This is a genomic window from Herbidospora cretacea, assembly GCF_001570605.1.
In the GTDB taxonomy this organism is placed as follows: Bacteria; Actinomycetota; Actinomycetes; order Streptosporangiales; family Streptosporangiaceae; genus Herbidospora; species Herbidospora cretacea.
Window position 1 is genome coordinate 1 of record NZ_BBXG01000030.1, and the last position, 57671, is coordinate 57671.

37 protein-coding genes and 1 pseudogene (1 of these 38 running past the window's edge) are annotated in these 57671 nt (G+C 71.1%); 21 read left to right on the forward strand and 17 right to left on the reverse strand.

The window, feature by feature from the left end:
* Positions 1-1453: pseudogene (locus AW270_RS41970) on the reverse strand (hypothetical protein); the annotation flags it as partial.
* Between the two features lie 129 nt (positions 1454-1582).
* A complete protein-coding gene (locus AW270_RS35870; protein WP_061300603.1) occupies positions 1583-1951 on the reverse strand; it encodes a hypothetical protein in 369 nt (122 codons plus the stop codon).
* Between the two features lie 204 nt (positions 1952-2155).
* Here AW270_RS35870 and AW270_RS35875 point away from each other — a divergent pair, with 204 nt between their 5' ends.
* A complete protein-coding gene (locus tag AW270_RS35875) occupies positions 2156-3142 on the forward strand; it encodes an aldo/keto reductase (RefSeq protein ID WP_061300604.1) in 987 nt (328 codons plus the stop codon).
* 14 nt (positions 3143-3156) lie between these two features.
* Entirely contained in the window at positions 3157-3726 is a 570-nt protein-coding gene (locus tag AW270_RS35880; protein WP_061300605.1) for a dihydrofolate reductase family protein, read from the forward strand.
* On the opposite strand, the gene AW270_RS35885 is transcribed toward AW270_RS35880, so the two are convergent.
* Together AW270_RS35885 and AW270_RS35890 are read right to left on the reverse strand one after the other, a co-directional pair.
* Positions 3699-5087 carry an MFS transporter gene (locus tag AW270_RS35885; protein WP_061300606.1) on the reverse strand — a complete coding sequence of 463 codons (1389 nt, stop codon included), beginning with the start codon at positions 5085-5087 and terminating at the stop codon, positions 3699-3701. The genes AW270_RS35880 and AW270_RS35885 overlap by 28 nt on opposite strands.
* A gap of 28 nt (positions 5088-5115) precedes the next feature.
* Positions 5116-7800 (reverse strand): aminotransferase, encoded by a 2685-nt coding sequence (locus tag AW270_RS35890; protein ID WP_061300607.1) that lies wholly within the window; start codon positions 7798-7800, stop codon positions 5116-5118.
* A gap of 153 nt (positions 7801-7953) precedes the next feature.
* On the opposite strand from AW270_RS35890, the gene AW270_RS35895 reads away from it, so the two are divergent.
* From AW270_RS35895 to AW270_RS35910, 4 genes are read left to right on the forward strand one after another with little or no spacing between them, the layout of a single operon-like run.
* Positions 7954-20730: a Tc toxin subunit A-related protein gene (locus AW270_RS35895; RefSeq protein ID WP_061300608.1), complete on the forward strand. Its 12777-nt coding sequence runs from the start codon at positions 7954-7956 to the stop codon at positions 20728-20730.
* The gene (locus tag AW270_RS35900) at positions 20730-22502 is read left to right on the forward strand and encodes a hypothetical protein (protein WP_157523145.1); all 1773 of its coding nucleotides are present in this window, start codon (positions 20730-20732) and stop codon (positions 22500-22502) included. Before AW270_RS35895 ends, AW270_RS35900 begins: the two co-directional genes overlap by 1 nt.
* The gene (locus AW270_RS35905) at positions 22499-23632 is read left to right on the forward strand and encodes a hypothetical protein (protein ID WP_061300610.1); all 1134 of its coding nucleotides are present in this window, start codon (positions 22499-22501) and stop codon (positions 23630-23632) included. The genes AW270_RS35900 and AW270_RS35905 overlap by 4 nt, the downstream gene beginning before the upstream one ends.
* A 14-nt stretch (positions 23633-23646) precedes the next feature.
* Entirely contained in the window at positions 23647-24657 is a 1011-nt protein-coding gene (locus AW270_RS35910; RefSeq protein WP_061300611.1) for a T3SS effector HopA1 family protein, read from the forward strand.
* Here the strand turns inward: AW270_RS35910 and AW270_RS35915 are convergent.
* The 5 genes from AW270_RS35915 to AW270_RS35935 all read right to left on the reverse strand — a co-directional run bounded on the left by AW270_RS35915 (position 24654) and on the right by AW270_RS35935 (position 32804).
* Positions 24654-25622, reverse strand: a complete 969-nt coding sequence (locus AW270_RS35915) for a hypothetical protein (RefSeq protein WP_061300612.1) — start codon at positions 25620-25622, stop codon at positions 24654-24656. The genes AW270_RS35910 and AW270_RS35915 overlap by 4 nt on opposite strands.
* The gene (locus tag AW270_RS35920) at positions 25619-27220 is read right to left on the reverse strand and encodes a hypothetical protein (protein WP_061300613.1); all 1602 of its coding nucleotides are present in this window, start codon (positions 27218-27220) and stop codon (positions 25619-25621) included. The genes AW270_RS35915 and AW270_RS35920 overlap by 4 nt, the downstream gene beginning before the upstream one ends.
* Positions 27221-27362: 142 nt before the next feature.
* On the reverse strand, positions 27363-28241 hold the full coding sequence (locus tag AW270_RS38265; protein WP_218009434.1) for a collagen-like domain-containing protein: 879 nt from the start codon (positions 28239-28241) through the stop codon (positions 27363-27365).
* 133 nt (positions 28242-28374) lie between these two features.
* Positions 28375-31473 (reverse strand): hypothetical protein, encoded by a 3099-nt coding sequence (locus AW270_RS35930; RefSeq protein WP_061300615.1) that lies wholly within the window; start codon positions 31471-31473, stop codon positions 28375-28377.
* Entirely contained in the window at positions 31470-32804 is a 1335-nt protein-coding gene (locus AW270_RS35935) for an SWIM zinc finger family protein (protein ID WP_061300616.1), read from the reverse strand. The genes AW270_RS35930 and AW270_RS35935 overlap by 4 nt, the downstream gene beginning before the upstream one ends.
* 448 nt (positions 32805-33252) lie before the next feature.
* Here AW270_RS35935 and AW270_RS35940 point away from each other — a divergent pair, with 448 nt between their 5' ends.
* A complete protein-coding gene (locus AW270_RS35940) occupies positions 33253-34077 on the forward strand; it encodes a DUF1707 SHOCT-like domain-containing protein (RefSeq protein WP_061300617.1) in 825 nt (274 codons plus the stop codon).
* Here AW270_RS35940 and AW270_RS35945 read toward each other — a convergent pair.
* Positions 34065-34337 carry an ArsR/SmtB family transcription factor gene (locus AW270_RS35945; protein WP_082802116.1) on the reverse strand — a complete coding sequence of 91 codons (273 nt, stop codon included), beginning with the start codon at positions 34335-34337 and terminating at the stop codon, positions 34065-34067. The two genes, AW270_RS35940 and AW270_RS35945, sit on opposite strands and share 13 nt — an antisense overlap.
* An 18-nt stretch (positions 34338-34355) precedes the next feature.
* Between AW270_RS35945 and AW270_RS35950 the strand changes: the two genes are divergently transcribed.
* Positions 34356-34901 (forward strand): carboxymuconolactone decarboxylase family protein, encoded by a 546-nt coding sequence (locus tag AW270_RS35950; RefSeq protein WP_218009435.1) that lies wholly within the window; start codon positions 34356-34358, stop codon positions 34899-34901.
* Here AW270_RS35950 and AW270_RS35955 read toward each other — a convergent pair.
* Both AW270_RS35955 and AW270_RS35960 read right to left on the reverse strand, forming a co-directional pair.
* Positions 34895-35137: a LuxR C-terminal-related transcriptional regulator gene (locus tag AW270_RS35955; protein WP_061300619.1), complete on the reverse strand. Its 243-nt coding sequence runs from the start codon at positions 35135-35137 to the stop codon at positions 34895-34897. The two genes, AW270_RS35950 and AW270_RS35955, sit on opposite strands and share 7 nt — an antisense overlap.
* 49 nt (positions 35138-35186) lie before the next feature.
* The gene (locus AW270_RS35960; protein ID WP_061300620.1) at positions 35187-36965 is read right to left on the reverse strand and encodes a BTAD domain-containing putative transcriptional regulator; all 1779 of its coding nucleotides are present in this window, start codon (positions 36963-36965) and stop codon (positions 35187-35189) included.
* A gap of 150 nt (positions 36966-37115) precedes the next feature.
* Between AW270_RS35960 and AW270_RS35965 the strand changes: the two genes are divergently transcribed.
* The 7 genes from AW270_RS35965 (at position 37116) to AW270_RS35995 (ending at position 44173) form a co-directional block, all read left to right on the forward strand.
* Positions 37116-38060 carry an ABC transporter ATP-binding protein gene (locus AW270_RS35965; RefSeq protein ID WP_169807419.1) on the forward strand — a complete coding sequence of 315 codons (945 nt, stop codon included), beginning with the start codon at positions 37116-37118 and terminating at the stop codon, positions 38058-38060.
* Positions 38057-38881, forward strand: coding sequence for an ABC transporter permease (locus AW270_RS35970; RefSeq protein WP_061300622.1), 825 nt, complete (start codon positions 38057-38059; stop codon positions 38879-38881). Before AW270_RS35965 ends, AW270_RS35970 begins: the two co-directional genes overlap by 4 nt.
* Positions 38882-38899: 18 nt before the next feature.
* Positions 38900-40039 (forward strand): YcaO-like family protein, encoded by a 1140-nt coding sequence (locus AW270_RS35975; RefSeq protein ID WP_061300623.1) that lies wholly within the window; start codon positions 38900-38902, stop codon positions 40037-40039.
* Position 40040: 1 nt separating this feature from the next.
* A complete protein-coding gene (locus AW270_RS35980; protein WP_061300624.1) occupies positions 40041-41252 on the forward strand; it encodes a TfuA-like protein in 1212 nt (403 codons plus the stop codon).
* Entirely contained in the window at positions 41252-42355 is a 1104-nt protein-coding gene (locus AW270_RS35985) for a cytochrome P450 (protein WP_061300625.1), read from the forward strand. Before AW270_RS35980 ends, AW270_RS35985 begins: the two co-directional genes overlap by 1 nt.
* Positions 42352-43335 carry a methyltransferase gene (locus tag AW270_RS35990; protein ID WP_063819464.1) on the forward strand — a complete coding sequence of 328 codons (984 nt, stop codon included), beginning with the start codon at positions 42352-42354 and terminating at the stop codon, positions 43333-43335. The genes AW270_RS35985 and AW270_RS35990 overlap by 4 nt, the downstream gene beginning before the upstream one ends.
* A gap of 142 nt (positions 43336-43477) precedes the next feature.
* Positions 43478-44173, forward strand: a complete 696-nt coding sequence (locus AW270_RS35995) for a response regulator transcription factor (protein WP_169807420.1) — start codon at positions 43478-43480, stop codon at positions 44171-44173.
* Here AW270_RS35995 and AW270_RS36000 read toward each other — a convergent pair.
* The 4 genes from AW270_RS36000 to AW270_RS36015 all read right to left on the reverse strand — a co-directional run bounded on the left by AW270_RS36000 (position 44148) and on the right by AW270_RS36015 (position 47458).
* Positions 44148-45362: an NAD(P)/FAD-dependent oxidoreductase gene (locus AW270_RS36000; RefSeq protein ID WP_061300628.1), complete on the reverse strand. Its 1215-nt coding sequence runs from the start codon at positions 45360-45362 to the stop codon at positions 44148-44150. The genes AW270_RS35995 and AW270_RS36000 overlap by 26 nt on opposite strands.
* Positions 45362-45637 (reverse strand): PqqD family protein, encoded by a 276-nt coding sequence (locus AW270_RS36005; protein ID WP_061300629.1) that lies wholly within the window; start codon positions 45635-45637, stop codon positions 45362-45364. The genes AW270_RS36000 and AW270_RS36005 overlap by 1 nt, the downstream gene beginning before the upstream one ends.
* 10 nt (positions 45638-45647) lie before the next feature.
* A complete protein-coding gene (gene stsB / locus AW270_RS36010) occupies positions 45648-47090 on the reverse strand; it encodes a StsB family radical SAM/SPASM domain sactipeptide maturase (RefSeq protein ID WP_061300630.1) in 1443 nt (480 codons plus the stop codon).
* Between the two features lie 74 nt (positions 47091-47164).
* On the reverse strand, positions 47165-47458 hold the full coding sequence (locus AW270_RS36015) for a StsA-related sactipeptide RiPP (protein WP_061300631.1): 294 nt from the start codon (positions 47456-47458) through the stop codon (positions 47165-47167).
* Between the two features lie 184 nt (positions 47459-47642).
* Here AW270_RS36015 and AW270_RS39305 point away from each other — a divergent pair, with 184 nt between their 5' ends.
* From AW270_RS39305 to AW270_RS41975, 6 genes are all read left to right on the forward strand, one after another.
* Positions 47643-47843, forward strand: coding sequence for an aroma-sacti cluster domain-containing protein (locus AW270_RS39305; RefSeq protein WP_061300632.1), 201 nt, complete (start codon positions 47643-47645; stop codon positions 47841-47843).
* The gene (locus AW270_RS36025) at positions 47840-50821 is read left to right on the forward strand and encodes an adenylate/guanylate cyclase domain-containing protein (RefSeq protein WP_061300633.1); all 2982 of its coding nucleotides are present in this window, start codon (positions 47840-47842) and stop codon (positions 50819-50821) included. Before AW270_RS39305 ends, AW270_RS36025 begins: the two co-directional genes overlap by 4 nt.
* Positions 50818-51723, forward strand: a complete 906-nt coding sequence (locus AW270_RS36030; RefSeq protein WP_218009436.1) for a S8 family serine peptidase — start codon at positions 50818-50820, stop codon at positions 51721-51723. Before AW270_RS36025 ends, AW270_RS36030 begins: the two co-directional genes overlap by 4 nt.
* Positions 51713-52309, forward strand: coding sequence for a GAF domain-containing protein (locus AW270_RS36035; RefSeq protein WP_061300634.1), 597 nt, complete (start codon positions 51713-51715; stop codon positions 52307-52309). The genes AW270_RS36030 and AW270_RS36035 overlap by 11 nt, the downstream gene beginning before the upstream one ends.
* 128 nt (positions 52310-52437) lie before the next feature.
* On the forward strand, positions 52438-55047 hold the full coding sequence (locus AW270_RS36040; protein ID WP_157523148.1) for a helix-turn-helix transcriptional regulator: 2610 nt from the start codon (positions 52438-52440) through the stop codon (positions 55045-55047).
* 80 nt (positions 55048-55127) lie between these two features.
* Positions 55128-55256 (forward strand): hypothetical protein, encoded by a 129-nt coding sequence (locus tag AW270_RS41975; RefSeq protein ID WP_275477800.1) that lies wholly within the window; start codon positions 55128-55130, stop codon positions 55254-55256.
* On the opposite strand, the gene AW270_RS36045 is transcribed toward AW270_RS41975, so the two are convergent.
* Positions 55253-57671 carry the 3' portion of an AfsR/SARP family transcriptional regulator gene (locus AW270_RS36045; protein WP_061300636.1) on the reverse strand. The gene runs 572 nt beyond the window's last position, so the window shows 2419 of its 2991 coding nt (coding positions 573-2991); the start codon falls outside the window, past its right edge — the gene reads right to left on this strand; it ends in the stop codon at positions 55253-55255. The genes AW270_RS41975 and AW270_RS36045 overlap by 4 nt on opposite strands.

The following is a 57671-nucleotide window of genomic DNA, read 5'->3' on the forward strand; positions in this document are numbered from 1 at the left end:
CTGCGGGGCCACCCGGACCCGCGGGGCCGACCGGACCCTGGACGCCGGCGGGACCCGCCGGGCCGGGCGTGCCGGGCGTGCCGGGCGCACCCGCCGGACCCTGCGGTCCAACCGGGCCGAGGCCACCCTCCGGACCCGCCGGGCCGGCCGGGCCGGTCGCGCCGGGCGCACCCGCCGGGCCGACCGGACCAGCCGGGCCGGTCAGACCGGTGTTACCGATCGGGCCCTGGGGACCGACCGGACCCTGCGGTCCAGCCGGGCCGTCGGGGCCCGCCGGGCCCTGGGTGCCGTTAGTACCCGCGGGGCCCTGGGGTCCAGCCGGGCCCGAGGGGCCCTGAGGTCCCTGCGGTCCCTGCGTCCCAGCCGGGCCACCGGCCGGTCCCTGAGGACCCTGGGGACCCATGGGTCCCGAAGGTCCGAACGGACCACGAGGGCCGATCGGGCCGCGGGGGCCCATCGGGCCACGCGGACCACGGATGTAGATCTTCTTCTTCCAGTGGTAGCGAGGGTCGTCGTGCTCGACCGAAGCCACAGTCTGGATCCCCGCCACGCTCTGTACCCGCATCGGGGCCGCTGAGCGGACGGGCACGTTAGGGTTTTGGGCCCCCTGCTGGGTCGTGCCGGGAACCTGCGGGCCCTGAGGACCCTGGGGGCCCTGCGGGTTCTGCGGGAACTGCGGCTGCTGCGGCTGCTGCGGGAACTGCGGCTGCTGGTCGTTGTTGTCCCAGCCGTTGTCGTCCCAGCCGGCGTCGTTGTTGTCCCAGCCGCGGTCGTTGTTGTCCCAGCCGCGGTCGTTGTTGTCGTCCCAGCCGCGCTCCTCCATGCCGCCACGGTCGTGGTGGCCGTGGTGGCCGTGGTGGCCGTGGTGGCCGTGGTGCTTCTTGTCCTCGTCGTCGTGCTTGTGGTGGTGCTTCTTGTGCTCGAACTTCTCTTCGAACTTGTGGATGTTGCGGTGGTGGTGGAAGCGCTCGTGGCGGTGGTGGTGGTGGTGGCAGCGGCCGCCGTCGTGGTGGTGGCCGTGGCCCCAGTCGCTGGCGCCGGCGTAACCACCGGTGCTGCCCCAGCCGCCCTCGTCGTCCCAGCCGCCGTCGTCGCCGCCCCAGCCGCCGTCCCAGCCGTCGTGGTGACCGTGGTGGTGGTCACAGTGGTGGTGGAAGCGGTGGACGAAGTGCTGACGGTGGTGACGGTGGTGGACCCGGTGGTGGCGGTGGTGGTGGTGGCGGTACCGCTTGATGATCTTGACCCGCTTCAGCGGGCGCTTCTCCTTGAACTTCCAGTCGACCCAGCCGACGCTGTCGCTCAGCATGCTCGAAGCGGAGCCGGTCGCGGTCGCCGCGGAGGCGGCGGTGCCACCGGCGAGGACCATGCTGCTCGCCGCTACGGCGACGGCCAGCGCCTTGGCGCCGCGGACGGCGCGACGTCCGAACTCGCGCCCTTTATCCTGAAAAGTCATGTCAGCCCATGCTCTTTTGATACGTGCATCCGAATTACGGCCTCTGAATTGATTCCGTAATGTTGAGTAGGGTGCCCCGCGTACCAAAAAGCGAAAAGCTGGACATAGCTAACGAACGTAAACGAGTTCCTATTGCCCAGGAAAAGCGCCGACGTTCCGACAAGAGAGGACGTTGGTCATCGTCTCCCTGATCTCGCTGGACGGATCGTCCAGATCGTCGGTCGTGACCCCCCTCAGCGCGGAGCGCAGACGCGTCAGATCAGCGGTGAGCACGGGGTTCGCGCGCCCCGAGACGCCGTCGAGCCGACCGGCGACCAGGCCGTCGATGATTTTGAGTGGCGCGGCGAGATTCGGACTTTTCGGATCAATCTCCTGAATTTGGGCGACGACTTCGACGGCTGCTTCGCATGGCGTACGACTATCGGCCCAAAACAGGATATACATCCCCAGGCCCGACATGACTAATATGACGGAAATTGCGACAGCGAGGCGGTGCATCAGTACTCCGGAATGACGAGGGAACACGCCACAGGATGCCGTGAATAGGCGGAAGGTTGTCTTCCCATGACGAATACGTTGGAGTTCCCGGAATGGTCCGTCCTGATATTTCCGGATTTGTCGTGAGGTAGTGCATGCCCTCAGAGGGCTTGACCTGGAGCGCGCTCCAGCACGCAGACTCAGCCGCGACGACGGGAGGAACACATGAGACACCGCACGATCGGAGCCACCCCGCAGACCCGGCGCGAGGTGAGCGTGCTGTCGCTGGGGGCGATGCTGTTCGGCTCGGTGACCGACGAGGCGACCAGCCTCGCGATCCTCGACCGGTTCGTGGAGGCGGGCGGCACCTTCATCGACACCTCGGGCAACTACGCCGCCTGGGTCGACGGCGGCCAGGGCGGCCAGAGCGAGGAACTGCTCGGCCGCTGGCGCAGGTCACGGGGCATCGGCCCGGAGATCGTGATCGCCACCAAGGTCGGCGGCCGCCCGCGTTCGCCCGGCGGGACCTACATCGACGACGCCGAGGGGCTGTCGGCGAAGGTCATCCGCGAGTCGGCCGAGCGCAGCATGGAACGCATGGGCCTCGACCGGATCGACCTCATGTACGCGCACATCGAGGACCACGACACCCCGGTCGAGGAGACCGTCGAGGGCTTCGCCGCCCTCGTCGCCGAGGGCCTGGTCGGCATGCTCGGGGTCAGCAACCACGCCGCCTGGCGGGTCGAGCGGGCCCGTGCGACGGCGAGACGGCTGGGCCTGCCGGGCTACGAGGTCCTCCAGTACCACCACAGTTACCTGCGCCCCCGGTTCGACCTGCCCGGCCCCCTGTTCCCCGACGGCAACCTCGGGGCGGTGGGGGCCGATCTGGCGACGTACATGAGAGAGGAGAAGGACCTCACGCTGGTGGCCTACTCGCCGCTGTTGTCGGGCCGCTACACGCGGGCCGACAAGGAGTTCCCGCCCGACTACCGCCACCCGGGCGTGGACGCGCGGCTCGCCAGGGTCCGGGAGATCGCCGCCGAGACCGGGGCGACCGTCAACCAGGTCGTGCTGGCCTGGCAGATCGGGCACGACCTGCCGATCATCCCGCTGGCCGGGGCCTCCTCGGTGGCCCAGCTGGAGGAGAACCTGGGGGCCGTGGACTTGGAGCTGACCGCCGACCAGAGGGCCCGGCTCGACGCGACCCACTAGCTAGCCTGGGGAGCATGGGAAAGATCTTTATAACGTCGTCGGTGTCGCTCGACGGCTACATGGAGGGGCCTGACCGGGACATCTCCTGGCACCGGGTGGACGCCGAGCTGCACCGGCACTTCAACCATCTGCTCGCCCCGGTGAGAGCCTTCATCGACGGGCGGGTCACCCACGAGCTGATGCAGGACTACTGGCCGACCGCCGACCAGGACCCGGCGGCCTCTCCGGAGATCGTCGAGTTCGCCGAGATCTATCGCTCCAAGAAGAAGTACGTCTTCTCCCGCACCCTGGAGAAGGTCGCCGACGACACCGAGATCGTGCGCGAGCTCGACCCTGGTTGGGTCAGGGACCTGAAGGCCGCTCCCGGAGCCGACCTCGCGCTCGGCGGGGCGAACCTGATGGGCCAGTTCATGCGCCACGGCCTGATCGACGAATACCGCCTCTACCTCAACCCGGTCGTCCTCGGCGGCGGCACCCCCCTGTTCCCGCAGGACCTCACGATGGACCTGCGGCTGATCGAGACCCACCCCTTCAACGACGGCGTGGTCGAGCTGGTCTACCGGCCCGGCCCGAACAGGTCGTAGAGGGCCACGGCCAGCGCGGCCACCACGAAGGCGGCCGAGGTCAGCATCGCCACCTGGAAGCTCTCCGCCCAGTTCCGCGAGGTGTCCAGGTGGGCGAAGTAGATCGCGCCGACGGTCGCGATCCCGGCCGCCGACCCGATCCGCTGCCACGTCTGGAGCACGCCCCCCGCGCTCCCCGCCCGCTGGACCGGCACCCTGCTGAGGGTGAGGGTCTGGTTGGGCGAGATGACCAGGCCGCTGCCGATCCCCGACAGCAGCAGCGGCCCGGCCGCCGCCCATCCCGCGTGGCGGCCGGGCACCTGGTGCACGGCCAGCATCGTGGCGAGGAAGCCGACGGCCACGATGAACAGCCCCCACGCGACCATGGCCCGGCCCCACCGGCCGACCAGCCGCCCGCCGAACCCCGAGGCGATGCCCGAGCCGATCGCGAACGGGACCGAGGCGAGCCCCGCCTCCAGCGCCGTGTAGTTCAGGCCGTTCTGCAGGAACAGCGTGTACACGAAGAAGATCGCGGTGAACCCGGCGAAGTAGAGCACGCCGATCAGGCCGCCGAGGGTGAACGGCCGCGACCGGAACAGGTCCATGTGCACCAGCGGCTCGATCCGCCGGACCGCCCGCAGCTCCCACCCGACGAACGCGGCCACCACGGCCAGCCCGGCCGGGACGAGCAGCCACTTCTCCGGGCCCGGCCACACCTGCGCCTGGAGGAACGGCAGCAGGATCAGCATCAGCGACAGCGCCAGCAGCAGGAGCCCGACGGGGTCGACCCCCGGCCTCAGGGTGCGGGCCCGGTTCCCGGCGGGCAGCATCCGCATCGCGAACGGCAGCGACGCCAGGCCGATCGGCAGGTTGACGTAGAAGACCCAGCGCCAGCCGTCCTCGTGGCCGAAGATCTGGATCAGGATGCCGCCCAGCAGCGGCCCGACCGCCGTCGACAGGCCGATCACCGCGCCCAGGTAGCCGAAGGCCCGGCCCCGCTCCCCGCCCTGGAACATCTCCTGGATGAAGCCGGTGACCTGCGGCATCATCAGCGCCCCCGCGACGCCCTGGACCAGGCGGGCGACGATGAGCCACCACTCGCTCTGGGCCGCGCCGCAGGCCGCGCTCGCGGCGGTGAACAGCACGATGCCCCACATGAACACCGCCCGGCGGCTGCGCGCGTCGCCCAGCCGCCCGCCGGGGATGAGGGCCAGGCCGAAGGTGAGGGCGTAACCGGAGACCACCCACTGGAGGCCGCTGTCGGAGGCGCCGATCCCCGCCTGGATGTCGGGCAGCGCGACGTTCACGATGGAGACGTCGAGCAGCGTCATGAACGCGGGGACCAGGCAGACGGCCAGGGCCCGCCAGCGACGGGGACTCATACCCGGAGCAGTGCCCCCACCAGGGGATTCACCAACCCTCCGACAGGGTGCGCGCCAGCGCGGCGGCGAAGAAGGCGGCGCTCTCCTCGGTCAGCACCATCGGCGGCTTGATCTTCAGGATGTTGAGGTCGTCGCCGGTCGGCTGCACGATCACGCCGAGCTCCAGCATCCGGTCGCAGATCGCCCGCGTCTCCTCGGTGGCCGGGCCGCCGTCGGGGCGGTTCAGCTCGACGCCCATGTAGAGCCCGAGGCCGTGGACGGCGCCGATGATCGGGTGCTTCTCGGCCAGCGTCTCCATGAGGTCGCGCAGCCGGTCGCCGACGTTCTCGGCGTTCGCCTGGAGGCGCTCCTGCTCGATGACGTCGAGCACGGTCAGGCCGGTGACGCAGCTCACCGGGCTGCCGCCGGCGCTGGAGAAGAAGTAGCCGACCTTCCGGTAGGCCTCGGCGATCTCCCGCGTGGTGATGACCGCCCCCAGCGGGTGGCCGTTGCCCATGGCCTTGGCGATCGTGATCACGTCGGGGACGACGCCCTGCTGCTCGAAGCCCCAGAAGTGGCGGCCGAGACGGCCGTAGCCGACCTGGACCTCGTCGGCGACGCACAGGCCGCCCTTCCGGCGTACCTCGGAGTAGATCGCCGGCAGGTAGCCGTCGGGCAGCGGGATCCCGCCCGCGTTGCCGTAGAAGGCCTCGGCGATGAAGCCCGCCGGTTCGCCGACCATCTCCAGGGCCTTGGCCAGCGCGTCGGGGTCCCGGTGCGGGGCCGGGACCGGGCGGACCCAGGCCGGGCGGGTGGCCGGCGCGTTCGGGTTGTCGGCGGTGGAGGTGCTGACGGCGTCGGAGGCCGCCGTCCAGCCGTGGTAGGCCTCGGCGACGCAGAGCATCTCCTCGCGGCCGGTGGCGACTTGGACCAGGCGCAGCGCCAGGTCGACCGCCTCGGAACCGCTGTTGACCAGGAACACCGTGTCGAGCGGGTCGGGCGCGAGGTCGGCGAGGCGCTGGGAGAACTCGGCGATGGCGCGGTAGTTGAACCGCGAGTTGGTGTTGAGCAGGGCGAGCTGCCGGGACACTGCCTCGGTGAGGCGCGGGTGGGCGTGGCCGATCGCCGCGACGTTGTTCACCATGTCGAGGTAGGTGCGGGCGCCCGTGTCGGTGAGGTGCTGCCGCCAGCCGCGCTCGATCTGCGGCGGGTCGGCGTAGTAGTGCTCCTGGACCTCGGCCAGCGCCCTGCGGGAGAAGGGCGCCGGTTCCGGAGCGGGCCGGATCCCGAAGAGGGGGCCCGGGTCAGGGCAGATCGCCTGCCAGGCGCGGTGCTCCTCGGGGGTGACGAAGGCCGGGGGTTCGAGGTCGCGGACCGAGCAGAGGGTCGCGTAGACCGGGCCGGTCACGGTGCCGATCCGGTCGCCGGTGCGGATCGTGCCCTCCCACAGCTCCACGCCGGACAGCCGCAGATCGAACTCGGGCCCTTCGATCACGCCGTCGCGGACCTCGCCGTCGAAGGGCGCGTCGACCCCGCTGCCCAGCGGCGGACGCGACTCCACCCCGAGCGGCACCGTCGCGGGCGCGTCGAAGGAGTGGGTCCGGGTCAGGGTCAGGCGCGGTTCGCCGGCCCGGTGGGCGACCCCTTCCTCCGGCCGGTACGTCTCCCACACCCCGCCCGGCAGCTCACTCGTCACCGAGAGGTCCCGCACCGGCATGACCGGAACGATCGGCCTGCCCGTGAACCGGGCCGGGGGAGTCTCGCGGAAGGCCGCCTCGGCCACCTCGAACGGCAGGCTCATCGCGGTCTCGAAGGCGCGGAACTCGGCGTCCTGCCGCTCGGTCGCGTAGTCGTTGTCGGGTTCGAGCACCGCCTGGTGGACGCCGCTGACCACCAGCACCGCCGTGCGCGCCACGATCGCCGGCCACAGCGCGGCGAGTTCGTCGCCGGTCAGCGGCACGACCCGCTGGAAGGCCCGCACCGCCGGGAGGATCGCCAGCGGCCGGTCGGGCGCGTGGTGCAGCAGCGAGGCGCAGGTCACCGCGAGCTCGCCGACGACCCAGCCGTGGCCGAGGTCCCCGAAGTCGATGACGCCCTCGGGCACCGGCCGCCCGTCCGGCCCGGTGGAGCAGACCACGTTGTCGTCGGTCAGGTCGCCGTGGATGGCCTGCGTCCGCAGGTTCGCCGCCAGGGCGTCGAGCCGGTCGCAGGCCTGGTCGGCGGCGCGTCTGACCAGGTCGCGGCCGGTCGACAGCGAGCCGATCATCTGGTCGATCTCGGTCCTGGCCCGGCGCAGGTCCCACTGTGACACCCGGTCGAGCCCGGGGTGGTCGAGGTCGGCCAGGTTCGCGACGACCCGCCCGGCCAGGTCGCCGAGCCGTCCGACGACCACGGGCGCGAGGTAGGCCGACTCGATCAGCGGCGTCCCCGGCACGAACGTCAGCAGCCGCGCCCGCAGCCCGTCGCCGAACCGGGCCACGTAGCCGCCGCCGACGGCGGGCTGGGGCTCCGGCACCCGGATCCGGCCGTGGAGATGGACGAGCGCGGCGTCCTGGGCGTCGAGTTCGGCGTCGGTGTAGCCCGCGTTGGCGACCTTGAGCAGGTAGCGGCCGTCGACGACGTAATTGCGGTCCTGGTTGCTGCCGACCTCGCTGACCTCGCCCGATACGCCGAACAGCGAGGCGGCGACTTCTCGGGCCTGGTCGAGGGTGACGTCGGGGCGGACGACGTTCATAGGCCGATATTTCCGGTCATGTCGCTCAGTCTTTCATCGGCGAAGAAACGCGTGTGATCTAAGTTGTCACCGTTTAGGTAGATAGCTCTTCTTTGCGGGATCGGCGAGCATGAGGCGGCCGATTCGGGGGCCGTAGATGGAGGGGACTTCCGCGTGCGCAGCGATGCTTCGATCCCGAGCTATGAACGACTCTTCGGAGAACTCGATCTACGGACGGGAGACGAGGCACGCTCCGTCTACTCGCCCGCCGCCTACCTGACCGATCTGCTCACGTTCCTGCAGGAGACCTTCCACGACGTCTCGCTGCTCGACCGCCGCTCCGACATCGGCGCGATCAAGCTCGACGAGGAGAACTCCACCACGACGGTGCCCTACCTCGACATCGTCAACGAGGTCCTCGAAGCGCTGGTGGGCGAGGACCCCTACCGGAAGCTGAAAGAGGACCTCAAGCACCCGCTCGCGCTGCCGTTCTCGCTCGACGCGGCCCGTTTCGGCACCTACCTGCGCCACCTGGGCGTCGACCCGGTCGAGTTCTACCGGCTGTTCGCCGTCAAGGTCGACCGCGACCGGGTCGCCCGCGACCACCTCGGGCTGACCGAGGAGGACGTGGCCGTCATCACCACCTCGCGCACCGACGAGGAGGGGCTGGCCGCCGCCTACGGCCTGGACGGCGAGCCCACCTCGGTGCTGTACGACGTCGAGCGCTTCCTCGCCGCCACCTCGCTCACCGGCGAGGAGCTGACCGAGCTCCTCTACGGCCCTCCCGGTGTGGAACGTTCCCTTTCGGGCACTTTCGTCCACCAGGGCGCCGTGGTCGAGGTCGGCCCCGACGGTCGCACCCTCCAGTTACGCGACGGCAGCGCGCCGCCCGGCGTCTGGCTCGACCGGGCTCACCGGTTCATCCGGCTGGCGAAGAAGACCGGCCTGTCGTTCACCGATCTCGACCGCGTGGTCGGCGCGTTCACCTCGACGCTCGAACCGGCGACGCTGCGCGCGGTGGCCGCCGCCGCCCACCTGAACCGCACCCACGACGTGCCGTTCGACCTGATCGAGACGTTGACCACGCGCACGCTCCCCGCGGCGGTCGACGACGAACTGCCGCGCCCGGCCGGGGACATCCTCGCGCCGCAGAACCGCCCGTTCCGCCGCGAGTTGGCACGTTCCATGGACCTGGCCGAGTCGGAGCTGGTCGAGACCGTCACCCGGTTCCGCGCCCTCTACGCCGGGCCGCTGGAGGAGAGCCCGTTCGACCGGGAGATCAGCCGGGCGTCGGTCGTCGTCCTCCATCGGGTCGCGCGGCTGACCGGGCACCTCGGGCTGTCGGTCGCCGAGCTGTTCGCGGTGCTGACCGCGCTGGAGAACGACCCGGCGATCGAGCGCCACTCGACCTTCCCGGTGCTGCCGGTGCTCGCGCCGACGTCGGCCGACGTCTACCGGATGATCGAACGCGACGACGACCCGGTCTCCTCGCTCTGGCTGGCCCAGACCGTGGTCGAGGTGGTCAGGTGGATGCGGACGTGGGGGTTCGCGGGTGAGGACCTGACGGGGATCCTCGGCGAACCGGCCACGCCGGAGTCCGAGGAGGAGCAGGCCGACGTCATCGCGACGATCGCCGAGCAGTTCGAGGGCGTCGCGTTCACCCCGGAGACCCTCGGCTCCGACCGGTTCGACGAGCGGGCCGCGCAGGTGATCCACGAGATCCTGGCGGGCTATCCCGACGGCGTGGTCTCCCCGCACGACCCGCGCCTGCTCCGGCTCGACCCGGCGACCGTCGCCCGCGCCGCCTACGACGCGGTCGACGACCTCGGCGTGCTGGCCAAGGCCGACTTCGAGGGGCTCGGCCTGGCCGACCGGCTGACCTCCAAGATCTTCGCCAACCTGGTGATCAGGGGCGTCGTCCGGCCCGACGGGCTGCTCGTCACCGAGGACCTGCCCGCGACGCTGACCCTCGCGGGCGACTTCGCCGCCGACCGCGACGGGCTGTTCGCCGTGATCGCCGGGCTGCCGGGCACCTTCTACCCGTCGGACCTGGCGGCGGCGCTGCCCGAGCGGACCGAGGCCGAGCGGGCCGAGCTCTACGACAACCTGGTCCACAACGGCTACCTCAGCGACGAGGGCGACGTCACCGACCCCGACTTCTTCGCCGAGCCGGTCAACGTGACCGAGTTCCGGGTGAACGCGCCGCTCGACGACGTCGCGCCGGCGGTGCTCGCCCATCTGAAGGGCCGGGTGGAGGCCTTCCGCGCCGCGAGGATCGAGCTCGACCCGGCCGCGTTCGGCGAGCTCAAGCTGACCGCCGAGCAGCTCGACGCGCTCACCCAGAGCCTGCGCTTCAACGGGTTCGTCGACGCGGGCGGCCGGTTCACCGACAAGGCGGCGCTCGCCGTGCTGGACGTCGCCGACTTCGCTGTCGCCCTGGAGTTCTATCCGCTCCGCCGGGTCATCCTCGACGCCATGAAGGCGCAGCTCGCCGCCGCCAAGGCCGAGATGCACCTGATCCGGCCCGACGACTTCGCCGCCCTGGCCGACGACGCCATGGCCACCCGCGTGGTCCAGCGGCTGGAGGGGCCGATCACCAGGCAGGGCCGGATCCTCGAAGAGCTGCGGCACGAGCTCGACGACGCCGAAGGCACCATCGACCTGGGTGAGGGCTTCACCGCCGGGGACGGGGAGCTCGTCTTCGAGCGGGTCGCGGCGCTGGTGCGGGCGCAGGCGCCGTACCGGATCGATCTGAACGCCTTCACCGAGCTCGGCTTCGACGACGACGAGCGCCCCCGGCTGGTCGAGATGCTGATCGAGGGCGGCCACCTCACCCCGTCGCTGGCGATCCCCGAGGAGCGGCTCGGCTACTTCCGCCAGGTCACCAGCGCGCTCGACTTCACCCTGCCCGGCATCGAGGACTACGCCAAGGACATCTTCTTCGTGCTCCACGCGACCGCGAAGGAGCAGCTCGCCGCGATCGTCGAGATCGCCGCCACCCTCGGCGACCTCGCCGCGCGCCAGCACCGCACGCTGCTCAACGTGCTCCAGGACGTCTTCGGGGTCTCCTCGACGGTCGTCGAGGCCATCGGCGCGGCGGTCGCCCCCGGCGCGCTCGACGTGCTGGTCGCTCCGGCAGTCAAGGGGCCCGCCAGTGGATCCGCAGGTCCGGACTTCCGGCGGGTCTACCGGCGGCTGCGCCGCTTCGCGCGGCTGGCGGGCAAGCTCGGGCTCGACGTCGACGAGGTCACCGTCGCCTTCCGCGACCAGGACCTCGCCGGGAAGTTCCCCGAGCCGCTGGCCCTGCCGCACGGCGTCGACCGGTTCGACGCCGTGCTGACCGGCCACGACGGCCTGATCCACGTGTTCCAGGGCGCCTCCTACTGGACCTACTCGGCCGACGGTCACGTGCTGGCCGACCAGCGGCCGAAGGCGCTCACCGAGCTGTCGCCCCGGTTCGCCGGGCTGACCTCGGTCGACGCCGCCTTCACCCGCGACGGCGCCGACTGGCTGGTCGGGCGGGGCGGCGACGGCCGGTCCCACGCGTTCACCCGGGCGAAGGGCGAGACCCGCTGGGCCCCCAAGGCTCAGCTCTGGGGTTCGGTGCGGAACAACTTCACCGCCCCCAAGAAGATCGACGGCGCCTATGTCGACGTCGAGGGCCGCGCCCACCTGTTCACCGGCGACCAGTACCTGCGCTACTCCGGCTCCTTCGACGTGGCCGACGAGGGCTTCCCGAGGTCGATCGCCGAGTGGTGGCAGGGCGAGACCCCGCTCCCCGAGCGGTTCAGGGACGCCGTCGACGCCGTCTTCCACGGCCACGACGGCCGCACCCACGTCTTCTCCGGTGACCGCGCCTTCGACGGCCTCACCGAGCAGCCGATCATCGAGAGGTGGGGCCGGGTCCGCAACGCCTTCGAGGGAGCGGCCCGGATCGACGCCGCCTACACCGACGAGCAGGGCTACCTGCTCTTCGCCGCCAACCAGGTGATCCGCTACACCGACAACCCCGAGAACGACGGGGTCCGGGTCGCCGAGGGTTACCCGCAGCGCATCGAGGCCTGGTGGCCGGGCGTGCCGGTCGAGTTCGAGGCGTCGGTGGAGGCCGCCTTCTCCGTGCGGGACACCGTTCACCTGTTCAAGGACGGCAAGACCGTCGCGCTGCCCGGCGGCACGACGAAACGGACCGCCGACGTCTGGGGCGTGCCGAACGAGGCGCTGCCCGGCGGCCGGGTCGACGCCGCGTTCGTCGGCCTCGACGGCAAGACCTACCTGTTCAGCGGCGACCGGTACATCCGCTACTCCTCGGCCGACTACTCGGTCGTCGACCTCGGCTACCCGCGTGCCATCGCCGGCGACTGGGGCGGCCTCGACCGGGTCGACGCCGCGTTCGTCATGGACGGCTCGGCCCACCTGTTCGGCCCGGTCGGGCTCATCCTCGACCTGCCCGCCGACTACGAGGCCGAGCTCGCCGACGGCCGCTGCTCGCCCGCGCTGCGCCGCCGCCTCCAGGAGCACGGCGTCACCGTCGGCGCGAACACCGCCGTGACCGGGGCGTCCCCGCAATGGGAGGTGGTCGCCGAGGGGAACGTCCGGCTGACGATCCGCCGGTCGGGCGACCGGATCAAGGTGTCCGGCGACGACACCCCCTTCTACGTCCGCTACTCCACCCGCGACTACACCAGGCCCGACGAGGGCTACCCGAAGCCGCTGGCGGAGAACTGGCTGAACCTGCCCGAGTCGATCACCTCGATCGACGCCGTCTTCACCGGCCGCGACAACCAGACCTGCCTGTTCAGCGGCGGCCGCTTCACCGTCTTCGACAACCGCCACCGCTGGTGGTCGGAGCCCAGGCCGCTCACCGACCGCTGGGACAGCATCCCGTTCGAGCAGGTGGACGCCGCGTTCGTCGGCAAGGACGGCAAGACCTACGTCTTCTTCGACACCGAGTACGTGCGCTACTCCACCGCCGACTACACCGAGGTCGACGACCGCTATCCGGCCACGACGGCCAACTTCTGGGGCAACGTCGTCAACACGATCCAGCGCACCGGCCGGGTCGACGCGACCCTGGTCACCGACGTGACCGAAAAGGTCGACGGGGTCGAGTCGGCGCACACGTACACCTATCTCTTCTCGGGCTCGCAGTACGTCCGCTACCGCGACCACGACTACACGCACATCGAGTTCGGCTACCCGAAGGCGCTGTCGTCCCTCAGCAGGGAACCGCGGCTGAAGGCCCTGGACGTCCCGCTCGACGGGGTCGACGCCGCGTTCGCCGACGCCCGGACCGTCTACCTGTTCCGGGGCGGCGAGTGGCACGCCGTGTCCGACTCCCTCACCCGCACCTCCACCGTGCCGGGGATCACCGCGGCCTACGTCGACCACGGCTCGGTCATGGTGCAGACCTCGGCCGGCTGGCGGCGGCAGCACGCCCTCGACGGGCCCGACCGCAGTGAGGAGGTCCGGCCGCTCGCGCTGCGGACCGTCCCGGCCGACTACCGCTCGGGTCTGGACGCCGTGCTGACCGGCGTCGACGGGAACGTCTACCTGTTCAAGGGCCCGATGTGCCTCAACACCGCCATCGGCAAGGACTACCCGCTCGACGAGGAGTGGGGCCGTCCACGCAACACGATCTACCAGGACAACGCGGTCGACGCCGCCTTCGTCGGCCGCGACGGCCGCACCTATCTCTTCTCCGGTGACCAGTTCGTCGTCTACGGCGACACCTTCGACGTGATCGACGGCGAGCCGAAGCCCGTCGCCGACCACTGGGGCGGGCTGACCGGCGTGGCCCTCGCCTACTACCGCGACGGCAAGACGTACGTCTTCGAGAAGCCCGACGCGTCCGGCATGATGCGGCACCTCGTCTACACCGGCGACGAGGGCGCGTACACCACCCCCGACCCCGGCTACCCGTCGCTGACCGACGAGACGTTCTGGAAGGCGCCCGACGGGTTCCCGATGCCCGACGCGGTGCTGTTCGAGGGCGACACGATGGTGCTGCTCAGCGGCGAGCGGTGCGTTCAGTTCAGCGAGCCGACCGGGCTGTGGTCCCACCCCCGCCCGATCGAGCGCGTCTGGCGCGGCTTCTCGGTGGCGACCGGAGACCGGCTGCGGTCGGCGTTCACCGGGGCCGACGGGGCGACGTACTTCTTCTTCACCGAGACCTTTACCCGCTACGCCGACCGCGCCTTCGCGGCGCCGGCCGAGATCCGCTCGCGGTGGGGCCGCTCGGAGAACCCGTTCGGCGACCGGGTGGACGCCGCGGTGGTCTTCGGCGGGCACACGTACCTGTTCGGCGGCTCGCGGTACGTCCGCTACACCGGCCCCGGATACCGCTACACCGACCCCGGCTACCCGAAGCCGGTCTCCGTCGAGCTGCGCCGGGAGGCCGCGTTCGCCGGGCTGCCCGAGGCGTTCGAGGACGCCGTGCTCGACGGCCCGGTCACGGCGGCGGTGGCCAACGGGCGGACCGCCCACCTGGTCGTCGGCGACACCGTGTTCGCCGTCTCGTCGGCGCTGACCGCGAGCCACCCGATCGACCTGATCGGCCGGGTCCGCAACACCGTCGCCGACCGGCACAAGGTCGACGCGGCGCTGGTCCGCGGCGAGCACACCTTCCTGTTCTCGGGCGACCAGTACGTCCGCTACACCGGCGCCGACTACTCCCACGTCGACGAGGGCTACCCGCGCACGATCGAGGACGACTGGGGCGACCTGCCGCCCGAGTTCGAGGACGGCGTGGACGCGGCGTTCCTGCGCGACGGCAAGGTCTACTTCTTCAAGGGCACCCGGTTCACCGAGGACGGCGCGGCGGGCGACGTGAGCGCGCGGTTCGGCCGCATCCGCAACGACTTCGCCGACGGCCGGGCCCTCGACGCCGCGTTCGTCTCGGCCGGGAACGAGCTCTACGCCTTCCGGGGCGGCCAGTACGCCCGATACTCGACCGCCGACCTGAAGAACGTGGACGAGGGCTTCCCGAGGACGATCAAGGACGACTTCGGCGACCTGCCCCGGGCGTTCGAGGAGGCGATCACCGGCGCGTTCACCCTGGGCGAGGCCACCTACCTGGTCAAGGACGACCGGTACGTGCGCTACTCCGGCCGTCTCGACGTGGTCGACCGCACCTTCCCGCAGTACTTCAAGCACCGCTGGTCGGACGCCGCCGACTACCGCCTCTCCGACGTCTTCACGATCACCGAGTTCGCCGACCTGACCCGCCGCCACAGCGGGCTGGCCGAGCTGCTGGCCAAGGGCGCGGCCGAGCCGTACGAGAAACTGGCCGAGATCTTCCCCTGGGACGTCGAGGAACTGCGCTGGGCCAAGCGCAACGCGGGCCTCATCACCGAGTTCCCGGTCGAGGACGAGCGGTTCGAGATCGAGTTCCTGCTCAAGCTGGTCCGCCTCTTCGCCGTCGCGGCGAAGACGGGCGCCGGGCCGTCGAAGCTCCACGGCGCGACCGCCGACACGCTGGAGGCGCTGCTGCCCGAGGCCGTCGCGCCGGTCGCGCACAACGACCTCAACGTGCTCAAGCGCAACGCGCTGGTCCCGGCCGTGCTCAACCTGCACCCCGAGCTGGCCGACGCCGCCGAGATCTACGAGCACGCCCTGATCGACGTTGAGATGGGCCGGGACGGCGTCACCTCCCGGGTCCGGGAGGCCATCGCGGCCACCCAGCTCTACCTGCACCGCTACCTGCTCGACCTGGAGGAGCTCGACGCGGACGAGGACGTCAAGCCGAGGCTGCGCACCTGGTGGGCGTGGCTGAAGAACTACCGGATCTGGGAGGCCAACCGGAAGGTCTTCCTCTACCCGGAGAACTACATCCGCCCCGAGCTGCGCGACACCAAGACCCCCGCGTTCAAGGAACTGGAGGACGACCTCCTCCAGGGCGAGATCACCGCCGAGTCGGTGCAGCGCGCCTACAAGCGCTACCTCGACGAGTACACCGAGGTCAGCCGCCTGGCCATCGCCGGGGCCTACGTCTACAGGGCCGACGGCGACGAGGAGGGCACCCGCCAGCTCGTGCTGTTCGGCCGCACCCGCACCGAACCCCGCCGGTGGTACTTCCGGGAGGCGGAGTTCCGGGACGGCGAGCGCCTGTCGGCGAGCTGGGAGCCGTGGACCCACGTCGACGTGCAGATCGACGCGGAGCTCGTGCACCCCGTCCACGCCTTCGGCCGGGTCTTCGTCTTCTGGACGGTCGTCGAGTCGGTCGCCCCGGAGGACACCGGCAAGACCGTGATCACCACCAAGACCGTGGGCGACAAGCAGGACGTCTCGGCCCCGCCGCCCAAGAAGCGGGTCAGGGTCTTCTACTCCTTCCAGAACCTCAACCGCGAGTGGGTCGCCCCGCAGACCCTCCCGCCGGGCGCGCTGCACGACGGCGTGGTCGTCGTCGACGAGCTGTCGGTGCAGGCCTCGGCGACGGTGCCGGGTGGCGGCACCCACGACTCGATCGTGGTCTCGTGCCGATACCGGGCGGCGGGCGAGTCGTTCACCACCGCCCACGCCCTCACCCCCGAGCTGTACGCCCTCCCGATCCCCGCGCCCGCCGTCCAGCCCCGCCCGATCAACCCCGGCAAGGTGTTCGCCGAGGCGGTCGGCGGCGTGGTCAGGTTCAACATGCCGGCCGAGTCGACCGACGGGCCGTGGTTCAGCGTCGACCACAAGGGCGGCAGCTTCCTGGTCCGCCCGATCATCGCCGACCCCGGCGAGGACGCGCCGGTCCTGCCGCTGAAGGACAACACCCACCGGCTGCCCGGCCAGGGCGGCGACCGGACCGGCGCCGCGCTCTGGACCAAGATCGACGCCGGGTTCCAGCGCGGCGACTCGCGCTACTACTTCAACGACGCCGACTTCGTCGTCATCAAGCCGACCGGCCCGGTGCGGACCACCACGGAGAAGATCGCCGACAAGTGGGGCAACGTGGCCGACTCGGAGCTGGCCAAGACCGGCCGGGTCGACGCCGTCCTGGTCCGCGACGGCCACTACTTCATCTTCACCGGCGCGGAGTACTACCGCTTCACCGGCCTGAACCGGATGGACCTCGGCTATCCGAAGGCCATCAGGAACAACCCCGACCAGCTCCCCAACTGGACGTCGGTCGACGTGGCGTTCACGATCGGCGCCACCGAGTACTTCATCAACGGCGACAACCTGGTCACCCGCGACGTGAACACGGGCGCGCTGAGCACGTCGTCGTCGGTGTCCAAGAAGTGGGGCACGAAGTCCCGGGTGCAGGCCGCGCTGACGAAGGACGGGTCACTGTTCCTGATCTTCGGCGACACCTACTCCCGGTACACCGGGGTCACGACTCTGGCCGACGGGCCCCGGCCGCTCAAGGACAACCCCGACAGCCTCCCCGCCGACCGCAAGATCCGTTCGGCGGCCGACATGGGTGGCACGCCCTACTACTTCGGCGACGACACGTACACGGTCGGGACCGAGACAACCTCCCGGCCGACGCGGCCGCTCGGGCGGGTGTCCACCGGGCTCAACCTCGGCGGATCGGTCGACGTCGCCTACGTCGACGGCGACCACCTCTACCTGGTCAGCGGCCTCGACCTGTTCCGCTACACGATGACCGGCAACGACATCCCGGCCGTCGCCGACGCCGGCTATCCGCAGACGCTGCCCCGGAAGATCGACGCCACCTTCCGGCGCGGCGCCCAGCGCTACGTCTTCGCCGGGGACTCCTACACGGTGATCCCGGCGACCGCGGCCCTCACCACGATCAAGGACTTCATCCCGATCGAGGGCAACTGGCGTTCGCTGCCGCCCGCCTTCACCACCATCTCCTACGGCGCGATGGACGCCGACAACGAGCTGATCTTCTTCCTCGGCCCGGACTTCCAGAGCAACTCGAAGCTGGGCGTGCTCCAGCGGCCCATCGAGTGGGCGTCGCTGAAGCACGAGATCGTCCGGCTCACCTCCAGCACCGCCTTCGAGCTGAACCGGCGGCTGCTGGTCGGCGGGGTGCCCGCGCTGCTCGCGCCGGAGACCCAGGAGATCGACGAGCTGCCCGCGTTCAGCACCAAGGACTCCGGGACCACCACCATCCAGGTGAAGGACCAGGTCGAAGGCGTGCCGGTGAGCAGCCACATCGACTTCCAGAGCGCCAACGGCCGCTACTACTGGGAGATCTTCTTCCACGCGCCGATGCTGATCGCCCAGGCGCTCAACGCGGCCCAGCGCTTCGACGACGCCAAGCGCTGGTACGAGTACGTCTTCGACCCCACCGAGCCGGAGCGCTACTGGCGGTTCCTGCCGTTCCTCGCGATCGACCTGCGGGCGCTCGTCGAGGGCTGCCGGATCGACCTGCGCAACCTGCCGGCCCAGGTCGGGCTCGACATGGCCCCGCTGCTGGCCGACTTGGAGCGGCTCGCCCCGCTGTTCGACCACGCGCGCGCCTGCGACAGCGACGACCTGGCCCTGCTCGACGGCCTGGCCGCCCGGGTGCAGCCGTTCGCCGAACACGAGCGGCTCCGCGAGAAGGCCGGCATGATCGCCCGCCTGCGCCGCCAGTACGACCTCATGGGCGACCGGGGCGCGCTGCTCAAGGCCTACCGCGACGACCCGTTCGACCCCCACGCCATCGCCGGGCTGCGGCCCACGGCCTACCGGCGGACGGTCGTCATGGCCTACGTCGACAACCTGCTCGACTGGGGTGACCTGCTGTTCCGGCAGTACACGATGGAGTCGGTCGACGAGGCGCGGATGCTCTACATCCTCGCCTACGACATCCTCGGCGACCGGCCGCAGGGCGTCGGCCGCCGGCACCTGCCCCTCGTGAAGACGTACCTGGAACTCGACCCGGCCGAGGTGGACGACCCCTACGCCGAGCGCGTCACGGCCGGGGGCAGCCTGCTCGACGGCATGGGGGCCATCCACCGGAGCATCGGCAACGGCTACTTCCACATCCCGGGCAACCAGGTGCTCGGCGAGTACTGGGACCGGGTGGAAGACCGGCTGCGCAAGATCAGGGCCTCGCTCGACATCCTCGGCGTCAGCCGCCCGCTGCCCCTGTTCGAGCCGCCCGCCGACGTGATGGCGCTGGTCAGAGGGGTCGCCGCCGGGCTCACCCCCGACCAGGTCGGCGCGGGGCTCGCCGCGCCGGTGCCGCACTACCGGTTCGGGTTCCTGCACCGCAAGGCGCAGGACCTCGTCGACCGGCTGCGCGCCTTCGGCGGCGAACTGCTCGGCGTGCTCGAACGCCGCGACGCCGAGGAGCTGTCGATCCTGCAGACCCGGCAGGAGACCGGCATCCGCCAGATGACCCGGGCCGTGCGCGAGGCCCAGGTCGAGGTGGCCACCGAGTACCTCGCCCAGATGGAGGCCTCCCGCGAGGCGGCCGAGGCGCGGCAGAAGTACTACGAGAAGCAGATCGCCGACGGGCTGACCTCGCTCCAGCAGGCGCAGCTCGACATCATGACGGCCGCCGCCGCCTCGCACCTCACCGGCGCGGGCCTCAAGGTGGGCGCGGCCATCGCCTTCGCCCTGCCGCAGGTGCTGGCCGGACCGTTCATCTTCGGCACGATGATCGGCGGCGAGCAGGCCGGCAAGGTCATGGAGACCGGCGCGGAGATCGCCGAGGCGCTCGGCGAGGGCCTCAGCGTCCTGGGCGAGCTGTACGGGACCCGCGTCGAACACGAACGCACGGTGGACGAGTGGAAGTACCAGGTCATGCTGGCCAAGGCCGACCACCGCGAACTGGGCCACCAGGTCGCCTCGGCCAGGGCGCAGCTCACCCAGGCCCAGCGTGAGCTGGAGATCATCGACCAGGAGATCGCCGACCTGGAGGCGGTGGCCACCTTCCTCACCGGCAAGTTCACCAACGCCGAGCTCTACCAGTGGAAGGCCGGCCGCCTGGCCCAGATGTACTTCGCCAGCTACGGCCTCGCCCACGACATCGCCAAGGCGGCCGAGCGCGCCTACCAGTACGAGCAGGGCGTCACCGAGTCGTTCATCCAGCCGGTCTACTGGGAGAGCCGCCGCTCGGGGCTGCTCTCGGGCGAGGCCCTCGGCGTCGACCTCGAACGCCTCGGGCACGCCTACGTCTCGGGCGACGGCCGGAGCTTCGAGATCACCAAGCGGATCTCGCTGCTCCAGATCGACCCGCTGGCCGTGCTCAACCTGAAGAACGACGGCCGCTGCGAGTTCGCCCTCACCGAGGCGCTGTTCGACCGGGACTTCCCCGGCCACTACAAGCGCCGCATCAGGACGGTCTCGGTCGTCTTCGACGGTCCCGAAGGACCGCTGGAGGTGAACGCCGTGCTCACCCAGACCGGGCACAAGACGGTGCTCACCCCCGACCCGAAGGCCGTGCGCTACCTGCTCGACGCCAAGGGCGACATGCCCCCCTCGATCCGCTCCGACTGGCGGCCGACCCAGCAGATCGCCCTGTCGGACACCGAGGAGCACCGCGACAACAACGGCCTGTTCGAGCTCCGCTTCGACGACGAGCGCTACCTCCCCTTCGAGGGCACCGGCGCGGTCTCGACGTGGAAGATGGAGGTCACCGGCCACCGCCCGTGGGACCTGTACGACGTGACGCTGCTGGTCAAGTACACCGCCGAGCAGGGCGGCGACGTCTTCGCCAACGCGGTCAGGGGCATGCGCAAGCCGTACGCCGCGGCCCGCTACATCGACGTCGCCGGGGAGTTCGCGGCCGAGTGGGAGGCCTTCGCGAACGGCGGCGACCTGGTGCTGCCGCTGACGCCCGACCTGTTCCCCGACATCGTCGGCGTCCAGCTCACCGGCCTGTACGCCCGCTACGAGCTGGCCGACTGGGGTTCGGCCCGGCTGCTGCGCGGCGGCCAGGTCGTCAACGACGGGACCATGCTGCACATCCCCGGCCTGCGGGCCGAGGAGCAGACGTTCACCGCCGACGGCGACCGCGAGGCCCTGACCAACGTCGGGCTGATCCTGACGTACCGGGCGGTGTGATGTTCAAGTCCAAGCCGAACAAGAAAAAGAAGAAGAAGCAGTCCACGACCACCACCACGACCACCACGACGGCCACCCACACCACGCCCTCGCCGGGCCTGAGCCTGTTCAAGATTTTCAACCTGGACAAGCCGAAGCCCCGGCCGGCGAACACGTCGAACTCGTCGAACTCCTCGAACTCGTCCACGACGAAGTGGACGCGCGTCACCTCCTCGTCCCACAACGCGCGCGGCGTCCTGCTGGGCGTGCGCCGGGCTCCGGGCGAGGGGTCGTCGTCCTCCAAGGAGGAAGAGGACGTCGAGCAGGACGAGCAGGTCGAGGAGGTCATCCCGTCGGGGGTCGAGGACCTGATCCGGGAGATGGAGCAGCTCCTCGCGGCCGAGACCGACGTGGCCTTCGAGCTGCCGGTCAAGGAGCTCGGCCTGGCCCTGCACGTCGACTACACGCCGCTCCTGCGGCTGAAGGAGGGCGAGGAGGCCGACTTCATCTCCGACCGGATCTCCCGCATCACCGGGTCGGACCGGCCGATCGGCCTGGCGTTCATGAAGAAGTACGGCTACGCCGACCCCAAGATGACGGCGTGGTTCATGCGGGCGCTCTGCCTGATCTCCGACAACACCGAGGCGCTGATGGCGATCGGCGTCCATCCCGGGCAGGCCGTGCAGCGGCTGATCGGGATGGCCAAGCAGCAGGCCCGGATGTCGATCACCGCGCCGTCCCACGGGTTCGAGATGCAGATCCTCCAGGTCGGCGGCTTCCTCCAGACCAAGCTGCTGTCGGGCCTGGTGGAGCCCGACGGGCGGGTCCGGCTCAAACTGCTGTCGCTCTACAACCCCGAGAAGACCGAGACCGGCGTGGTGCGGATCATCCCGCCGCTGGACAAGCCCAAGCTGCGCAACGACCTCGGGTTGAAGATCATCCAGGTGGTCCAGTCGGAGCTGTCCGTGTGGCGGCAGACCGGCGGGGTCTTCACGGAGGTCAACGCCATCGCCGACATCGCCGTGGTGGCCAACTACCTCCAGGGCTGGCTGAAGGAGAGGTTCGGGCTGTTCCCGCTGGCGGCGGTCGACAGCCCGTACCACAAGGGCTGGATCTACGGCGAGATGCTGGAGAGCACCGAGAGCAAGCCCGGAGACCGCAACGAACTGCTCGGCTGGCTGAAGAACCGCGGCGACCTGATCGGCTGGAGCAAGGACTACGGGTCGGCGTTCGCGGTGACCAACTACGACCCGAAGCGGCGCGAGGACCGCGAGGCGCTGGCCGACCTCTACGAGGAGCTGCTGACCAAGCCGAACTTCGTGAAGATGCTCAAGTCGGTCAGCAAGCTGACGGCCTGCCACTCGCGGGGCCAGGGCAAGGTGATGATCCAGCCCTGGTACCACAACAAGAAGATCACCAACCGGGTGAACTTCCGCTGGCGGCAGGCCCGCACCCTCATCCACGAGTTCCTGCACGCCCTCACCCACCAGGACCTGATCGAGATCTCCAAGACCATCGGCCACGGCCAGATCCTGGTCGAGGGCCTGACCGACATGCTGACGGTCCACTTCTTCACGCAACTGGTGAAGGACGTCCAGGCCGACAAGAAGACGCAGCTCGTCATCCTCGGCGACGAGCCCTTCGCGCCGCCCAAGGCCTCCTACTACGACGTCGGCTACGGCAACGCGGGCGAGAAGGCGGTGACCATCACGGCCCTGGTCGGCATGGACAACGTGATGGCCGCCTACTTCCTCGGCGCGACCAAGCTCATCGGCCTGAAGGACGAGAAATGACCCTCGCCAAGACCAAACGCGACGGCTCCGCCGACCCCGAGCAGGTCTTCCGCTCCCTGGAGGCCCAGCTGCGCGGCCCCGACTGGGACTTCCCGTCGCGCTGGCTCGACGTGGCCGGCCAGGACGAGGACGCGCGGCGTTGGATCATCGACGGCCTCGACCTGCTCGCCCGCAACGCCGACGCGGCCGGTCCCGACTTCGACGGACCCCGCGCGGCGTCTCTCCTGGTCGACAAGGCCAAGGCCCGGACCGGCGCCGAACACGAGGTGCTCGCCATGTCGGGCTGGCTCGAAAGCGCTCTGGTGGCGTCGCTGACCAGGCCGTCGCCCACCGGCCTGTTCACCTCGGACGGCCGGTTCGACCCCGCCCGGCTGACCGCCGACCTCCTGCCGGTGCTGGTCGAACGGCTGGTGGCGGACCGGGACGCCCTGGCGGGGGACGACGACGAGGACCCCGCCTGGATCAGGCGGACCGCCGGGGAGGTCGAGGCGCTGATCCGCGCCGACCCGTCCATGTGGGCGGTCGCCCGCGCCGACGGGCCCTTCCACGACGGCTACTCCTTCGCCGACAACGTCCTGCCCTCGGAGGCCCGCCCGACCGGGGACCGCGACGTGCTCGACCACCTGCGGCAGCAGGTCCACGTCGTCGGCCGCGACCCGTCGGCCGGCTCGCTCCTGGACGGCTACGACCACGCCGTCCACCGCGCGGTCCTCGACGACGTGCTGCTCGGCTGGCTGGACGGCTATCCCGACCTCGCCGACCTGTGCGCCGAGCTGATCGAGGTCAGCCCGGCCCACCACGACGCGCAGCGCGGAGCGATCTACGTCCCGACCGTGCGGTGGGCCGGAGAGGCCGAATGGCGTCCCTGGCTCCGGCGGACGATGCTGCACGAGTTCCTGCACCGCCTCGCCCACCCCGCCTACCTGGACCGGGCGGACCGGACGCCCGACCCGCAGATCCTCCGCGAGGGCGTCGTCGAGGTGCTCACCGCCGACCTGCTGCCCGAGGCCGACGAGATCGGCTACGGCACCTCGGGCGCCGCCGCCGTAGAGCTCTACCGCCAGGCCGGCCCCGACCGGCTGAAGGCCGCCTACTTCCTGGGCCGCACCGAATTCATCGGCCTGCCCTGACCCTGGAGCCTGGATTGTTCAGAAAGAAACGCAGCAGATCGGCCCCGGCGAAGCCGTCGGGCCCGTGGCCGGACAGGCCCGCCGACGACATCCCCCAGATCGATCTCGGCGCGCCCGTCCCGTTCACCTCGAACCTGGCCCACTCCCCGCGGGGCACGTACACCAAGGAAGATCGGGACCAGGACAACTACGACCGCGACATGGACTTCTTCGAGACGCTCTTCCGGGCCTTCTACAACACCGAGACGGGGGAGCGGGACGACCGGCTGGGCACCGGCATCCTCTACGGCCTGATGAGCAGCGACAAGAAGGACTACGAGTACCTGATCGACACGGTCACCGAAGACCAGATCCAGGCCCTGATCGACGAGGGGGCCACCTCCGGCCGCTACCGCACGACCCCGCAGCTGTACGCGCCGGCCGAGGCGATGACGCAGGGCGACTACTGGCACCTCCAGAACGACCGCCACGTGTTCGACCCCACCCAGTTCGCGAAGCGGATGCGGCGGCTGGTCGTCAACGTCACCACCCAGGAGCACGCCCTCACCCTCGCCAAGGCGCTCACCCACCTCTTCGACGACCCCGACATGGGGCCGCTCTTCCACAAGCTGAAGGTGTTCCTGTCCACCGAGCCCACCGGCGACGACCTCGCCAAGAACGACAAACTCGTCCTCTACTACCTCCTCGGCGGCAACCCCGGCGACTTCACCGACTGGATGGGCGAGGCCCTGCTCGACCACATCGCCGCGAACCTGCCCCCCGAAGCGGGCAAGCTGGTGGCCAGCCCCTTCTACTCCCGGGTGGCCGAGGCCGTCTCGTGGTCGGAGGAGCCCGAACACCACATGCCCGGCGCGGAGGGGGTGAGCTTCACCGACAGCCGGGCCGCCGCCATCAAGAGAGTCCTCGACGACGCGGACGCCGAGCCCGTCACCAGCGGTGAAGACCTGGCCAAGCGGGTCTTCAGGGTCTTCGAGGAGATGGGCATCCCGTCGCTGGAACGCCACCGCCACCTGGATCCGAGCTAGCGGCCCAGGAACTCGGTCCGGCCGAAGAAGAACGCCACCTTCAGCCGGTCGGACCCGAGTTCCGCCGCCAGCTCGGCCACCGGACCCTCGACGGGCGCGGTTCTGCCGCCGTACTCGGCGGTGAACAGCGTGACCAGCCCCTCCTCCAGCCGCCCGGCCCGCTCCCGGAACCCCGGGTGGGCGAGCAGGTGCAGGAAGGCGTGGACCATCAGGTCCTTCTCCGCCGCCGGTACGTGCGCCTCCCGCCCCGGGCCGTGGGAGGCGTCCCGGGTGATCAGCTTTTTTATGCGTCCGGCCAGCTCACGGTCGGTCTCCAGCATCGTCGGGTCGCCGCCGAGCATCGTCACGTAGGCCGCCTGGGCCGCCTCGCCGCCGGGCAGTCCGCGCGAGTCGCGGACGCGGGAGCCGTAGTCGTAACCGTCGTACAGCGGGCCCTCGTAACGGCCGCCGGGGAACTCCGCGCGGAGCGCGGCCTGGATCGCCGAACCCAGAGCGGCGGCCTCGATCGGATCGAGAAACGTGTCCGGGGCCGCCGCGAGCCGCCGGTCGACCTCCCGCGAGACCCACGCGTGACCGGCCGGTTCGATCGGCCAGGCGACCGGCCCGGGAAGGGTGAGCGTGGTGGGGAACACCGCCTCGGTCCAGCCGCTCACGGCCAGCACCTCGCGCTCGAACGCGTCCTCGTTCGGCTCGGTGGAGCGGCGGGGGGCGTAGCCGATGAGCCGGGCCAGCGCCGGTCGCCGCTGGTAGTCGCCGGACTTCCGGGCGAGCAGGTGAAGGGCGTGGAGCAGCCAGGCCTGGGCGGGCAGAGCCAGCTGGGCGACGGTGGCCCACTGCGAACCGAACGGCGCGCCGGCCTCCGACAGCCGCGCCTCCAGGGTCCGGAACGCCGCTTCCGCGCCGCCGCGCAGGAGTTCGGCCAGGTCGTCGCCGGAGGAGCCGCGCTTGGTCTTGGTCAGGGTCATTTGTCGTCCTTCTTCTTCGGCAGGGCGATGTACGAGGTGTCGCCCAGGAAGAAGGCCAGGTAGCAGTTGGTGGTGCCGACGGTGGCCCGGATCTTCTCGGCGTAGACGCCCGCCGTGCCGTAGCCCGTCTTGACGTACTCCTCGTGGGGCTCGGGGAACGGCGGGTCCATGCCGAGGACCCTGCGGCCGAACTCCTCGTCGCGGGCGACCTCCTTCTCCAGCATCAGGAAGAGGTCCTTCGTGATCATGTCGGTGAAGCCCTCGGTCATCACCTGCTTGTAGCCGATCTCGCCGATCATCTCGGTGAAGTCGGGATGGGTGACGCGGTGCAGGAACTCGTGGATGATCGTGCGGGCCAGCCGCCAGCGCCAGGTGCCCCGGGCCGTCTGCTCCGGGTTGGGATAGAACGGCGGCACGCTGATCGTCTCGGTCTGGTGGTTGTGCGAGGCGGTGTTCGCCAGCAGCAGCTCGACCTTGGCCGCGGTCGCGCGGTCCTTGAGCATCTCCTCGTAGATGGACTCCAGCACCTCCTCGTCGCGCTGCCGCGAGGGGTCGAAGTCGCAGGCGGTGAACGGGGCGTTGTAGTTTTCGCCCCAGCCGACGATGGCGCCCCGGTTGCGCATCCAGTTCATCAGGCTGTCGTGGGTGACCTGCTTCTCGTGGGTGCTGCGCAGGCTGTCGGCGTACCGGAACCCCGAGTGGTAGGGGCTCTGGGTGTTGGCCAGCACGAAGAGCCACAGCTTGTCGCCCACGAACTTCTGGAGCAGGTCGGCCACACCCTTCAGCTCCTCGAAGTCGACCGGTTCGAGCTTCTGGTCCTTGGGCGGGGTCCACTGCTCGGCGAACCGGTCGAGGACCTTGCCGAGCTCCTCCTTCATGCTCCGGCGCAGCTCCTTCTCCTTGAGCGGCCCGATCGTGGACTCGTCGCTGTCCACCTTGGTCCGGCCGGGGAAGTAGAGCGGCCGAAGCCTCTGTACGGCATCCTCGCCCGGCCGCTCCCGGTTGAGCAGGTGCGCGGCCATCCAGCCGCCCCGCATCACGACCTCCCGCTCGAACGCCCCGTTCTCGTCACCGGGCAGGATCAGCTCCTTGGCCGCGACGGCGACCCTGACCAGGCCGAAGGCGATGCTTTCCCCCCAGAGGCCGAGCTCCCGCACCGTGGTGGCGTTGCGGGCGTACACGGTGAGCGCGTGCATCAGCCAGGTGAGCTGCGCGGGCTTCAACCTCTGCACCGCCCACACGCCGAAGTCGCCGCGGAGCCCGCCCGTGGCGAAGAAGAGACTCTGGACGTGCTCGGCGCGGGTGTCGTTCTCGATCGCCTTGGCCACCTCGGTGTAGTCGATGATCGCGACCAGCCCCGACCCCCCGACGACGTAGTCGGGCCGCCGTGACACCGGGTTCCGCGAGACGATCTGACGGTCGTCGTCGCCGGTCTTCTTCGGTTCCTCCTTGCGACCGCTCTGGTCGTCCTTCTCGGAGAGCAGGTCGCGCTGTTGGGGCTCGGTGCTGTTCCGTTTGCTCACATTGAGCGGGGCAGGGTCGTCTCCCGTCTGGGAGTCCTTCCTCTGCCTGTTCTTGCTGCCGGTGCGTTTGATCACTGCTTCTCCCTTGCGCCGCAGGCGAGGACCGTTCCAAGCCGGGCGGAGAAGCCGCCTGATGGCTGCGATCTTGGGTGTACGCGTACATGCTCCACCCCTGATCACAGCCGTCAAACTAACCAATAGGCGATATGTCCGTCGCTCACGCCTTGCCGCAGAGCGCCGTGACGGTCACCGTGACGTTGCCGTTGGTGTTGTTGACCGGGAACAGCACGCTGACCGCGTCATCGAGCGCCCCACCGGCCTGCGAGAACGGCCGCGCCCACGCGACGGAGTGAGGGTTGAGCAGCGGCACGAATTGAGCGGAGACCTGATAGTCCGAGTCGAACATGACCTTCCCGGCCGGGCACCGGGCGATCGTCGTGCCGGCCGTGTTGGCCGGATACTTATTGGTCGCCACGACCTTCTGCAACCCGGAGATCCCATCGACGCCTGGCACACCCCGCTCACCGGGCGGCCCCTGGAGTCCTTGCTGACCTGGGGAACCTTGCGGGCCGGGGGAGCCTTGGGGACCGGGTTCGCCCTTTGCTCCAGCGACGCCTTGTTCACCGGTTAGGCCCTGTTCGCCCTGGGGTCCTGCCGCGCCCTGCGGGCCGAGTTCGCCCTTCGCCCCGGCCGGGCCTTGCTCACCCGTCAGGCCCTGTTCGCCTTGCGGGCCGGGGTCGCCTTTCGCGCCCGTGAGGCCCTGCGGGCCAGGTTCGCCCTTCGTGCCATCGGCGCCCTGCTCACCTCTTGTGCCCTGTTCGCCCTGGGGTCCGGTGGCTCCTTGGGGGCCGGTCTTGTTCCAGGTGATCTCTCGGTAGCCCGAGGGGCAGGTGCCCACGGTGGGCGAGGTGGTCGGTACCGGGCGCAGCATCGTCTCCTCGATCGTGCCCGGTACGCGGAGGACCCCGTCGACGCCCACGCAGGCGGTGATCTGGGTGTCGTCGGCGACCGCGACCGCCACCCCGGCACCACCGGCGACCAGCCCGGCGGCGCTTCCCACGGTCAGCCACATGGCCCGTTCTCTCCGTCGACGCATGGCCATCCATCCCCTGTGAGAGTCAAGTCGGCGGCTCACGTTAGGGGGCGGCGGGGCGGGAGATCGTCCACCTGGCGGTGCCGGGAGGTCATCCGCCAGGTTGATCATCCGTCCCGGGCCTCCGGGACAGGTGTCAGTTCGGGGCCGAGGCGAGCTGGTCGCGCAGGCGGCGGCACTCGCGGGCGAAGCGGCTCCGGCCCCGGCCGGCGGCGTAGGCCGTGATCGCGGGGATCTCCTCGCGCGCGCCGACCCATGCCGCCACGTCGGTGGCGAAGACGATCGCCTCCGAGACCGGGGCGGGGATGCGCTCGCCGTCCCGGGGGATCAGCTGCGGCAGGAGCGGACGCAGGATGTCCCACACCTGGCGGGGCGCGCCCGCGTGGGCGAGCTCGGCCAGCGCCTCGAACAGCCGGTCGACCTTCAGGCACTCCCGCTGGAGCAGCACGCCGAAGTGCCTGCCGAGCGCCTCGGCCGGGAGCGCGTCGCGGGCGGCCAGGCTCAGCATGAGCTGGATCACCCGGTCGGTCGACACCGAGGACAGGAGGAGACCGAGGATGACGGCCGTCGCGTCACCCGTCGGACCGTCGGTGGCGACGATGTCCCGGACGGTGTTGACGGACATGGCCGGGTACTCCCACGACGCCATGGCGTAGGGCAGATAGTTGACCGACGCCACCTCCCGATGCGACGGCACGATCGAGGCATACCACTTCAGCAGGTCGTCGAACTCGCCATGGGTCCGCCCCTTCGGCGTCGCCAGCAGCACCTCGTCGATCAGCCGATGCCCTGTGGACGTCGCCGCCCGCAGCACCGGACGCAGTCGCCGGTCACCGGGGTAGGACATGGAGACCCACTCGAACCCGGCCACCGGGTCGGGCATGCCGTCACCGGCCAGCCACTCGGCCGCCGCGCGTCCCGCCGCCGAATCGACCTTCGCGGCGCGTCCGGCCGCCACCGGGTGGGCGCCTCTCGGCAGGCGCACCAACGCCTGGGCCAGGTCGGCCGGAAGCGGTTCGACGCCCGCCTCGGCGCAGGCCTCCAGCCGGTCGACCAGCACCTCCGGATCGAGATGCCCGTTGTCGAGCGTCGGCGTCGCCAGCAGAACGGGCGGCATCGCGTCGGCACGCAGCGCGCCGAGAAGCTCGTCGAACCGGTGGAGCAGGAACAGATGCAGCGGCGGCACCCGCCCCGCCTCCGGCAGCCGCCCGCCCCCCCGCCACACCTGCCCGGAATCGGCCCATGGCCCGGGCGGAAGTGCACGGCCCATGTGCGCGTGACTGAAGGAGGGGAAAGGCACGGGTCCGTCAATGAACTCCTCGACGAACTCCTCGACCTCCTCCTCGCCCTGGCTCAGCTCGTTGACGACGCCCGCCTCCGATCGGGCTTCATCCACGCCGTAGACGAGCCCCGGCGCGTCGATCGGCCAGTAAGCGGCAAGGCCAAGGTGCGAAACAGAGGTAACGGTCAGGCTCCAGCCATCCGCGTCGGTGTCGGTGTCGGTGTCGGTGTCGGCGTCGTCCTTGGCGGTGGAGTGGTGGCTGAGCGGGATGGTTTCGATTTGGGTGGTGTGGGGGCGGGTCGTTGCTGGCAGCGCCCGCAGGGTGTTCGGGTGTGGGCTGGGCGCGTAAGCCTCGGGGTCGGCGGAGAAGGCGACGATGTCTCCGGTGAACGTCCACCGGGTGGGGTCTGCCTTTCGGCGGCGCTTGGTGGCGATCAGGATGTGGTCGTGGTGGGCGTCTGGCTGCCACGTCATGGGCTTCGGCTGTTCCGTGGTCGCGCCCGGGGTGATCAGTTCGGCCGACAGGGCCTTGATCCAGTCGCGTGGGTCGGTCCACACGTCAGGGCGGAGAGACCACCTCGTGCGGTCCTGGCGGCGGTGGAGTTCCTCGCGCAGAGCCTCGCGGTCGCCCGTCGCGCGGGTGACGAACGCGGCCAGCCAGCGTTCGGCCGTCGTCCAGGCCCGGGTCGCCTCGATGGAGGTGGAGATCGTCGGCTCGGGGAACGGCCTCGGCGCGGCGACCTCCGGCAGCGGCGGGAAGGTCACGACGGGCCGGGGTTCCTCGGGCAGCTTCTCACCGCGGTAGTGGGCCGCCAGGCGGGCGTTCAGGCCGGAGGGCAGTGACTCGATCGCGTCGGCGACCAGTGAACCGTCGGGCACGTGCTTGATGGTGAGGAAGGCCGCCTTCGCCTGGACGTCGAACGACGTGTGCCCGTAGGCCGTCACCAGCGCCGGGACGAACTCCTCGGCCGCCGACGGGGTCCGCTTGAGCTCGGCGTCGAGCCACCGCAGCCCGGTCATGGCCAGTTTCGCCTCCTGGCGGAACACCAGCGCCTCGACCGCCTCGACCAGGTCGGCCCGGTCGATCGGGAACAGGCGTTTGACCTGCTTGGCGGCGAGTTCGGCCACCGTGCCGGGGGCCGCCGGCAGCAGACGCAGGTAGTCGCGGAGGCGGCCGGCGGTCTCCTCGGCAGTGGGGTCGAGGAGGTCGTGGAGGCGGACGAAGAAGCGGAGGTCCTGCGCCTCGCCGCCGCGCAGGAAGCGGCTGACGCAGCCGTCGATGGCCTGGTCACGGGGGAGTTCGTTGCGGACGCGGGCGAGCCAGCGGGTCGGGGCGGGGGTGAGCCTCTCGTCGCGCAGTTCGCGGCCCGCGCCTTCGGCGACGAAGATCCGGGGGAGGAGACGCGCGGTCAGCGGGTCGGCGGGGTGGGTCATCATCCGCAGCCAGGCGGTCACGAGCGGGTCGTGGTCGGGCGGCTCGGCGTCCGAGGAGCGCAGCAGCGCCACGGCCAGCGGCGCGAAGCGGTCGTCGGGGCGGCGGATGCGCCGCGCCAGCCGGGTGGCGACGTCGCGCCGCCACTCGATCGGCCGGGTCTCGGCGATCTGGACGGCGTCGGCGAGGTTGACGTCGACGCCCCAGCGGCGGTTGACGTCGCGGCTGGTGACGTAGGAGACGACGGCGGCCGGGCCGGTGATGGTGCCGAGGCCGGCGAGCAGCAGGGCGGCGGCCCGGCTGTCGAGCATGTCGTCGATCTCGACGCCCGTCTCCCACTCCACCTCCCAGTCGGGGTCCTCGCCCGCGAGCATCTCGTCGGCGAGGTCGGCCCGCAGCTCCTTCACCCGGCCGGGCAGCTCGCGGCCGATCTCGCCGCGCTCGGCCTCGGTCATGGCGAGCAGCCGGTCGCGCAGGTCGCGGATCCGGTTGTCCCTGATCAGCTCGACGATGTCGGTCACAGCGTGACCTCCACGTCGGCGTCGACGCGGGCGGCGATCCGGGCGGCCAGCACGTGTTTGCACGGCCCCCGCGACCCGCGATGGTCCCACCACCACGGGCAGGTGCACGACCCGTCGGTCAGCGACACCTCCCGCAGCCCGCCCGACGTGTGGACGGTCGCCGTCTCGCCGCTCAGTCGCACGGCGCCCGCCTCGACCAGGGCGCGGGCCGACGCCAGACGCGGGTTGAGCCGGGTGACGTGGACGCTGTCGTAGGGGAGCTCCCGGTGGAAGTGGGCCGCCTCGGACAGGTCGTAGCCGACGCGACCGGCCACCCCGAGCTGGGTGAGCGCCGCCTTGACCCGGTCGGCGGACAGGCCCGACCGGTCGGCGAGCAGGCCGATCTCGACCTCGGGCTCGAAGTTGAGCAGCATGCCGACCACGTCGGCGTCCTGTTCGGCCTGGTCGGAGGACAGGTCGTCGAGGACGGCCCCCTCGCCGGAGAACCCGCGCCAGCGCTCGGGCGACAGGGTCAGCGTGTAGCGCATGCCGGGCAGTTCGAGCTCCCACGCGCTGGAGGCGGCCTCCGTGGGGCCGTACACCCTGAGGGTCTTGGCGAAGCGGAGCAGCGGTAACAGGGTGGCGAGCCGGTGGGTCCCGCCCAGGTAGACCGACCCGGCCGTCTCGCGGTCGGAGACGCGCAGCTCACGGCCCGTCTGGATGACCCACACGTCGGCCCTCTTGGGCAGGCCGCGCAGGAACCGGACGGCGGACATCCCGGCCGACTCGCCCCGCTGGTCCATGCCGGCCGCGATGACCTGCACTTCGGCGAACCCACGCAGCCACCGCTCGGGCAGCGGCACCTTCTTCTCCACCACCGCGCCGTCGAACGTGGTCACCACCAGCTCGTCGGCCCCCACCCCGAGGTGGAGCGGGTCACGCCCGCCGACCCGCGCCAGCGCCTCGCGCAGCGGCGGGTTCACGTCGACGTTGGTGGTGCCCCGGTCGAACACCTCGCCGTCGAGCGCGCCGCCCAGCAGGTCGAGCTGGGCGTAGACCCCGCCGCACGCCGAGAACGACTCGAACCTCAACCGGTCGCCGTTGCAGGTGACGACCGGATCGCGCACCCAGCTCGGCCGCGCCTGCGCCTGGTGGTAGCGCGCCAGCGCGACGTCGGCCACCCCGAGCAGCGCCGCCGCCGCGGGCGCCGCCTGGGTCACCAGACCACTGAAGAATTTGGGGGCGACGGCCGGACCGGAAAGGGCCCGGCCGCCGGAGGTGGAGAGCCCGAGTCGCCCGTCGACGAGAGAGGAGGGCGCGGCGTAGCTGTACGCCTGCGTCGCTGAGGTCATGCCCCCGGACCCTAGGCACCCCGACCGACAAACCCACGAAACCCCAGGCCAGCACCGAGCTCCCGGCTCGCCCACGCCGCCGATGGGCGGGTTCTGGCCGAGGTCCCGCACCTCGACCCGGTCAACGTCACCGGTGAGAACCCGCAGGCCATCGCGGCCGAACTGGCGGCTCTGGCCGGAGTCGCCGACGCGCCCTGGCCGGCCTCGCGGGCCATGGCGATGGCCGTCGTCGAGGGCCGCACCGGAGCGCGGCTGGACCAGGACTGGTTCGACCGAACTCATCTGGCCGCCCTCATTGACGAGCCCGAATAAGCGCGCCGTCCCTTATCTCCGAATTCATCGAACCGGAAATGTCGGCACATAAGACGGAGCTCAAGACGAATTCATCTGACCCCGAGCACCTCTTGGCGGTTGAGCTAGTTTGGATGGCATACAGGGGAGGTCGGAATTGCAGCACATCCGTGTTTCCGACGCTGAGCGCGACCGCGCCTGCGCCATTCTGCGTGAGCACTACGCCGTCGGGCGGCTCGACGACCAAGAACTGTCGACGCGGCTCGCCGCCGCTCACACGGCTGTCACCTGGGGCGATCTCAACGATCTGATGTACGACCTGCCGGCGCTGCCCGGCATGCCCCTGGCCCCGGCGGCCTACCCGCCCCCGCCACAACCGGTCGCCTACGCGCCTCCGCCGGTCCACTATCCGCAGATGCCCCCACCGATGCCCGCGCCCGATCCGGGCAGGGGCTACCGGCTGGCCGCGGGGTTCAGTTTCGTCCTGGGGTTCGCGACCTTCGGCATCATGTGGATCCCGTCGGTGATCTTCGCAATCCTCGCCGCGAGGGCCAAGGAGCGCGGTCAGCGCGACCCGAACACCGTGCGGACGATCGCCGCCGTGACCGCGGCGGGGCTGCTGGCGGCGCTGGTGCTGCTGCCCGCCGGGTTCGACCGCGACGACGACGAGGGGCCGGGAGGGCGTGCTCCCATGGAGATGTTCGACCCGGCGCACAACGTCGTCCTGGAGGTCAAGGCCGATCAGCGGAGCGCCTCCGCCGCCGAGATGGTGGTGACCACGGACGACGAGGAGACCACTCAGGAGAACGTGCTGCTGCCGATCCGGAGACCCATCCACGTCGACAGCCTCGACGACCTGTCCCTCACCGTGACACCGGACGGCGATGTGCGACTGACCTGCCGGATCATCGTGGACGACACCGAGATCAAGGAAAGCCTGCCCAAGCGCGGAGAACCCTGCAAGGTCACTTACGACGACTGATCCCGACAACGGGTCAGCCAGCTGTCGATCTCGGCCAGCGGCGCCGGGTCGACCGCGTAGAGCCGTCTGGTCCCCTCGGCCCGCACGGTCGCGAAGCCGTTCTCGCGGAGCACGCGCAGGTGCTGGGACACCGCCGGCTGGGTGATGCCGAACTCCTCCTGGACGATCGCCCCCACCTCCCCGGCGGACTGTTCCCCGTCGGCGAGCAGTTCGAGGATCCGCCGCCTGACGGGATCTCCCAGGACGTCGAAAGCGTGCATGGCCACTACCTTATATAAGTGGCCACTGATATGAACCGCATGCCCTTCCCGGCCGAGCTGACCGACGCCCAGCGGCAGGCCGTCGACCGCATCACCGCGGGCCCGCGCGGCGGGATCTCCGGCCCGTTCGTGCCGCTGCTGCGCAGCCCCGAGCTGATGACCCGGCTCCAGCTCGTCGGGGAGACGATCCGGTTCGGCGGCGTGCTCGACGAGGACCTCGTCGAGGTGGTCGTCCTCACGGTGGCCCGCCACTGGGACCAGCCCTACGAGTGGGCCTTCCACCACCCGATAGCGCTGGCCAAGGGCGTGCCCCCGGAGGACGTCGAGGCCATCGCCCGCCGTGAGCGCCCGTCAGGCGACCGCATCGCCGCCCTGTGGGATCTCATCGACGAGTTGCAGCGGACCAAGGAGGTCGCCGACCCGACGTACATGACAGCGGTGTCGTTCTTCGGCGAGGAAGGGGTGGTGGCGGCGGTCGCGACGGCCGGCTACTACACGACGCTGGCCATGGTCATGAACACCGCGCGGACTCCGCCGCCGGAGGGCGGCGCCGCGCTTCAGTGAGGGGTGCCCGGCGGCCACACGCCGACGTTGAGGAATTGGTGGGCGTACGAGTACGCGACCAGCTGACTTCGGTTGGAGCAGGCGAACTGATCGAGGAGCTTGCTGATGCGTTCTGCCACGGTGTAGCGGCTGAGATGCATCTCGCGGGCGATCCGGGTGGTCGTGTAACCCCGGGCCAGCATGACGATCAGCCAACGGTCGCGATCATTTATCAGGTCGTCGTACGCAAGATCCATTCTGACTCCTCGCGTGATCGCTTGCTTGTCCGAGCGTAGGAATGCGCGCTTAACCGCCGGTATTGCGAGGCCTTGCGGCCGGTTTGCCCATCAGGATCGACGTGTAGAGCTGCTTGAGCACGGGGCTGGGGTCGATGCCCAGATCGGCCGACAGCCGGATGCGGACGGCCTCGAACTGCGCGAGCGCCTCGGGTGTCCGGCCGCAGCGGGCCAGCGCGGTCATCCGGGCGGCGATCAGGCGTTCCCTGGCGGGGAAGAACGGGGCCAGGTCGTCGAGGCGGTTGAGGACCTCGACGTAGCGGGCCCGTTCGATCTGGAGCTCGGCCCAGTCCTCGTTGACGGTCAGGTGGAGTTCGGTCATCCGGCCGACCGCGTGGTCGAGCAGCGGCACGCCGGTGAACTCGGCCAGCGGACGGCCCCGCCACAGGGCCAGGGCGCGGTCGAGCAGGGTCAGCGCCGCGTCGCCCGCGCCCCGGCGGCGCATCTCGCGACCGGCCGCCGCGAGGTCGCGGAAGCGCAGGAGGTCGAGCTCGTCGCGCTGGGCCTCCAGGCGGTAGCCCCAGCCCTCGAAGGTGATCCGATCGCCGAGGCGTTTGCGCAGCTCGGAGACGTACACCTGGAGGTTCTTGCGGGCCGTCGCCGGTGGGCGGCCGGACCAGAGGGAGTCGATGAGGTGCTCGGTCGGGACGACCTCGTTGGGGTTCGACAGCAGGATCGCGGCCAGCAGCCGGGACTTGCGGGCGCTGATGTGGACGGGCGTGCCGCCGGTGCGGATGTCGAGCGGGCCGAGCACGCGGGTGTCCAGGGCGGGCGCCCTGGTCGGGGCGCCGAGCAGCAGGAACCCGGTCAGGTCGATGCGGGTGGTGGCGCGGTGCAGGCTCCGGACCATCGCCAGGGTGGCCATCGAGACGTCGTCCACCCCGGCTTTCGACTCGAACCAGCGCCAGTCGCCGTCGGGGTTGACCTCCAGGAACACCGGGCCGTCGGTGGTGAGCAGGAAGTCGAAGGCCCCGTACCGCAGGCCCCACAGGTCGGCCAGGCGGGCCACCGCCTCGGCCACGTCGGCGGGGGCCGGGACCGGGGTCACGGTCACCGAGTCCTCGTCGCGCCAGATCGCGGCGGGTGACGGCTTCTCGACCTGGAAGGCCCTGACCTCGCCGTCCACGTGGTAGACCCGCAGCTCGGCGGTGTGCTCGACGTACTCCTGGACGATCATCGGCACGTCGCGCGGGTGGAAGGCGGTCCGGTCGGCGATCTCCGGGAAGACGCCTTCGAGCAGACCCGGTTCGGCCTCGACGAAGTGCCGGTTCAGCGCCTTGACGATCACCTTCCGGCCGGGGAACGGCGCGCCGGCGGGGTCGGTGGTCACGATCGTGCGCGGCACCCGGATGCCGGCCTTCGTCGCGCCGTCGAGCTGGGCCAGCCTGCCGGGGTCGAGGCCGTCGGGGATGCGTACCGAGGAGAGGGCCGTGACCTGGTCGACCAGGGCGACCCACGACTCGGCGCGGAACAGGGAATGGGCGTCGCCGCCCGCGTACATCCCGAAGTGACGCACCCAGGTCACCGTGGGCAGGATGCGGCGGCCGTCGATGGTGAGGGAGCCGTCTTCGTGGCGGGTCAGCGCCGCCACCGAACCGGCGTCGATGCGGACGCTCGGCACGCCCAGCGTGCGCAGGCCGCGTTGCAGACCGGCGAACTCCCCCATCCCCGCGCGGTCGGCCAGCACCACGCAGGGGAACGCGGTCCGGGGGTCGGTGTCGTCGGGAAGCCGCCAGTTCACGCCGTGCGTCGCCACCGGCATCCGCAGGGTGTACGAGCCCGTGTCCATGCGCCGATGGTGTTCTCATCAGGCCCGGCGGCACAATCAGGCCTCTGCCGTTCGGCATAAGCCCACTTTCGTGGGGTTGTCGGCCCTACTGATCACAAGCCCATACTCAAGCCACAACCCGCTCCGAGAGACAGAGGGTGGAGTATGGCCGTGTCGAGTGACGTGGTGACGGCCACGGGGCTGACCAAGCAGTACAAGGGAATGAGCCGGGCCGCGGTGGACGACGTGTCCTTCGACATCGCGCGCGGCGAGACCTGCGGACTGCTCGGCCCCAACGGCGCCGGTAAGACGAGCCTCATCAAATTGATCTGCGGTGTCACCGCTCCGACCTCGGGCGACATCCGCGTGTTCGGTGTCGACCCGATCCGCCAGCCGGTCGAGGCCAAGAGCGGCATCGGCGCGATGCACCAGACCGCGCCGTTCGACATGATGCTTCCCGCACTCGACAACCTGCACATCGCGGCCAAGTTCCGCGGCCTGAAGTGGCGCGCCATCGAGCCGTGGGCGATGGAGGTGGTCGAGTTCCTCGGCCTGACCGAGGCCCTCGACCGCATGTGCTTCCAGCTCTCCGGTGGCCAGCGCCAGCGCCTCCAGCTGGTCAGGGCCCTGCTCAGCATCCCCCAGCTTTTGATCCTCGACGAGCCGTCGGCCGGTCTGGACGTCGCCGGCCGCCGCCAGGTCGAGAAGTTCGTCACCTGGCTCCGCGAGGAGCACGGCGTCACCATCCTGTGGACGACCCACCACATCGAGGAGCTGGAGCGCAACTGCCAGCGCGTCCTGGTCATCAACAAGGGCCGGGTCGTGCGGTTCGCCAAGCCCCGCGAGATCGTCGAGGAGTTCGGCAGCACCCACGTCCAGGTCACCGTGGAGGACGCGCTGGCCAGGGAGATGGTGGCCGACTGGGCGCGCGGCGCCGGACACGAGACCTCGACCGGTGAGAACGAGGTGCGCATCCACGGGGCCAAGGCCCAGGAGGTGCTGCCCGCGCTCGCCGGGCTGGCCATCACGGGCGTCTCGACCGTGTCCGACTCGCTCGAAGAGGCGTTCCTGCGGATGACCGAGAAGGCCCCGGAGCCCGAGGAGGCGACGGCGTGAGCACCCCCACCGACCGGCTGACATTCCAGCACAAGCCGCCCGCGCCCGGGACCGCCCGGCAGGCCGACCTGGGGGCCGTGGTCTACCGCGAGTGGGCGCTGCTGGCCCGCAACCGGGTCTACCTGATCCTCGGCCTGGCCCCGATGCTCATCTACTTGCTGCTGGTCAACACCTCGCTGAGCAACCTGGTGCAGACCGTCGAGTACAAGGGCCTGGCCGTCGGGTTCGCGGTGTTCCTGCTGCCGATGACGCTGGGCATGTCGGTCGTCAGCGCGGCCGGCACCTCGGCCATGGCGATCTTCCAGGAGGAGATGAGCGGGGTGGCGACGCAGCTCTGGTCGTACCCGCTCAGAAGGTCCCGCTTCCTGATGGGCAAGATGATCGCCGGGGTGTCGCTGGTGCTGGGGCAGAGCCTGCTCGGCCTGGTCGCCGCCGTGTTGATCTTCGAGTTCCCGTTCGACCTGGAGGGCTGGCTGGCCCTGCTGGTGACGCTGGCGCTCGCCTCGCTGGCGATCAACGGGCTCTATCTGGCGGCGGCCATCACGGTCACCGACTACCAGGCCTTCATGGTCGGCTCGAACCTGTCGCTGCCGGTCCTCGTGTTCAGCGCGCCGTCGATGTACACCTACGACAGCATGCCGACGGTGCTTCAGTGGTTCTCCCACGTCAACCCGCTGACCTACGCCATCAACGGCATGCGTGACGCCAGCCTCTTCGGCTTCGGCGAGGCCGGGCGCGACATGGTCATCCTGGCCGTGATGGCGATCGTCGGCTACACGATCGGCGGCCGGGCGCTGCTGAGCCGGGCCCGCAACATCTGATCCCGAGGGGGCGAGACGATGTCCAGAACCACGTGGCTGCAGTCGGCCGCCGACGCCTCGAAGGTGCTGCTCCCCGGCACCGACCGGGCGGTCGGACCGGCCCGGACGCTGGAGATGGCCGGGCGCGCCGCCCCGCTGGTCGGGATCACCCGGGTGGCCGACATCACCCGGCTCGACCACATCGGCATCCCGACCTTCCAGGCGATCCGGCCGGCCTCGCGGACCCTGGCGGTCTCGCAGGGCAAGGGGGTCACCCCTGACCTGGCGAAACTGTCGGCGATGATGGAGTCGATCGAGCTCTGGCACGCCGAGCAGCCGATGGACGCGCTCACCGTCTCGCCCCCGAGGGAGCTCCACCTCGGCTACGACGTGAAGGCCCTGCCGCTGTCGTCGCCGACCATCCTGCACGAAGGGCTGCCCATCGCCTGGGTCACCGGCCGATCACTCGTCGACGGCGCGGAGACCCTCGTGCCGAGGGACACGGTCGCGTTCCGGCTCACCCGCAGGACGGGCTGGAACGCCCCGGTGTTCTTCGAGTCGACCAACGGCCTGGCCAGCGGCAACACCCTCGTCGAGGCCACCCTGCACGCCCTCTACGAAGTGGTCGAACGCGACGCGGTGACCGGCTGGCTGACCGGCAAGGACAAGGGCGAGATCGTCGACGCCCTGTCCATGGGCTCACCGGTCATCGACGTGCTGTGCGAGCTGATGGCCCGCGCCCGCGTCACGATGGAGTGCCGGGCGGTGCCCTCGCCCACCGGGCTGTCGGTGTTCGTCGTGCGGATCACCTGCGACGACTACCCGCCGCCCTTCATGGGCTACGGCTGCCACCTCAGCGCCGAGATCGCGCTGTCCCGGGCGATCACCGAGGCGGCGCAGTCACGGCTGGCCTACATCTCCGGCGCCCGCGACGACCTCAAGGCCGGAGCGCAGAAACAGCTCGCCACCGACTATCCGGCCCTGGTCGAGGGCGGCGCCGGGATCCAGGAGACGCCCGCGCGCGGCACCCTCGTCGACGACCTCGACGACGTCGTCAAACGCGCCGCCGTCGCCTTCGGGCACGCCCCCATGGTGGCCGACCTGACCCGCGCGGACATCGGGGTCCCGGTGGCCCGCGTGCTGGCCCCCGGCAGCCGCGTCATCCCGGAGGTGTTCTGACATGAAGGTCGTCGTCTACACGGGGCCGACCCTGTCGGCCGACGACGTGCACGCCGTCCTGCCCGAGGCCGTGGTCGTGCCCCCGGCCGCCCGGGGCGACCTGCTCAAGGAGGAGTGGAGCCGGGACGACACCGCCGTCATCATCGACGGCTACTACCGCGAGCGGCTCTCCGTCGGGCACAAGGAGATCCTCTGGCTGCTCAACGAGGGCGTCCACGTCATCGGCGCGGCCTCCATGGGCGCGCTCCGGGCGGCCGAGCTCTCCCCGTTCGGGATGAACGGGGTGGGCGAGGTGTACGAGATGTTCTCCTCCGGCGCGGTCGACGGCGACGACGAGGTCGCCGTGCTGCACGGCCCGGCCGAGCACGGCTACCGGGCGACCACGGTCGCCCTGGTCAACCTGCGGCACGGCGTCGCCCAGGGGACCGTCGACCCGGAGGCCGGGGCGCGGATCGTCGCCGCCGCCAAGGCCCGGCCGTTCACCCACCGGTCGTGGGAGGAGTTGCGCGACGCCCTCGATCCGGCCGACCGCGCGGCGCTGGCCGTGCTGAGAGACGAGAAGCACGACGTCAAACGGCTCGACGCCCTCGCCGCTCTGAATGAGGTCGGCGGCGAGCGGCCCGACGTCGCCGGGGCCTGGTCGGCCGACATCGCGCTGACCGGCATCACCCACTACGAGGCGCTGAAGTGGCGGGCGACCCGGGACCTCGACGTCATGAACGCCGCCCGGCTGTTCGCCCCCGAGTATCCGGACCTGCACGCCGCCGTCCTGGACGGCCTGCTGGCCGAGTTCGGCGGCGAGTCCTACACGCGCGAGAAGCTGGGGGTGTACGGCGACGAGCTGCCCCCCGAACTGGAGGCCTGGCTGGCCCCCGCCGAGCGGGACCTTCCCCTCGCCGAGCGGCTGAGGCTCGTCATGATCCGGGTCTGGCCCGTCTGGCAGTCGGAGGACTGGCGGCGGGCCGTGCTCGACCGGCTGCGCGCCCACCCGAACTGGGACGAGTGGTCCGGCCTGCTCGTCGCCGCCAAGCTCGCCCGCGCCACCACCAAGGCCGGCACTCCGCCGCCGGAGTTCTGCGCCCGGCTGTTCCTGCGCCACTGGAAGACCGCGACGCCGCAGGTCGAGATGGCCCGGCGCGGCTTCTACGGCATGGACGACCTCGGCCGCACCGTCATGCCGTTCTTCGCCCTGGACGCCCAGCGGAGACGCTGATGATCCCCCGGGCCGACCCGCACCCGGCGCTCCACCGGATGCGCGCCGGGACACCGGTCGTGCGGCGGAACGGGGCCTGGTACCTGACCAGGTACGCCGACGTGCAGCGGGCGCTGCTCGACCCGGCGATCGGGCGGCAGGTCACCGTGCACGAGGGCGTGGACGACCCGCTGGCCATGGTCCGGCGGAACATGTTCAACCTCGACCCGCCCGACCACACCCGGCTGCGGCGGCTGATGGCCCCGGCCTTCGGCCCGCGCACGGTCGCCCGGCTGGAGCGGCGGATCGACGAGATCGTGACCGAGCTGGTCGCGGGCCTGCACGGCGAGGTCGACGTCATCCAGCAGGTGGCGCTGCCCCTGCCGATCCTGGTCATGGCCGACCTGGTCGGCTTCCCGTCGGCCGACGCCGCGAAGCTGCGCGTCTGGAGCGACGCGATGCTGCGCAGCTACCAGGCGCCGCGCGTCAGGGCGGCCGGGCTGGCCTTCGTCCGCTACATCGAGGAACAGCTCGCCGAGCGCCGCGAGACCCCGCGCGACGATCTGCTGACCCGGCTTGCGCTGAGCGGCGAGCTCGACCACGAGGAGCTCGTGTCCAGCGTGTTCCAGCTGGTCATGGCCGGTGACGAGACGACGGTGAACCTGATCGGCAACGGGCTGCTGGAGCTGCTCCGGCACCCCGCGCAGCTGGCGCGGCTGCGGGCCGACCCCGGGCTGATCGGCTCGGCGGTCGAGGAGATGATGCGCTTCAACGGGCCGGTCGGGCACTCCCGGCCGCTCTACGCGCTGGCCGACGTGGCCTTCGGCGACGTGGTGATCCCGCGGGGAGACATGATCATCCCGGTGCTGCTGGCCGCCAACCGCGACCCGGCCGTCTTCCCCGACCCCGACGTGTTCGACATCGCCCGCACCCCCAACCGGCACCTCGGCCTCGGCCACGGCATCCACTTCTGCCTCGGGGCCGCGCTGGCGCGGCTCCAGGCGCGGGCCGCGATCGGCGCGCTGGTGCGGCGCTCCCTGGAACTGCTCCCGGGCGAGCTGGAGTGGACCCCCGACCTGTTCATCCACGGCGTGCGCCGCCTTCCCCTGCGAGTGGGCCCATGAAGAATCTCTCGGCCATGGCCTTCGGCTTCGCCGGTTCCCAGATCCTGTACGCCGCCACGAAGCTCGGCCTGCCCGAGGTGCTGGCCAGGGGCCCGATCACGGCAGACGCCCTGGCCGCACGGGTCGAGGCCGACCCCGATGCCCTGCGCCGTCTGCTGCGGGCGCTGGTCGTGCTGGACGTCGCCATCGAGATCCCCCCGGACCGCTACGCGCTGTCGGCCTTCGGCCAGCCGCTCCGGGAAGGTCACCCCCGCTCGATCAGGTCGAGCGTGCTGCTCCTCGGCGACCCGGCGACCTGGCAGGCCTGGGGCGCGCTGACCTCGGCGGTGCGGACGGGCGAGACCGCCTGGGACCACGTGCACGGCCGGCCGCTCTTCGAGCACCTCGCGTCGTCGCAGGAGCTGTCGGGGATCTTCAACACCGCCATGCGCGAGGGCACCGGGCAGGTCGCGGAGTTCGTGCGGATCCCCGGCAGGACCGTCGTGGACGTCGGCGGCGGGAACGGCACCCTGCTCGCCGCCATCCTGGCGAGGCACCCGGACGCGGAGGGTGTCCTGTTCGACTCGGCCGAGGGCACCGCCGACGCTCCGGCCGTGCTCAGGGACGTCGCCGATCGGTGCCGGATCGAGAACGGCGACTTCTTCGACGCGGTGCCCGACGGCGACGTCATCATCCTCAAGGGCATCCTGCACGACTGGGACGACGACACCTGCGTCCGCCTGCTGAGGGGTTGCCGCAAGTCGCTGCGGCCGGGCGGACGGTTGCTGGTCATCGAGCCTGTCATGCCCGGGAGTCTGTCCGCGCCCGAGGCGTCGGGGGTCGTGATGAGCGACATCGCGATGCTCGTCTACACCGGTGGCCGGGAGCGCACCCAGCCGGAGTTCGCCGCCCTCCTCGCGGCGGCCGGGTTCACGTTGACGCAGGTCAGCGAGCGGCTGGGCGGCTCGCCGATCCGCGTCGTCGAGGCCGCGGGCGACTGACCGCCCGGTTGACGCGGAGTGGGCGCTTGAGTATGCCCCCGGTGCGAGCGGCTCTCATGAGTAATCCGCCTGCTCTGGTGAGCCATTTGGTATGCGCGCATTCTGTGCCGGTGGCGGAAAAACGGTCAATTCAGGTAGTCAGGTGACACATCAGGCCGAATTGGCCCTCTCGGTCGAGACGATGCCCGTCAGGGTCGTCGTCGGCGAGCCGGACCGGGGGGCTCGGGCCAGGCTCAGAGGATCGCTGCACATGGGCACCGGCGTCCACGTCGTCGGCGAGGCCGGCGCCGGGACGCGGCTGAGCGACCTGGTGGCGCGGCAGCGTCCCCGGGTTGTCGTGGTCAGTGCCGCGCTGCTCGACGCCGGGGTCGACTTCGCCCTCGCGGTGGGGGCGCTGACGCGGTGCCGTACTCAGGTCGTGCTGGTCGCCGACGAACTCGACGAGGAGCTGCTCGGGCGGGCGCTCCGGGAGGGCGTGGGCGGGTTCGTCCACCGGGAGTCGCTGTTCGCCGAGATCGTGCCGGCGATCCGGCTCGTCGCGGCCGGGCACACGTTCATCTCCACCGCGATGATCACCCGGCTCCGCGACCGCATCGCGGGCGCGATGACCGGCGTCGACCATCACCTGGCGGCGCTGACCCGCCGGGAGGCCGAGGTGCTGGCCCTGGTGGCGACCGGGCTCTCGAACGCCCAGATCGCCGGCCGGCTCGGCATCGGCGCCGGGACCGTGCGGTCACACCTGGCCCGCATCCTGGGCAAGCTCCAGGCGGCCAACCGCGCCCACGCGGTCGGCATCGCCTACGAGCAGGGCTTCATCGGGGCCAGGCGAACTGGCTGATCGCCTGCTCGGACGTGAGCGGCTCCGCCAGGTCGCCGACCATGGCCTGGAAGACGGCCTGATGGTCGCGGACGGCCGGGATGAGGGCCTGAGCGTGGAACAGTTCGGCGGCGAGGCCCGGACTGCTCAGCACGGCCCGCCCGACCTTGGCGTTCCCGCGCCCCTTGACCGGCTCGGCCACCGCCATCCGCCACGACCGATCGGCCTCCTCGGCGACCGCCCGCTGGCTGGGGCCCTCCTTGGCGATCCTCAGCGCGGTCAGCGCGGCGACGGACATGCCGTGGGAGTAGACCGGGTTGACCATGACGACACTGTCCCCGACGGCCAGGAAGCCTGCGGGGAGCTTGGCGTCCTCGAAGTGGCGCCGCCGGTTGACGGTGTCATGACAGGGCCGGATCGGCCCGACCGGCTTCGCCTTCTCGATCAGGTCGGCGATGACGGGATCCCGGAGGCTCCTCGCGTAGTCGAGGAATCCTTCCTCGTCGAGGGGCGGGTCGCCGGTCATGGTGACGATCCACCGGTCGCCCTCGATCGGGAAAAGGGTGCCACCCCTGGCGGGGGTGTACTTGGGGTGGACCATCACCGCGGGGATGTCGCCGGGGCCTTCGTACAGGCGGGTGGCGTAGGAGACGCCGGAGGGAACCCTGACCTCCTCGACCAGAGGAACCCCGAGAGCGCTCAGCCAATTGAGCACCTGGGAGCGGCGCCCGGTGGCATCGACCACGAGATCCGCGTCGATCACCCCGTCCGGGGTGCGGACGCCGGTCACCTTCTCCGCGTCGCCGGTCAGGCCGACGGCACTGACGCCTTGGACGACCTCGACGTCGATGTGGCTTCTGACCACCTCGTCCAGGAGGGGGCGGCTGCAGGCGATGAGGTCGGCCTCGGTTTTGAACCGGTGGAACCAGCCCTCGCCGGAGAAGATCAGGCAGTCGCCTGGCATGTTGCGGCGGTGGGCGCCCGCGTCGAGCAGGTCGTCGACGACCCCCGGGAGGAGTTCGTCGAGGGCGCGGATGCCGCCCGTCATCAGCACGTGGTTGTGGTGGGACTGCGGAAGCCCCCGCCTCGGGCGGGGGCTCGCCGGGTAGTGGTCGGATTCGAGGACCACGACCTCGTCCGCGTGGCGGGTCAGCGCGGCGGCGGCCAGCACACCGGCCAGGCCGCCGCCAAGGACCACGGCGCGGGACATCACGCCTCTTCGAGGATCATGCCGCTCTCGACCATGGAGCCGATGAACTGGTTGACCTCGGAGACGATGCGGTGGCTGACCGCGTGGTTGCCGCGCGCGTAGGCCCGCGACATCGTCAGCGCGATCGGCTCGCGCTCACCGGTCTCCTCGACCAGGATCCAGATCTTCGAGCCGGTCTCGTTCAGCGTGTGGAAGTCGCCGGTCTCGGTGTGGTAAAGCGACACGCCGTCGGCGGTCTCCTGCCAGATGACGGCCTCGCTGATGGTCAGTGACATGATCCGCCTCTCAGACGGGAGTGATGGGGAGCAGCTTGCCGACCTTGATGGGCTCGCGCATCGGCGGGACGTACCGGGTCCAGTCGTCGAAGACCGGGTGGATCGAGTCGTCGGCGACCAGCCGCGGGGTCGTCATGACCTCGTTGTTCCTGGCCAGGTCCTCGCCGGTGACGCCCGACTCCAGCCAGAGCTGGGTGGCGATGCCGTGGCGCAGGATCCGGCACTGGTGGCGGCTGTTGCGCTTGATGTCGAGCGACTCGGCCATGTGGGAGGCCCGGCAGCCGCCGCCGCACGACGCCTTGATGTAGCAGCGGTCGCAGTCGGCGTGGTAGTCGCCGCCGTAGACCGTGCTGGTCCGCATCTCCTTCAGCACCGGGGCGCCGAAGATCTCGGCCAGCGACTGCTGGCGCACGTTGCCGGCGTGGTGCTCGTTGCCGGTGACCAGCTTGCACGGGTAGACGTCGCCGAGCGAGTTGATGTAGATCTCGTTGCCGCCCATGCCGCAGTTGCCCTTGATGGAGCACGTGTTGACCGGCCTCGGGCCGTCGGGGCTGAGCTTGCCGGCCGCCGGGGAGGTCCACGCGATCTCCTGGATCCGCATGTGGTCCTGCCAGCCGAAGTCGGCGTTGTCGGTGACGCCTCGGCCCAGCTTGTTGTGGTACATCAACCGGATGCTGTGGACGTCGAGCTCTTCGAGGAACTGGGCGAAGTCCTCCAGCTCGTCGATGTTGTCCGACGTCACGATGTGGTTGATCTTCGGGATCACGCCGACCTGGTTGAGCAGCTTCAGGGCCTTGTGCGTCTTGGCGAACGAGCCCGCGCCCCGCGTGCGGTCGTGGGTCTCGGCGGTGCCGCCGTCGACGCTGACCGTCACCGAGGTGAACAGGTCGGCGAACCGCTGGGCCGTCTCCAGCTTCCGGATCATCGTCGCGTTGGTGACGATGTTGCACTTCAGGCCGAGGCTCTTGGCGTACTCGACGATCTGGAACAGGTCCTTGCGGAGCATCGGCTCGCCGCCGGTGAAGATGACGTACTCGGCTCCGAAGTCGGCGATCTCCTCGATGAGGCGCAGCGACTCGGCCGTGTTCAGCTCGTTCGGCAGGCACTTCTCCGACGACGCGTAGCAGTAGGGACAGCGCAGGTTGCAGCCGTCGGTGATCGCGTAGTAGGCCTGCTTGAGCTTCGGCTCCTGGAGCGTCACGTTCGGCCGGTGGCCGTTGTAGTAGGTCACCCAGTTGAGGACCAGCTTCGCCAGGGCCTTCTCGTTCTCCACGGTCTCGTCGAGCGGCAGGGAGCGGGCCAGCGCCGACAGGACGCCGAACTCCCGCGATGTCAGCACCACACGGCCGCCCGAATGCGGGTTGACCACGAGATGACTGTCGTCGTGCACGAAATAGGTGAGGCCCTCGGGGACCTCGAACAAGGCGCGGTTCTTGACCAGCTTCCCAGGCATGTCGCTCTCCCTCCCAACTCCCTGCGCGGGACGCGGCCCCGGCGTGCGGGGCCGCGTCCGCGAACCGGTGGAACCTAGTTGGCCGCGCCGCCGGAGCCCGAGCCGGACCAAGCGCCACAGAGGCAGTCGGCCGCGACCGGCACCGAGTGGGCGACGACCTCGGGCTCGGCCCATTCGCCCTCGGCGCTCACGCCGGCGCTGACACCCGCGAGCACGCCGGGCAGAGCGGTCGGGAGCTTGTCCTTGAGGGAGACGAGCAGGTCCACTTCCTCCCGAGTCAGGGTGGCGAACGCCTCCTCGACCTCGGCGGCGAGGGGGGAGTTGAGGATTCCGGCCTGACGCAGTTCTTCTGCGGGATCGAAGGACATGCCTTCACCTTCCTAACAGATGGGATTCCTTGCGCCTTGAGTATGTGCTGGCGACAAGAGGGCCGGACAACCCCACAAACGTGGGCTGACCGGCGGAAAAGACCCCACAAACGTGGGGTGGCCGACCTTTCGGCCGGGTTTCAGAATTACGCAAAAGCGGACAATTTCCCGGTTAGGACGAGTGATGAACAGAACCGGTTCGGGGGCGTTCGACGCACTGGCCGATCTACGTGCCGCAGGGCACCCCATCGATCTGCTCGACGAGCGCCAGCGGGAGGTCTTCGCCTCGCTCAACGAGACCGAGGTCACCCTGCTCAACTCCATCAAGCGCCGTCTCGACGACGTCGCGCCCGAGGTCGAGGGCCAGGAACTGAAGCTGGTATGAGCGCCCAGGGGTCGCGGCCCGCGCGCCGTCACATCGTGGTTCTGTTCATCGACCTGTCCGGGTCGACCGAACTCGCGGAGCGTCTCGACCCCGAGCTGCTCATGCAGATCCTGGAGCGCTACTACGCGGGATGCAGGGAGGCGATCTTCGCCAACGGCGGCGTGATCGAGAAGTACATCGGCGACGCCATCATGGCCGTCTTCGGCATCCCGCTCAGCCGCGAGGACGACGCATTGCGCGCCGTGCTCGCCGCCCACGGCGCGATGAAGTCCGTGTACGAACTGGCCGACGAGCTGGAGCGGGCCGTCGGCGTCCGGATCGGGGCCCACGTCGGGGTGGCGTTCGGCGAGGTCATGGTGGTCGGGAACACCGGGACCGACGTGCGGGTGATCGGCGACACGGTCAACACGGCCGCGCGCATCCAGTCGGCCGCCAAGGAGGGCGAGATCCTCCTCGGCGACGACGTGGCCCGGCTGGTGCGCCAGCACGCGGTCATGGAGGAGGTCCCGCCGCTCACGCTGAAGGGCAAGAAGGAGCCGGTCCGCGCCTGGCTGCTGCTCGACGTCGAACCCGACCGGGCGGGGGACGCGAGCACCGACACCGTCCCGCTGATCGGCCGCGACGACGAGCTGGCCCAGCTCACCCGCCTGCACGACCGGGTGATCCGGGAGCGCCTGTGCGGAATGGCGACCCTGCTCGGGGTGCCCGGCATCGGCAAGTCGCGGCTGGTCCGCGAGTTCCTGCACCGCCTCCCGCCGGAGGTCCGGGTGCTGACGGGGCGCTGTCCGTCGTACGGGATCGGCGCCACCTACCGGCCGATCGCCGAGATGCTGGAGGACGTCAACGGCGACTGGCCCGCCGTCGCGGCGGCCGTGGGACCCGACGGCGAGCGCACGCTCAAGGCCCTGGCGGGCAACGGCCAGACGCCCGGCGTCAAGGAGATCGCCCGCGCGGTCCGCAGCTTCCTTGAGGTGATGGCCGACAACCGGCCGCTCGTGGTGGTGCTCGACAACCTCCAGTGGGCCGAGCCGACCCTGCTCGACCTCATCGACGACTGCGTGTCGTGGCTGACCGACGTGCCGGTGCTGTTCGTCTGCGTGGCCCGGCCGGAGATCTACGAACTGCGCTCCGGCTGGGGCGGCGGTGTGGCGTGCGGGATGTCGCTGGAGCTCGGTCCGCTGGGCGGGGCCGACATCGCCCGGCTCGTGCAGGAACTCTGCGCCGAACGGGTCGAGGTGACGGCGCACGCCGACGACGCCCTGCACTGGCGGGTGGCCGTCAGCAGCGACGGGAACCCGCTGTTCGCCGAGCTGATGCTGGAGACGCTGACCGAGGGCGACGGCTCGCTGCCGCCCACGATCACCGCGCTGCTGGGCGCCCGGCTCGACCGGCTCGGCGGCGACGAGCGCGAGGTGCTGGAGCGGGCCGCGACCATCGGCCAGAAGTTCACCCTCGGCCAGGTCGAGATGCTCGGCCCGGAACCGGGGACCTCGTCCGACCCGGTGCGCAGCCTCCAGCGCGACCGCCTGGTCAGGCGGGGCTCCCAGCCGGGGGCCTTCGAGTTCACCCAGACCCTCACCCGGGAGACCGTCTACTCGCTGACCAGCAAGGAGCTGCGCGCCGACTGGCACCGGCGGCTGGCCGACTGGCTCAGCGAGCAGGACGCCGCCGACGACGCCCCGTTCCGGAGCTGGACCTCCGGCGACATCAGCCGCCACCTGCTCGCGGCCTGCCGGTTCACCCGCGAGGTCCGCCCGTTCGACCCGTCGCTGGCCGCGCTGACCGACCGGGCTGCGAGCGCGCTGATTCGCGACGGCGGCGAGGCGCTGCACCGCAAGGACCTCCCGGCCGCCATCGCGCTGCTGGAGCGCGGGCGGGAGATCCTGCCGAAGGGCCGCGAGGAGCACCGGCGGCTCGCGGTCCTGATCAGCGACGCCGAACTCGCCCGGGGCGAGGCGGGCAAGGCCGCCGCCGCGCTCGACGTCGCCGAGGAGATGCTCCCGGGTGACGCGCGCAGCGCGCTGACCTGCACGATCCAGCGCGAGATCATGGGGATGCGCTCAGGTCGTACAACGGATCTGGAAGTTCTGCGAGACCGGCTGGAGTCCGACGACGACTTCGGCTGGTGCCGGTTCCACCAGCTGGAGGCCTGGACGCACATCGACGCCGGCCGCTTCGGCGCGGCCGACCAGGCGATGCGCGACGGCCTGGCGCGGGCCCGCGCGATGGGCGACCGCTACGAGGAGGACCGGCTGCTCGGCGGCCTCTGCGAACTGGTGCAGTGGTCGCCCACCCCGGTCGGCGAAGGGCTCGCGCTCTGCGCCGACCTGCGGGAGCGGTTCGTCGGCGACCGGGCGCTGCTGGTGCCGGTCCTGCTCACCGAGGCCCGGCTGCTCGCGCTGAGCGGGGAGATCGAGACCGCCAGGGAGACCCTCGACACCGCCGCCCTCTACGTCGACGAGCTCGACCTCGGCCTGCCCGCCATCGCGGTCACCCAGGTCCGCGGCCTCGTCGAGTCGCTGGCCGGCGACCACGAGAGCGCCCGCACCCTCTTCCGCGACGCCGCCGCCGCGCTGCACGCCGCCGGGCACGGCGGGGCCGCCACCACCCTGGAGATCTACGCCGCCCGCGAGACCCTCCGCCTGGGCGACCCCCGCCTGGCCGCCCAGGAACTCTCCCGGCGGGAGGGCCCGCGCCAGCTCCGGGGCGAGGTCACCGCGCTCACGCTGGAAGCCGCCATCGCCGCCCGGACCGGTGCCGATGCGGAGGCTCTGGAGATCACCGAGCGGGTCGCCGCGCTCGTGGAGACGACCGACGACCCCTGTCTCCGTGGCGACATCTTCGTGGAGATCGCCCATATCCGGCGCGCCGCAGGGCGCGATCCCGCCGAGGCGCTCAGAAACGCGCTCACCGCCTACGACAGCAAAGGGGCGAGCCTGCTCGCCCACCGGACCCGCGACCTGCTGGGGGACCCGTGACCCTGACGCCCACCAACCCGCCACCGCTGCCGCCCTGGCGAAGGGCGCAGCGTGACCACTTCCCCGGCGTGCCGGCCTGGGGGCTGGCCACCCGCCGCGCCTCCCCCGAACCGTTCGAGATCAGCCGTCTGGAGTCGGTGGACAAGGCCTGGGCCTACGGCGGCGCCGACGGCACCGGCGTGCGCGTCTGCGTCCTGGACACCGGCGTCCAGGCCGACCATCCCCACGTCGGGGGCCTGGAGGCGTCCTACCAGGTCGTCGCCGACGGCGCGGGCGCGCTGTCGGTCGCCGAGTGCGAACCGCACGACCCGGCCGGGCACGGCACCGCCTGCGCCTCGGTGATCCGCCAGGTCGCGCCGGGGGCGTCGATCAGTTCGCTGCGGGTGCTCACCGACGGCAAGAACGGCAGCGGCGACGCCCTGCTGACCGGGCTGCGGTGGGCCATCGAGGCCGGGTTCGACGTCATCAACATGAGCCTGTCGACGACGAAGTCGGACTTCCGGCACACCCTTCAGGAGCTGGCCGACCGGGCCTACTTCCGGCGCTGCCTGCTGGTGGCCGCCGCGCACAACATGCCCGTGCTGAGCTTCCCCTGGACGTTCTCCTCGGTCGTGTCGGTGGCCAGCCACGACCAGACCGACCCGATGACCTACTTCTACAACCCCTCGCCACCCGCCGAGTTCCACGCCCGCGGCGTCAAGGTGCCGGTGGCGTGGACGGGCGGCAAGGTCGTGCGCAGCACCGGCAACAGCTTCGCCGCCCCGCACATCGCCGGGATCTGCGCGCTCATCCTGAGCAAGCACCCCTGGCTGACGCCGTTCCAGCTCAAGACCGTGCTCTATCTCGCCGCGGACAACACCGCTGACACCATCGCGCAGAACGGAGAGCCCGATGTCCACTGAGGACTTCGACAGCACCGAACGCAAGCTGCTGCAGTCGATCGTCGAGGTGGCCCGCCACATGTTCGGCGCGGCCGCCGCGTCGATCTTCCTGGTGGACCCGGAGACCGGCGAGCTGGTCTTCGAGGCCGTCTCCGGCGAGGGCGAGAAGGAGCTGGTCGGCAGCCGGTTCCCGGCCGGGACCGGGATCGCCGGGTGGGTCGCCACCAGCGGCCAGCCGATGGTCGCCGACGACCTCAAGGAGACCAAGTTCGACCACGACGCCGCCGAGTCGACCGGCTACGTGCCCGCCACGATCATGGCCGCGCCGCTGATCCGGTTCGAGGAGTGCGTGGGCGTGCTGGAGGTGCTCGACCGGGCCGAGTCGCGCAGCGACCTCGACGACATCGAGCTGCTCGGCCTGTTCGCCACCCAGGCTGCGTGCGGCCTGGAGTTCCTGCTGCGGGTCAGGCACAGTGAGACCAGGCCGGCGATCGACCCCCAGGACGTGCTCCGGCGGCTCAGCGACCGCCCGCTGAACGGCGACGGCCCGCGCGACGTCGCGGCGCTGAAACTGCTCGCGCTGGCCGACGAATTGCTCGCCCACTAAATACCTCCGTGTATGTCTCAGGGCAATGACCGAATCGCGCCAGATTTCTGACATTTCTTGACATGGCGTAAGTCAGCGCTTCTCTCGTCTACTCAAGTCGTCGATCGACGGCCTCGGGGAAGGACGACATGGGACCTGACGTGCGCCTCAGGAGTTCGTGGCCGCTCGTCGGACGCGCCGCGGCCCTGCGTGTCATCACCGAATCGGCGGCGCAGCCGGACATCGAAGGCGTCGTGGTCGTCGGCCCACCGGGGGTGGGCCGCACCCGCCTGGCCAAGGAGGCGGTCACGAGGCTGTCGTCCGCGGGCCACCCCGGCTCGTGGGCGACCGGCACCCGCGCGGCCGGCACGATCGCCCTCGGCGCGCTGCTCCACCTCGCTCCACCGGGTGACGCTCTGGGCACGTTCGCCCGGATCGTGGAACGGTTCAGCGCCCCCGGCGGACAGCGCCCCGTGCTCGTGGTCGACGACGCCCACCTGCTCGACTCGGCCTCGGCCGCGCTGGTCTTCCAGCTCGCCGTGCACACCCGGACGTTCGTGGTGCTCACCGTCCGGCAGGGCCGGACCGCCCCCGACGTGGTCACCGCCCTGTGGAAGGAGCGGGTGGCCCGCCGGGTCGAACTCGAGCCCCTCGCCGACGAGGAGGTCGACGCCGTCCTGGAGCGCGGCCTCGGCGGCCCGCTCGACGTCGTCACCCGGCGCACCCTGCGCCGCCTGTCGGCGGGAAACCCCCTGGTCCTGTACGAACTGGTCCAGTCGGCCCTGGAGGGCGGCGCCCTCCGCAACGTCGACGGCCTGTGGCACCTCGACGGGCACCTCCAGGTCACCGGCCGGCTGGGCGATCTCGTGGAAGCCCAGATGGACGTCGACGACTCGGCCGTGCTGAGCGTCCTGGAGGTGCTGGCCTGCAAGGAGCCCCTCAGCCAGCCCGTCTTGGAGGCGATCACCGGCCACGCGGCCGTCGTCCAGGCCGAACGCCGCGGGCTCGTCGTGCTCGAACGCTCCGGCCAGCGCCTCGCCACCCGCCTGTCCATCCCCGCGTACGCCGGGGTGATCAGGGCCCGGATGCCCCGCGCGCGGGCCCGCGCCATCTGGGAGAGCCTGGCCGAGTCGCTCGGCAAGACCCCGCGCCGCCGCGCCGACGACGCGCTCGAACTGGCCGTCTCCCGCCACCGCGCCGGACTCGGCTCCTCGGCCGGGGAACTGCTCGCCGGGGCCCGCCAGGCAGCCGAACGCCTGGAGTTCGACCTGGCCGAACGGCTCGCCATGGCCAGCCGCGACGCCAGCGGCGGCGTCGACGCCGACCTGACCCTGGCCGAGGTGCTCGCCTGGCAGGGCCGCTACGAGGCGGCGGCCGGAATCCTGCCCGAGCCGGAGGACTGCGCCGACGAGGAGAGCTCCGACCGCCGCGCGATGCTCCAGGAACGCATCGAGTACTGGCACCGCGAAGCGGCCCCGGCCGGCGGCCACCCGACCGGCGAACGCGCCGCCGAGGCGGTGTCGACGTGGATCATTCTGCTGGAGGGCCACGTCGCCCGCTCGATCGCGGTCGGCACCGCCCTGCTGGCCCCGCCCGACCCCCACCTCCCGCCCCGCGCCATCACCTGGGCCGCCACGGCGATCATGGTGGCCGCCGGCCTGGCGGGCGACCGTCGGCTCATCGACCAGGCCGCCGCGACCGGCCTCCACGTCGCCACCGAACACCGGGGCACCCTGCCGCGAGCCCAGGGGCAGGTCCACAGCGTCCGCTGTGTGGCGCTGGTGCTGGCGGGCGCGCTCGCCGAGGCCGCCGAGGCCGTCGAGGCGGGCTACGAGGAGGCGGTGGAGACCCAGCTCCCGCAGCTCGTCGGCGTCTGGACGGGCCTGCGCGGCATCGTCGCCAAGGCCCAGGGCCGGATGACGTTGGCCCAGCAGGCGCTGCGCGAGTCGATCGTGCTGCTCGACGGCCACGACCCGCTCCGCCTCCAGCGCCTCTACCTGTCCGAGCTCGTCGGAGCCCTCGCCATGGCGGGCGACACGGCCGGGGCCGACCAGTGGCTGGCCCGGATGGAGGACTCCCCGGCCCCGCCCGGCGCGCTGGTCGACCCGTGGATCAACCGCAACCGCGCCTGGGCCGCCGTCGCCGCGCTGGACCTGAACCACGGCGTCGAACGTTCGATCACCGCCGCGAAGGAGGCCCGGAAGGCGGGCGCGCCGCTGCTGGAGGCGCACGCCCTGGCCGACGCCTGCCGGATGGGCGGCGCGATCTCGGTCCGCGACCGCCTGGCCGAACTCTCCGCCACCACCCCCACCCCGGTGACCAGGGCCTTCGCGGCGATGGCCACGGCCTACGCCACCGAGGACCCCGATCTGCTGATGGAATCGGCCCTCATCCTGCACCGCTTGGGGCACACGCTCGCGGGGGCGGAGTGCGCGGCGACGTCGTACCGGTTACTCGTGGCGGCCGGACGACGGACGGCCGCCACCAACGCGCAGACCCTGGCCAGGGAGCTGCTGGCCGACTGCGGCGGGGCGAGGACGCCGCAGTCGGACCTGTCGGGCGGCGAGACCACGCTGACCCCCCGGGAGCTCCAGGTCGCCAAGCTGGTGGCGTCGGGGCTGACCGGCCGGGCGGTGGCCGACCGGCTGGAGCTGTCCCTGCGCACGGTCAACAACCACCTGGGCCGGGTCTACACGAAACTGGGGGTGTCGGGACGGCAGGCGCTGGCGCAGGTGCTCGGCCCCATGGACTACCCCTGACTGCCAGGTCGTTATACGGGCCTTATACGGCACCTGTGCAAACGTGAAAGGGAATCGAACCAAATCGAGGGGGTTCCCGAATGTCGGCGAAACTTCGGAGGTCGGCGGTCGCGCTCCTGGCGACCCTCACGGTCCTCACCGTGCTGACCGCACCTCCGGCCCAGGCCGAACCGCCCAAGGGCGCTGTTTCGAACATGCCCTGGGGTTAGCCGAGCCGGGCGGCGGCCTCCTCGGCCTTCCGGCGCAGGAGCCGGCCACGGCCGTGGTCGCCGCTCGTTTCGGCGATCGCGGCCTGGACCCGCAGCGCGCGGGCCCGCCACAGATCGTTGCCCATGGACGTGAAGATCGTCAGCGCGCGGGCGACGAGATCCTCGGCCTCGGGCGAGCCGGTCCGCAGTTCACCCAGGGCGACCAGCGCCATCGCCTGGGCGAAGGGCTCTTCGAGGGCCTCGGCGATCTTCAGGGCCGAGTGGAGGGTGTGCTCCGCCTCGGCGGTCCGGCCCAGTTCGGCCTGCGCCTGACCCAGCCCCCGGAGCAGGTAGGCCTCGCCGAGCAGGTCGTTGAGCCCTCTGACCAGCGGCAGCGTCGCCTCGAAACACTGGGCCGCCGCCTCGTGGCGGTGCTGGCGAAGGTGACTCTCGCCCAACGCGAACCGGGCCTGCGCCTGGCCGCGGATGTTGCCGAGCTCCTCGAACGCCGCCAGCGCCTCGCCGAGCAGCTTCTCGGCTGGGGCGAACCTGCCCCGGTCGAGACTGATCTGGGCCAGGCCCGCCAGGACGTTCGCCTCGGCGGCCCGGTCACCGGCCGCGCGCAGGATCGGCAGCGCCTTCTCGTAGGCCACCGAGGCGTCGTCGAGGCGGCCGGTCGAGCGGTGGAGCATGGCCAGGTTGCGCAGGGCCAGCGCGTGACCGTGGGGTTCGGCGGCCGAGGTGAACAGGTCGCATGCCTCGTCGAGCAGGCGTCGCGCCTCGGGGAAGCGCTTGCGGTTCAGATCGAGGCTGCCCAGGCCGTAGACCATGGCGGCCTCGCCCCGGACGTCGCCCGCCGCGCGGGCCGCCGCGAGAGCGGCCAGGTGGGTGGTCTCCCAGTCGGCCAGGTGGAAGTGAGACTCGAACAGGGTCACCGAGGTCATCGCCAGGTCCCACGCCAGCCGGTGATCGCTCGTGTGGACGACCACGCTGACCAGCGACGACCGCTCCGTCTCCAGCCAGCCCAGCGGATCGGCCAGCAGCCGGTCGACGGTCGCCGGATCCGGCCGCCAGCGGGGCGCGGCGTCGTGCAGGACGACATGGTCGCCGCCGTACACGCGGATGTGCGCCTCTTCGGCGAGGGCGAGCAGGCCGCCGTAGGCGCGGGCCAGGGCGGCGGCGCGTTCGGCGGCGGGCTCTTCGGCCAGGGCGCGTTCGCGGGCGTAGAGGCGGACCAGGTCGTGGAAGTGGTAGCGCGGCGGATGGTGGGGGGAGGAGCAGTCGACCTCCAGGAGCTGCGCCGCGACGAGCTGCTCGATCAGTTCGTGGGCGGCCGGGAGGTCGCCGTCGAGCAGGGCCGCGCCGACCCACGTGGCGAACGAGGCGGTGTCGAGCAGGCCGAGCAGCCGGAACAGCCGGGCCTCGGCCGGGGCGAGGCTGCGGTAGCTGAGCTCGAAATGGGTGCGGAGCCGGAGGTCGCCGTGGGCCAGCTCGTCGAGCCGCCGCCGCTCGTCGGCGAACCGTTCGGCCAGGTCGGCGGGGGTCACGTCGGGACGTCCGGCCAGCCGGGCCCCGGCGATGCGCAGGGCCAGCGGCAGGCCGTCGCACAGGGCGGCGAGCCGGACCGCCGCCGGGTCGTCGCGTAACCGGCTCGCCCCGGCCACGTCGGCCAGCACGGTCAGCGCGTCGTCGGCCGCGAGGGTGCCCAGCCTGACGACCTGGGCGCCGTCCCGGGAGACCAGGCTGTCGAGGCTGTCCCGGCTGGTCACGACGGCCGCGCAGGTCGCCGAGCCGGGCAGCAGCGCCCGGACCTGGGCGGCGTTCCTGGCGTTGTCGAGCACCATGAGCACCCGCCGCCCGGCCAGCGCGCTGCGCAGCAGCCCGGCCCGCTCCTCGGGGTCGGGTGGGATGCGGCTGCCCGGCACGCCCAGCGCCCGCAGGAACCCGTCGACCACGTTCTCGACCGCCACCGGCTCGATGTGCTCGGCGTATCCGTGCAGGTCGGCGTAGAGCTGGCCGTCGGGGAAGAGGTGGGCGACGCGGTGGGCCCAGTGGACGGCCAGGCCGGTCTTGCCGACCCCGCCCATCCCAGTCACCCCGGCGAACGCGGGTACACCCTTGGCCGACCGATCGGCGAGGATCCGGTCGAGCCGGGCCAGTTCGGCGTCCCGGCCGGTGAACCCCGCCACGCTCGGCGGCAGCTGCGCGGGCACCGGTACGAGCTGCTCGGCGGGTCCCTCCGCGTGGCGCGCCACCCGCTGCCGGGGCGGTTCGAGCGAGGGGTCGGAGCGCAGCATCGCGGCGTGCAGCCCGACCAGGTCGGGGCCGGGTTCGCGGCCATGCTCGGCGACGGTGCGGCGGCGGCCGGAGCGGTAGACCTCCAGGGCGTCGGCGCGGCGGCCGGCGCGGTGCAGCGCCAGCATCAGCAGGCCGCGC

What these genes read in the sequence shown, in the direction of transcription:
- AW270_RS35870 (WP_061300603.1), bottom strand. Translation starts at nt 1,951, where the DNA reads ATGCACCGCCTCGCTGTCGCAATTTCCGTCATATTAGTCATGTCGGGC.
- AW270_RS35875 (WP_061300604.1), top strand. Translation starts at nt 2,156, where the DNA reads ATGAGACACCGCACGATCGGAGCCACCCCGCAGACCCGGCGCGAGGTG.
- AW270_RS35880 (WP_061300605.1), top strand. Translation starts at nt 3,157, where the DNA reads ATGGGAAAGATCTTTATAACGTCGTCGGTGTCGCTCGACGGCTACATG.
- AW270_RS35885 (WP_061300606.1), bottom strand. Translation starts at nt 5,087, where the DNA reads ATGAGTCCCCGTCGCTGGCGGGCCCTGGCCGTCTGCCTGGTCCCCGCG.
- AW270_RS35890 (WP_061300607.1), bottom strand. Translation starts at nt 7,800, where the DNA reads ATGAACGTCGTCCGCCCCGACGTCACCCTCGACCAGGCCCGAGAAGTC.
- AW270_RS35900 (WP_157523145.1), top strand. Translation starts at nt 20,730, where the DNA reads ATGTTCAAGTCCAAGCCGAACAAGAAAAAGAAGAAGAAGCAGTCCACG.
- AW270_RS35905 (WP_061300610.1), top strand. Translation starts at nt 22,499, where the DNA reads ATGACCCTCGCCAAGACCAAACGCGACGGCTCCGCCGACCCCGAGCAG.
- AW270_RS35915 (WP_061300612.1), bottom strand. Translation starts at nt 25,622, where the DNA reads ATGACCCTGACCAAGACCAAGCGCGGCTCCTCCGGCGACGACCTGGCC.
- AW270_RS38265 (WP_218009434.1), bottom strand. Translation starts at nt 28,241, where the DNA reads ATGCGTCGACGGAGAGAACGGGCCATGTGGCTGACCGTGGGAAGCGCC.
- AW270_RS35935 (WP_061300616.1), bottom strand. Translation starts at nt 32,804, where the DNA reads ATGACCTCAGCGACGCAGGCGTACAGCTACGCCGCGCCCTCCTCTCTC.
- AW270_RS35945 (WP_082802116.1), bottom strand. Translation starts at nt 34,337, where the DNA reads ATGCACGCTTTCGACGTCCTGGGAGATCCCGTCAGGCGGCGGATCCTC.
- AW270_RS35955 (WP_061300619.1), bottom strand. Translation starts at nt 35,137, where the DNA reads ATGGATCTTGCGTACGACGACCTGATAAATGATCGCGACCGTTGGCTG.
- AW270_RS35960 (WP_061300620.1), bottom strand. Translation starts at nt 36,965, where the DNA reads ATGGACACGGGCTCGTACACCCTGCGGATGCCGGTGGCGACGCACGGC.
- AW270_RS35975 (WP_061300623.1), top strand. Translation starts at nt 38,900, where the DNA reads ATGTCCAGAACCACGTGGCTGCAGTCGGCCGCCGACGCCTCGAAGGTG.
- AW270_RS35980 (WP_061300624.1), top strand. Translation starts at nt 40,041, where the DNA reads ATGAAGGTCGTCGTCTACACGGGGCCGACCCTGTCGGCCGACGACGTG.
- AW270_RS35985 (WP_061300625.1), top strand. Translation starts at nt 41,252, where the DNA reads ATGATCCCCCGGGCCGACCCGCACCCGGCGCTCCACCGGATGCGCGCC.
- AW270_RS35990 (WP_063819464.1), top strand. Translation starts at nt 42,352, where the DNA reads ATGAAGAATCTCTCGGCCATGGCCTTCGGCTTCGCCGGTTCCCAGATC.
- AW270_RS36000 (WP_061300628.1), bottom strand. Translation starts at nt 45,362, where the DNA reads ATGTCCCGCGCCGTGGTCCTTGGCGGCGGCCTGGCCGGTGTGCTGGCC.
- AW270_RS36005 (WP_061300629.1), bottom strand. Translation starts at nt 45,637, where the DNA reads ATGTCACTGACCATCAGCGAGGCCGTCATCTGGCAGGAGACCGCCGAC.
- stsB (WP_061300630.1), bottom strand. Translation starts at nt 47,090, where the DNA reads ATGCCTGGGAAGCTGGTCAAGAACCGCGCCTTGTTCGAGGTCCCCGAG.
- AW270_RS36015 (WP_061300631.1), bottom strand. Translation starts at nt 47,458, where the DNA reads ATGTCCTTCGATCCCGCAGAAGAACTGCGTCAGGCCGGAATCCTCAAC.
- AW270_RS39305 (WP_061300632.1), top strand. Translation starts at nt 47,643, where the DNA reads ATGAACAGAACCGGTTCGGGGGCGTTCGACGCACTGGCCGATCTACGT.
- AW270_RS36025 (WP_061300633.1), top strand. Translation starts at nt 47,840, where the DNA reads ATGAGCGCCCAGGGGTCGCGGCCCGCGCGCCGTCACATCGTGGTTCTG.
- AW270_RS36035 (WP_061300634.1), top strand. Translation starts at nt 51,713, where the DNA reads ATGTCCACTGAGGACTTCGACAGCACCGAACGCAAGCTGCTGCAGTCG.
- AW270_RS36040 (WP_157523148.1), top strand. Translation starts at nt 52,438, where the DNA reads ATGGGACCTGACGTGCGCCTCAGGAGTTCGTGGCCGCTCGTCGGACGC.
- AW270_RS41975 (WP_275477800.1), top strand. Translation starts at nt 55,128, where the DNA reads ATGTCGGCGAAACTTCGGAGGTCGGCGGTCGCGCTCCTGGCGACCCTC.